Here is a 57,091-nt window from a genome sequence, read left to right on the forward strand (position 1 = left end):
GCCTGGCGGTCAAAGGAGGCAAAGAGTTCTTCCGGCTCACGGCCCAGTTCATCGAGAAAGACCTCCCTGATCAGGGAGTAGTGCATGGGGGGCGCCTCGAACTGGAGGGATTCGAAGATCTCGATCAGCTCCCGGTCCATGACCTGGGGCAGGTTGGCCAGCAACTGGCCCACCTTCATCACCGCCCCGCGCAGGTAGCCCATGGTGCCGAAGAGCTGGATGGCGGCCTTGAGTTTGGCGCGACTGGCAGCCAGCTCCTGCTGGTCCTTGGCCAGAAAGTTCTTCTGGATGGCATAGCTGATATAGGTTGCGGCCAGCCGGGCGTTGGTACTGCCCAGACACCAGCTCCGGATCAGGGACGAGGAGGGAATCCGCCGGCAGGAAATCTTGGTCAGGGAGGTATCGAGGACAGGGTGCATAAGAGGCTACACTTCCGGCAGCGAACCGGAGATGGTTACGGCAAAGACCTTCATGGAGTAGTCGAGCAGGCTGAGGGTGGCCTGCTGATGGCTGGAGGTGTCTTTGGACCAGTGGGCCAGGATCCCCAGGTAGAGCGACCAGTAGAGGGTGACGGCGATGGACTCGGGAACCAGCTCATAGTGATGCGCAGCCAGGATGGCGGCCACGGTCTCCAGGTGGGCCCGACGGGCCTGCTCCCCGGCGGGACAGCAGGCCTCCTTGGCAAAGACCGACATCCCGCTCTCCAGGACCGGACCGATGTAGAGCCGGTAGGGCCGCAGTGCCCTGAGCTCCGAGGCCACCAGCAGAAAGAGCTCCTCCACCAGACTCTCCTCCCCTGCCCTGCGCTCGAGATAGCGTTCCCGCCCCTCTTCCATGGCCTCGGCCACCATGGTCATGGCCAGGGTCTCCTTGGAGGGAAAATAGTTGAACAGGGTCCCCTTGGCCATCTTGCAGGCCGTGGAGATATCACGGGTGGTGGTCTTGCCGTAGCCCTGTTCGCTAAAGAGGCTGGCCGCGACCTGGAGGATCCGTTTCCGGTTCTGTTGTTTGGCTTCTTGGGTGATTCGCATGGCAGTATTTTATGACTGCGCCCAGATTAGCATACGGACAGCTCCTGGCAAGGAGAAAAGCCGGGCCATACCAGCCAGGCCCTGCTCCCTGCTGGTCCGAATCCAGCCGCTTTCGGATTCCTGGCTCCAGAGCAGAGACGACCCTAATTCCGGAAAAAAATCGTTCCCAACCTCTTAAGCTGACACTATTCGGGAAAACAATATCGAAAAAGCCCTGATATGCAGCGTCGGTACAATGGGGTCATAGCCCAAGAGGCAGATCCAGAATGCACCCGATGGGGAGAAAACAGGCCTCTCCTACGATTAAGCCTGCCATGCAGACCCCATTTCGTCGCTCATCCGGAGCAATCAATGGGCGTAACATAGCTGCTTTTAAGGTTGCTCCAATCTCAAGCCAGGGGTATAGCTATATTCCTATTCTAAAAATAGACTATTATTCCAGAAAGATAGAAGGAAAATCGTTACCCCAAAACCAGGCGGAGCCATTGCAGGCAAAGAAGAGTTTCTCTTTGCCGGGCTGCCCCCTGCTCCCCTGTGGGCAGGCATTCCCTGGGGAGTCGCCCCAAAAGGCATGGTACGTCTATTAAACGTTAATTGTCCAAAAATACAGTATGTATTTTCTCAAAAATACACCATGGCAGCTTGCTATCGTTTTGTATATTACTTCGGTAATGCTAGGGATATATATAGGTACACCAATTACTGTAAAATATTATCAGTTATCAATACCAAGTGAAACAAATCAACTTTTTACACTACTGGTAACTTATTTTTTCACTATTTATTATCCTTATGTGTTGCCACTACTACAGGATATACGTTTACAAGATCAAGGAAGAACTATTTAATTAAGTTTGGGTATATGGTTGCCTGTATATTGTTAATACCAACAATTTTCTTTAATATTGAGATTTTTAACTATTAAAACTACAAACAATTACTAATTAATAGAAAAAACTATTAATTAGTTTAGACATAGCTTCACTATTGCTTCATTTCGTTTTGATAAATTTACTAAAGTTCGCTGGACAACTAAATATCATATAAAAAAATCTATTCAAGATAATATAACTCATTGCTAAGGATCACGATGAATTCATTACCTAGTTGGCTAAAGACAGAACAAGATATTAAAAGATTCTTCGAACTACTAAACTTCGAAGTCAAAGAGATAAGTATCGAAGGCGCACAAATTGATTTGATTGCGGAAAAATATGATGATATAGGAATTGATAAAAATATATATATTATTGAAATCACCACAGAGTATGTAGGCAAAGACAAGGGCTCAAAAGATTGTCAAAAACTGTTATTAGGAGCAAAAAAATACCATAATGCAAAAATGCTATTAATTTCAACAAAAGGTTTTACCGATGATCAAACAGCAATTCTAAAAGAACTAGATATTCACCCTTTACTTTACTCTGATCTAGAAGCAAGCAAATTACCATTGAGAAAATATGCCCTAAACATGTTAAGCAATATAGATGAAGAGAGCCAATCACGCAAAGATGTTGGCTATATTTCTAGATTCTATGTTGATCCAGAATTTAGCATTGAAGAAAAAACTATATTTTCTCAGGAATGGCTCGATACTTTTTTAAATTCTTCAAAACCAATACTATGGGCTTTATTGGCGGATTTAGGAAGTGGCAAAACAACTGCACTTGAACACTTATTAGAAATTGGCTGCAAAAAGTTTCTTGATGACTCTTCAAATTCTCCTGTACCTCTTTACATTCCACTAGGAAAATACAAACAACATAGTGGTGATCTAGAACAAATGATAATGAACGAGCTCAAGAATAATGGAATAACTGACTATCCGTCAACATTTACAAAGCATTTGATAAAAAAAAGACGCATATTATTACTTCTAGATGGACTAGATGAAGTTCATCCAATCCAAAACAGTGATGACATCCTTGATACAGTTACTAATCTGCTTGAAAATATTGGTAGAGATGCTGTTTCGATTATTAGTTCACGCAAACAATTTTTTGAAACAAATCAAGCTGAATTAGCCATGTTTGGCCCATATACTGCTGAAAAACTAGGTAGCATTCAAATTGGTTTAGAAAAAATTTTTAGGAACCACCCCACTTCTGCAATTGTAAACATTAAACCGTTTGATCGTAAAATGATTGATACATATCTGTTTAAACGATGCAATATGGACAAAGCAGAAATAGATGACCTTTTTGTAAAATATTATGGTTTTGACAAGCTTGCGACCACCCCTGTCCTTCTATCGATGATAGCTACAACTATTGAAGAAAAATTAACAAATTTCTCCGATAAAATTACATTTCCATTAATTGCGCTATACGCAGCATACACAAACAGATGGATAGAAAGAGATGTACAAAGAACTAAATTGAAAAAATCAATAAGACTCAACTTTAGTGAAAAACTTGCAGAGCACATGATTACAAACTCAAAAGATTCAGAAGACTGGAGATACTTAAAAGAACTGTTAATGCAGGATGATGACTGGAGTGAATCACGCCTGAAAGACGAAGAAATTGATCTAGATATAAGAAAATCAGGATTTTTAATTAGAGACTATGATAATAAATATAAATTTATACATAGAAGTATCATGGAATTTTTGGCTGCCAGGAAAGAAATAAAAAACTTACTAAACGGAGACAAAATCAGCTATTTCCGCACGGATGGTTATAAAATGTTTTTAGAGCAATTAGTGGGTTTACATTGGCTTGAAAACAATCAAACACCTTTTCAAGTTCACTCATGGGATGAAGGCAGAGGGAAAGATGCTATAAATTCTCAGATATTATTGCTTTCAGGTGCAAGTCAGCACTTTGATAAAAATGTAAATTTTCTTGTACCTAAAAAGATTACTATAGATACAGCTACAACGTGGAACAGAGTAAATTTTATCAAGTCAAATCTTAAAGTAATTGATGCATTTATCAAATTCAAGAATTGTTCAGTTGACAATTCTCGAATAGTTCTTGATGGTTCTTCTGCATTATACTTTGACAACTCGGTCATCGAGCACAGTAATATTTTTATTGGTGAATCTGTAAATTTAAATGAAACAAGTTTCGATCTCGCTCCACATCAACTCAACCTATTTAATAAAAAATATTTCTGGGATATGGCGTATCTACATGACCAAGGAAACACCATTAATTATAAAAAATCCACTTTTACCCTTTCGTATAAAAAACTGGAAAAACTAGCTCTTTCACTTCACTATTTACGAGATAATATTGAGATAGATAACTATGCCAAAAGCACCAGATCACAAGAACTATTAGAAATAATTCCAATTTTGAAAAAGCACAAAATTGTAGAGATATTTAAAATTGCAAATAAAGAGCGATATAAAATTACAAAAGATGGCCTTTCGTTAAAAACAAACCCAGATACAAACATCGAGAAAATAGAAAAAATCATGAAGGATATGTAAAAATTCACATAATAAATCTCAGGATCCTATAAAAAAATTGAGGATTGCTTTTTGATTGTTCATTTCAAACGTTATGCACGAAAGGTAATTATGGAAACACGAGAGAACATATGCAAAAGTTGGCACGGCGGACACGGGGTCGGACCACGCTATTCGCTTAATACTATACGACAAAAAGAAACACCTCTTCATGTAGCCATTTGCTTTCACCAGAGCGACAAAGCCATTTTGACAACAAAAGAGTTTGTCAGTTGCCTTCATGATTAGAACTTGCGCGGAAATTCCGGGGACAGGATATCTAGCCCAACCGAATTACGTATCCTCTCCCCCGGAACCCCCAGCCAGAAAAAATCTCTATCACCGATAAAGATTGCAGGTGCGAGTTTCTCAAACAAAAAGTGTGTGTAGGGAGGGGGGGTGCGAGGTGACGTCAGAGGTGGCTCCGTTCGTTTCTCGAGCACCTGGGATATACCGCCCTTGACCAGTGGCTTGTGGTGGGAAAGCACCACCACAACCAGGAAATAAACAAAAACGGACGACTGGGCAACATCGAGGACCGCCCCAATGCAGCAGATCTCCTGGCCATTGAAAACAGGGTAAAGGGAATCGTGGACGCATTGAGCGCCTGGACGGCATGATATACTCTTGAACCAGCAGAGGGAGAAAAGACGATGACACAAACAGCGATGAGCACGGAGCAGGCCCTTGGTTACTGGAACCAGAAGGCCCAATTCTTTGCATCCGCAAAGCGAAAGCAGCAAAACAGGCGCATGGCCGACCTCTATGATAAGGGCTGCTGGCGGTATATCGAACCGCTGCTGCCCCCAAGAGACGGGGGCACAATCCTGGAAGCCGGGTGCGGCACAGGAAGGTGGGTGTATCGCCTGGCCCCGATGGGGTATAATCTGGAACTCACGGATTTTTCCGACGAGATGATCCGCCACGCAAAGGCCATGGTCAACCGGCAGGGGCTCGGGGGAAGCGTTACCGGCTACCATGTTCTGGACATCTGTGATATGGCTGCCCTTGGAGACAACTCCTTTGATCTGGTGTTGGCCCTGGGCATGCCCCTCTCCCTGTGCAGGAATCCAAAACAGGCTGTTTCCGAGATGTTCAGGATAACAAAGCCCGGGGGCCATGTGGTATGCGATACCATGAACCGGTTTCGAAAGGCCCTTGACCTGGCCCAAAAAAACGACCTGGCCCAATTTTTCAATGTTCTCAACAAGGGAAAAGTGGTTGCAGAATCCGGGCTGCCCCAGACCTGTTTCAGCCCCGCAGAACTCGAGGCCCTGTTTCGGACACAGGGGTTCAAGCCGTGTAAAACCGCGGCCATCACTCCATTTCTAGAGCTTCCGCCCTCAAAGAAGCAGGTGGAGATGCTGGATGATGACCAGATGTTCAGCCAGATGGACAAGGCTTTTCACACCTTTGCTGAGGAGCCTTGGGTTCTCGGGTTGACAAGCCGACTCCTGTTGGTCGCACAAAGACCAAGCACAGCAAGCCACCGATCATGACCCCTTACAGACACCTGGCCCCAGGACCGCCATGGCCTGGCTGATGCCCCTTAGCGCAGTCGCCACCGCCTTCATGACCAAATCGCCACTCAATCGATATTCCGCGAAATTTCCCAATCCATTACCATGGAGATGGGCCAGGCCCCTTTCGCCTTCAGCATCGCCTCCCTGTTCTACTCTGCAACCTTTTGCTTTATCGCTCCGGTTGCCGATACGGTAGATCTGCCAAGATTGGCCATCGGGCCATCGGGCCATCGGGCCATCGGGCCATCGGAAAATCATCAGGGCTCAGACCACTTTTTTTGTTTAGGGTATCTTGAACAATTAGATTTTTCGATCAAGGTCAAGGCGCGAGATCCAATTTCAGTGGAGGCATACTGCCGAAATCCCGAGACTAAAATTGTGACCGCAACGCTGAGGTTGGAAGAAAAGGCCATTATTCAAGGTAGCCTTCAGCCTTTACCCGCTCCCGTGCTGTGAACATATTGGGAGGTGACAATATCCGCTCCAACAGGCCTTCTTTGAAATGAGGCCACGGGGAAGAGATAGGCCAAGGGAGCAAAGGCTCCTGCCGCCTCTGTCGGTTGGAAAAGATTTCGATATACTCCGTGATTTCCTGTTTCGCCTCTCGACGGCTCAGCCTGCGATCCAGAAAACGCCCAGGATCGTGACGCAACTCAGGACAGTGGTGGCCAGGAGCAGGGCCGAGGCAAGGGAGGCGTCCCCGCCGTAACGGCGCAGGAAGACCACCCCCAACACCGCAGGCGGCATGGCACCAAGCAGAACCAGCACATCCTTCCAGAGTCTTTCAAATCCCATACAATCGGCCACCATGGAGAGCATCAGGGGTTTGAGCAAAAGTTTGATCGCGACCACAATCACCAGCATCCCGAGACACTGCCTGAGATTGGGAACCTTGAACATCAGCCCCACGGCAATGAGCGCCAGGGGCGTCAGGGCCTGGCTGAGGACGTGGCAGACATCAAGCAGGGGTTTCACAAAGGCGTTTTCCCCTCCTGGCAACCCCAGGGGTTGCCAGGCCAAACCAAGGAGCAGGGCAAAGAAGACGGGCGACTTGAAAAACCCCAGCGAGGCGCTGATGTTTTCCCGGAACGAGACGCCGGAACTGCCGAAATAGGCCGCCAGCATTGGGCCGAGAATGAAGATGGGATAGCCCACCCCCACCTCGGAGATGAGCACGGCCTCGGTCATGGCCTGCGGGCTCTGGGGATAGAGCTGCATGATAATCGCGTATCCCAGAAAGGTGGAGGAGCCGAAAGCCGCACAGAAGATCACGGCGCCCTTTTCCAGTCTGGAGAGGCGGAACATTGTCCCCACGCCCCAGGCCAGGGCGATGCAAGAGAGCTCGGCCCCAAGCATTACCAGGGCGGGCTGCAGAGACTTCAGGGAGATGGTGCTGGTGGCGAGGTTCACAAAGACCACGGCCGGCAGGCACAGTTCCGTGACAATACGCGCAAGCGTGAGCGAATGTGCCTCCTCCAGGATGCCGCGGTGCCTCAGATACAGGGCCAGGAGATAGACAACAACCAGGCTGGTAATGGCCTGACTAAGGCTGACAAACAGGTTCATTGGATATCCCGGGAAAGAGGTTCAGGGCACGGTCTGGTCGCGGGCTGGCAGAGGAATCGATGACAGCAGGCCGCTCACTTCTCGAAAAAACGGTGCTCCCGCTCCCGGATCTCCTCGGCACCGATGAAACGGAAATACTCCTCAAAATCCATCATCGATTCCGGGGTGACAAAGCCGGCTGTGGTACCGTGGGTCTTGAGATGGTCGGCCCAACGCTGCAGGGCTCGGGCGGCTGTGAACACAGAGCCGCAGGGGTAGCAGGCGACCGCGTAGCCCGCCTCCTGGAGCTCGCTGGCTGTAAGGAAGGGCGTCTTGCCGCCCTCGATCATGTTGGCCGCGCTGGGCACGGGGACCTCGGCATTGACCCGACGCATCTCCTCGACCGAGGTCACGGCCTCTACGAAGACCATGTCTGCCCCGGCCTCGGCGTAGATCTTTGCCCGGCGTATGGCCTCGTCCAGGCCATGGACGGCCAAGGCGTCGGTACGGGCCATGATTACGAAATCAGGATCCTTGCGGGCCCAGAGCGCGGCGCGCAGTTTGGGCAGATACTCTTCCACCTCGACCACGGACTTGCCGCCCATGTGACCACAACGTTTGGGGTAGGTCTGATCCTCAATAAAGAGTGCAGCCGCGCCCATCTGCTCGACTTGGCGCACCGTGCGGATGACATTGTTGACGTCGCCGAAGCCTGTGTCGATATCAACCATGACCGGCAGCTCAACCCTGGCAATCAGGTTTGCATAGTGGTTGAGCATCTCCGTGGAACTGATCAGGCCGATGTCCGGTTGCCCCAGGACGCTTCCGGCCGAGCCGTAGCCCGCCACGCTGGTGGCCTTGAAACCGGCTTGGGCAACAGCCAGGATAGAAAGCCCGTCGTGGACCACGGGCAGCATGAGAATTTCGGGGGCGTTGATGAGTTGGCGAAACTTGGTCGTTTTGTTCACGGGTCCCTCCCCTGGATGAGTTGCTGACAGCAGCCGGAATAATCAGCTTGAGCCATGACAGAAAGAAGCAAGGCTCAAAGATAGCAGATCTCGATCAAATAGTGGTATGATATTATGCAATAACATCAGGAAACCCTTTATGCCAGGCCTAATGAAATTTAGAAATTTGGCAAATCCTCTCAAGGTGGGCATCAATTGGGAGAGGCTGATCGGGGGAGGCTGAAGCCTGCCTTTGAGCAAACAGGAACAGCTAGCAGCCTCCCTACAAAGGCAGGACCGCTCATCAGGCATCATCTCCTCCCCCTCTGACCCTGACGAAAACCCCGCTGAAAAGCGGCAGAACCCTATCCACTCCACCAAAAGGATCGCATCATGTCTCTAAGACCTCGCCTGTCCCTGACCATTGCCCTAGCTGCTGTCTTCATGCTCTGCACAGCTCCGCTCAATGCCGGAGGCTTGCTTCCCGTTGCCCCCGAAGCGGTCCACGCTACCCTGGCCAAGGTCCACAAACGCTACCAGGCAGACGCATCCGGCAAGGTCGCAGACTATATCCCGGCCCTGGCCAAGGCGGATCCCAACCATTTCGGGCTGGCCATCGTCACTGCCGACGGTCAGACCTTCACGGCAGGTGATACGGATGTGCCCTTTGCCATCGAGTCCATCTCCAAGGTCTTTGCCCTGGCTCTAGCCTTTGAAGATGCGGGGCGACAGGCCATCCTCGACAAGGTGGGAGTGTATCACACCGGGCTGCCGTTCAACTCCGCGATTGCCTCGGACGTCCGACAGGTAAAACAACAGAACCCCTTCGTCAATGTCGGGGCCATCACCACCACCAGCTTCATCAGGGGCAAGGATTCCGCTGATAAGTGGAAACGGGAGAAGGAGAAGTTCAGCCTATTCGCCGGGCAGGAACTGAGCTTGAATCGCATCATCTTCGACTCGGAAGAGGCAACCAACCAGCACAACCGCGCCCTGGCCTGGTTGTTCAAGAGTTTCGGCTATCTCCAGGGAGAGCCGGCCGATGCCGTCAACCGCTATACCCGCGCCTGTTCCCTGGAGGTGAGCTGCCTGGAGTTGGCCGTCATGGGCGCCTGTCTGGCCAACGGCGGCGTGAATCCCATGACAGGCAGACGCGCCGTTAAAGAGGAATTTGTCCGGGATATCCTTTCACTCATGGCCATCACCGGACTGTATGACGCCTCGGGGCCATGGTTTTTCCGTACCGGCCTGCCAGGCAAGAGCGGCGTGGGCGGCGGTATCCTGGCCGTGGTCCCCGGACGATTCGCCATTGCGGCCTACTCACCGCCTTTGGACAGGTTTGGCAACTCGGTTCGGGGGGTAAGGGCTGTCGAGGCACTTTCGGATGAGTGGGGGCTGCATCTGTTGGGGGTGCGATGATGGCCCTAAGCAGATAGTGCAGGCAGCAACAGCCGGACGGCACCGATCCAATGATCAGATCGAAAAATCTCATTTTTCAAGGTACCCTTAAGAGGCTTTATCTCCGGCATGCTCTCTTATTACCCCTGGTGAATTGTCTCTTTATATCGGCCCAGAGGGTTTCTGGTCCAGATCCTCGGCCTGGCAAGGCGTGAAAAACCCGAGATCCTACCATCGATCCAGCCGGAAGATCTTGCCTTTGAGCCGGGAGAAACGGCCTCTTTCTATATCGTGAGGGCCGCCAAAGAGGAGCGCTACCGGATCGCAGAGGCACCAGCAGACAAACACCTGAAGGCGTATTTTAGCGTAGTAGCCGGAGAAGGGGCAATCGACGGACCAGGTTCCATCTGTTTACCGCGGTGCGCCACCTTCACTGGACAGGCCCTGTCTATTTCAACCTCATTCGTCCGTTTCATCATTTCCTTATCTGCTCCATGATGAGAGCCGGGAGCAGACGATGAGACGGAAGTTCAGCCAGGACCAAACACTTGCCTGACGATCCCTCATTGGCTACAGTGAGCGGCACAACTCATCAGCCACCGGCGGCGCACCCATCCGGGGCCGGGCAAGGCACCATGCTCAAAGGATACTCCATGGCTAAGGATCTGGATACATTAACAAAGGATGAACTGGGACAGCTCTTTCCCATCATCATCTCTGAATCTCAAAAGGAGTGGGCCGAGCTCTTCCTTGGGGAACAAAACAGGATCATTGCATTGCTCGGTAAAAATAGAGCCTTACGGATTGAACATATCGGCAGTACGGCTGTACCAGGTCTTCCTGCCAAGCCGACCATTGACATCCTGGTTGAAATCCCCAAAGGCGAGCAGGTTGAACGAGAAATCGTTGAGATCATGAGCGCAGAGGGATACCACCAGATCCGTGATCAACGGGAGCATCTCATGCTCGTCAAGGGCTATACCCCGGAAGGATTTGCCGGCCAATGCTATCATCTCCACCTGGCCCCCAGAGACCAGACAGCGCTTTGGGACAGAATCTATTTCAGAGACTACCTCAAGGCGCATCCCCGGGCGGCCCGGGAATATGCAGCACTGAAGCAGAGACTGGCCAGGAGACACACCTTTGATCGAGAGGCATATACAGCGGCAAAAAACAGCTTCATTGAACAGGCAACCGCCAGGGCAAAAAACCGCCTGAAATAGCCTCTAACCGGGAGAGGAAGATCCACGCTTTCTCCCCCGGGTACACCGATCAGCTGTAGATTGGCGGGAATCAGTTTCAGGGTTGGGAGGAGTTGGGAAGCCGCTGAGGCAGCGATTACCAATCACCACCAGAAGTGAGGAACCTACTCAAGATGGAATTCAAGTTGATGCAGCCAGGACAGGAAGAAGAGGTCATTGCTCTTGTCAGAGAAGTTTTCACTGAAATCGTTGCCCCGGGATACTCGGAGCAAGGCCTGAGCGAATTCTATCACTATGCAAACAGCGAGAGCCTGATTGGACGATCAAAAAACGATCATTTTACCGTTCTTGCGCTGGAGGACGAGACGATCTACGGCGCAATCGAAATCAGAGCAGCTCATCATGTTTCCATGTTCTTTGTTCGTTCACAGCACCACAATCATGGCATCGGCAGGGCCCTGCTGGCTGACGCCATCACACGCATCGCAACGATGGACAGCGACATCAGGCAGCTCACTGTCAACGCATCTATAAACGCAGTAGCTGCCTATAAGAATTTTGGCTTCACCGTCGGTTCAGAAGAACAGTGCCGTAACGGTATCCGCTATGTACCGATGGAGCTGAGGCTCCATGAAGAGCGTCCCGCTTAAGCACTCAGCAGCCATGGCCGCAACGAACCAGCCGCTGCCCCGCCTGGCACCAGGCTGGTTCCAGCCCAACGGTTTCCGTCTCATTGGGGATAGACACAAAAAGCAATGCAAGATATCATTCAGACGGCAGAGTCCATCCAGCAGAAGGCCTGGCAGGTAATCAGAGATACCCAGGTTATGGAGATATGGTCTTCCATCGGGGCAAGGATTCATCTGGTCGGATCCCTTGGGATGGGCCTCTTGATCAACAAGCGGGATATCGATTTTCATATCTACACAAGCCCGTTTAGGCTCTCAGACAGCTTTGCAGCCATCTCCAGACTTGCAGCCAACAAAGATATTACCACCATCAACTATGCCAACCTGCTGGAAACAGAAGAGCAATGCATCGAATGGCATGCCTTCTACCAGGATCAGGAGGGGCAGCCCTGGCAACTCGACATGATTCACATCCTGGACGAGTCTCCCTATGCCGGCCATTTTGAGAAGGTTGCCCAAGGCGTGTGCAAGGTTCTAACACCGGAGATGCGGGCCGACATTCTCAGGATCAAGAGTTCGATCCCTCCTGGAGAGAGGGTAATGGCTATCCAGATATACAAGGCTGTGATCGAAGCCGGAGTTCGCGACCTGGAGTCTTTCCGGCAATGGCAAGAACACCATCCAGATGAGAATCTTCTAGACTGGATCCCCTAAACACCGGTGCCCCGGCACCCCTCGAGTGAACCATGAACGACCAACAACACAACCAGCAGACCTACGAAGCCTTTGCCCTACAGTATCACCAGAAGCGCAGCCATGAGGAGAGCAACCTCTGGAATCTCTATCTGGACAGGCCCATGATGGAGAAGCTGATCGGCAGCACTACCAGCGGAACAAGGGTGCTGGACCTTGGCTGCGGCAGCGGCCTGCTGAGCCGCTGGCTCAAAGATCGCGGCCTGGAGCCACGCGGTGTCGATTTTTCCCAGGGCATGATCTCCATTGCCGCAGAGGAGAATCCGGATATTGAGTTCACGGTCGCAGATATCGGTGCCACCTCCTACGCGGATGCGAGCTTTGAGCTGGTTGTAAGCGGGCTGGTGATGCACTATGTGCAGGATCTGGGTCCGGTATTTGCTGAAGTGTCGCGCCTTCTCAGCACCGACGGGATCTTTGTCTTCACCATCCATCACCCCGTTGACGAGGTGACAGAGGTCCGCTGGAACGGCAGCGGGTACCAGGCCGAGATGAAGCCCTACTTTCACAACCGGCAGTACCAGTGGACGATGCTGAAAGGGATGGAGCTTCTCTCCTATCACCATACCTTTGAAGAGATCGCTGAAAGCCTCTACCGGCAAGGATTTGTAATCGAACGGATCATGGAGTCCCGGGCCGATGATGCGCTGCGAGAGAGGTATGAACGATTTCATGCACGGATGAACAGCTATCCTTCATTTTGCGGATTCAGGGCGAGAAAGGTCAGCTGAAAGAGTCGCACCTCTCCGCAGGCTCGGCTTTTGGGCTCTTTCCGAATTCCCCAAGAGGGCTTAACAGACCCTCCCCTCTGTTTCATGGGCGCTGCCAAGGCTGGATTCCCGCCTGCGCGGGAATGACGACTACAAAGCACCGAGCATGTTTCCTGTGTCCTTGATTTCTGCCTGCGCGGCAATGACAGCCAAAAAGGAATGGAGGGGGGAGCCCCGCAGTTCATGGCTCGGGAGATCCGGACAGGCTCAGCCTTTCTCCTCCTTCTTCGCCTGGCCCCCCTGCGCTTTTTTGCAGAAGGCCTCAACCCGTTTCCGGGCATCGCTGGTAACAAGGGGACGTAGCTGGAAGAAGAGCTGTTCACACTGGGCCAGGGAGAGGGTGTTGACCAGCTGGTGGACCTCCTGTTCGTCCCGCAGATGGGGAAACCGCGCTGCCGACTCCCGGCTTTCCTCCTTGCTGATAATCTTGGAGTAAATTAGGGAACGTGCTGCCAGCAGCTCCTGCCGGGGACGGGAGAGCGGCTGGCCAAAGAGAAAGGCCAGGGTAAGCTCATCTCCCGGGCCGTAGACACTGCCCTTGATGCCCAGCTGCTGCAGGATCAACTCCTCCACCGAGACGGTCTCCATGGCCCAGGCAGGTGGCAGCCTCTGCTCCAGGAGATGACGGAGATAGAGGTGCATGGGACCGGCCTCGATGTAGATGGAGCGCTGTTCCGGCAGGAGGTCAAGGATACTCTGGGCCCTGAGCTGGTCGCGCAGCCTGAAGCGCGCGGCATCTGCCCTGGCAAAACGGATGACGCTGTCCACGGTCTCGCTGAAGCTCCCTCTCCGAAAGGCCTGGTAAAATGCAAGCAGCCGCCTGGTGGCCTCCTTTTCCGCGCAGTAGACTCTGTAGCGTTGGGATGAGCTGTCCAGCTCCTCTGGGCCATGGTTATCTGCAAAGAAGAGATGGATGGCCAGGAGCTGATCGAGAAAGGGCTCAACCTGGTAGAAGCGTTTCCCCTGATCATGGAGCAGTTGGAGGCGCTGATAGAGTTGCAGGGAAAAATCCGGGTAAGCCGGATCCTGTTCGAGCAGATACTCCTCTATGCCGAGACGCTGCTCCAGCATCGAGGTGAATGCCGGATGCACGGGTTCCTCAAGCAGGATCGCCTCATGACGTGCCATGATCGCGGCGCTGATGGCAATGGCCTCAGTGCGATGGTTGGAGTAGATGAGACTTACAGTATTGACCATAGCTCTATCATAAGCACTCCTGCGACAGAAGGCCAAACGGGAAAAGAGGACCGGGCCGAGAACCTCTTGTAGATGAGAGAATGGTGGCCGCTTACGAATAGAGGTGACAGGGAAAGAGGTCTCAGGGTATGGGATACTGTGTAAAATGGAATTTTTCGATCTAGATCAAGGCATGGGTACAACCTTACCGCAGCCATATAAGGGACATGCCGAGGATAAAATTTTGAGCGCAAGGCCAAGGTTGGAAGAAAAGGCAACTTTTCAGGCTACCCTGTAACCAAGCTCTATCCGGCTCCTTTGAGCCACTACAATCGAGATGAAGGCAATCGAGATGAAGGCAATCGAACAGTACCTCATTGAAGTTTCGTTAAAACGAGAACAGGTCCCTTCTTTCGACGAGTACCCCTTTTGCCTCGATGCCGTGCGGAACCTCTCCAAAATCAAGCTTCATCCTAAAGTCACCTTTCTTGTCGGCGAAAACGGTACAGGAAAATCGACCCTGTTGGAGGCCATAGCAATCTCTTTGGGCTTTAATCCTGAAGGGGGCACCAGAAACTTCTGCTTCAACACCTACAAGGCCCATTCAGCCCTGCATGATTATATCCGCCTGTCACGCGGAGTAAAACGTCCCCAAGATGGCTTTTTCTTAAGGGCTGAAAGTTTCTTTAACCTGGCTTCTGAAATTCAACGACTGGACGCCGAACCTTCATTTGGACCACCAATCATTGACGCATATGGGGGAAAGTCTCTCCATGAACAGTCACATGGGGAATCATTTATGGCCTTGCTCCTCAACCGGTTCGGCGGCAAGGGCCTCTACATCCTGGACGAACCCGAGGCAGCACTCTCCCCCACCCGCCAGATGGCAATGATCTCCAGAGTGCATCAGCTTGTTCAGGCAAAATCTCAGTTTATTATAGCGACCCACTCTCCTCTTATCCTCTCCTACCCCTATGCCCGCATCTACCAACTGGAGGAGGGTGGCATAAACAGCATCGGGTATAAAGAGACAGACCATTATCAGCTGACACGAGACTTTCTCAACCGGCCGGAAAAGATGCTGGAGATCCTGCTCGATATGAGCTCCGGTGAGCTTACAGACTGATAGGTACTTTGAAAAATAGGTTTTTCGATCAAGATCACAGCCTGGGGTACATGTTAGCGCAGGCATATAGGGGATACGCCGAGACTGGAAGAGGCAGCCATCCAGGTCAAGGTGCTTCACGATTCCTCCAAGACTGGATTTGCACCTGCGCGGGAATGACAGCCAAAAAGTGAATGACTGAAAGGGAAAGCCCCCGCTGCTGATGTGCTGGGAGATTCAGATAGACCCATAAATTCTCTTGACAGCTCGCCCACCCTCTCCTAGTATGACCCATACTACAATAGCCCTCAAACGGAATCACCCTATGTCTGCTGTCAACCTGGTCATCCTCGGCCTGCTGAAGAAGAATCCTGCCAGTGCCTATGAACTGGCCCTCCATGTGGAGCAGAGCCGCATCCGCAAGATCATCAAGATCGGTTCCCCCACCATCTATCAGAACATCAAGAAGATGGCCAGTAGGGGCTACCTCTCCACCACCAAGGTCCGGGAGGGAGAGATGCCAGAAAAGACCATCTACCGCCTCACCGAGAGCGGGGAGGCCTACTTTCTTGAGCTGATGCACAAGTTCTCTGCCAACCCGGGACGGATGTTCTTTCCCTTCAACAGCTTCATCAAAAACCTCACCCTGGTGGACCAGGAGACCGGCCTGCAGATGCTCAGGGACCTGAAACTCTTCTTCTATGAGACCCGGGAGGATCTGAACAACGACATCTCTGCTATCGACTCCCCGCCCTTTGCGGTGGAGGTGATCATGCGGCAGTATCAGATCATGCTCAAGGGGATGATTGAGTGGGTCGATGAGGTGATCGAGCTGTACAGGGAGCGCGCCGAGAGACCAGGCAGCCTTGAATAGTTGCCCTTTGGCCCAATCTCGGCTTATGGCCAAAAATATATCCTCGGAGTTGGGCGTAGACTCCGATATCATCTCTATAGCTGTGATACTTTTTATCGCCTGCCTCGGAGGCTGCGCTTACCTGACCTTGAACAAGGTATCTCGTTTTCAAGACAGCCACCAGGCTTGATCTTTTAAGGGTAGAGCCTGCTTGAGCTCGCCTCTGCCGCCGAGCCAGGCGAGTTTGACGGCCTGATAGCCTTGCTCCGCAGCCGGGAGCCAGCCTGACCTTTCTGAGCACGGCCAACGCTCTGCACGCTGTACGCTGCAACTATACATTATGAACCATAGTAATATTGTTAACACTAAAACACCTGATCCCAAAACAAGGAGCCGCTATGACACCCCGCAACAAGATTTCCTTTGCCTGTTTCCTGCTCATTGCCTCAGGAGAGTTCCTCATCGCCGGCCGCTTCCTGAGCGCCAGCCAGATCATGGATTATCACCTTACAGCCATGGGCAGCAGCTGGGAGCAGCTCTCGCCCGGTATCCAGGTGATGTCCCTCAACTTCCTGAGGTCGGCCGGTCTCGGCTTCCTGCTCGCAGGCAGCGCCATCAGCGCCATTCTGCTCTCCCCCTTTCGAAAGGGAGAAGCCTGGGCAAGATGGACCCTGCTCTTTATCTGCACCATCCAGGCACTGGTGATGATCTTCATCGTCTCCCAGGTCCGCGCCGCCACCCCGGCCGTGCCTCCCATGGGACCATTTGCGATGTCGCTAACACTCACGGTCGTGGGTTTCTTCACCTTTCAGGCGCCTGCAGGCAAAACTGCGGAGGATACCCCTTGAAAAAGATATCTCTGGTCACCGGTGCCAACGGGCACCTGGGTAACAACCTGGTAAGAGCGCTGGCTGCACAGGGTGAAACGGTGCGGGCCGGGATGCGGAATCTCGCCAAGCGACACAGCCTGGAGGGGGTGAAGTGCGAGATCGTCCAGGCAGATGTTCTCGATAAGGCGAGCATGGTGCGGGCCCTGCAGGGAGTGGACACCCTCTATCAGGTCGCCGCCGTGTTTAAGCACTGGGCAGCGGACCCACACAGGGAGATCCTCCTGCCCAACATCATGGGTACAGAGTACACCCTGGAGGCCGCAGCCCTGCAGGGGGTCAACAAGGTCATCCATGTCAGTTCCATCACCACCCTGGACCGCAGGCAGCAGCACATGGATGGGACCGCTTGGAATCTTTCGCCAACTGATGGCTATGAAGCATCCAAGGTTGAGGCAGAGAAACGCGCCTTGCGGATCGCCAGAGAGCTGGACCTATTTATGGTCAGGGTGCTGCCGGCGGCCATGATCGGCCCCCAATGCATCGGCCACCTCACTCCGAGCATGGAAATCCTTCAAGCCATCATGGATGGCCGGCGGCCGGTGGATCCATCCTTTCATCTTCCCCTTGTCTCGGTGGAGGATGTGGCCCGGGCCATGGTCGCGGCCGGGACCCATGGCCAGAATGGAGGACGCTACATTCTGGGCTGCGAAAAACCAGTGAGCACCACCGATCTCTTTGCCATAGCCCGGACCATCGACCCTGGCATCAAGAAACCACTCCGGCTTCCCGGGCCCATCATCCATGCGCTCGCCCATATCTTAAGCCTGGTTGGCACCATCAAGGGCCGGGAACCCGATCTCTCCCCGGAGATGGTGCGACTCTACCATCGGGACAAGCACAGCTTGAACCTGACCGATTCCATCCGGGATCTGGGCTTTGCCCCGGAAGCCCCCCTTGCGGTGGCCCGAAGGACCATGGAGGCCATGACAAGACCGACCCCTATCACCACGGAGGCACCATGAACTGCAAACATCTGCTCCTGATCACAACCCTCGCCCTCTCCACCCTCAACCCGACTGGAGGCTCGGTAGCAGCGGAGATCAGCGCCATCAGAGAGCCCTCCACGGCCCATGCCCTGTTCACCCGGGCCATGAATGAAAGAAATCTGGAACAGCTCTGCGCTCTCTACGCCGATCAGGCGGTGATGGTGCTTCGCTCGGGAAAGGAGGTCAGGGGAAGGGAGGCGGTACAGGAGGTCTTTTCCCGTATGGTCCAGGCCATTGAGAGCCTGGAACTAGAGACGGTCTACATGCTGCGATCAGACAAGAGCGCCCTCTTTCGCTCACACTACACCGCCACCTTCCGCAACGGGGAAGGCGAACTTGAAACCCACACCAACAGCGGTATAGAGATGCTAGAGAAGCAACCGGACGGGAGCTGGCTCTTTGTCATCGACCACCAGGTCGGGGCCGACAGGATACCCAGGGGCAAGCCCGATGGGGCAAATCATGGAGAATAAAAGAAGCACCACGGGCTAGCCGGCCACAGGGCTTCAGCCTGACGAGGCGCAACCTCTCCTGAACGCTCCCTCTTCTTCCGGATGGGGCCCTAAAACCCCGGAGCCGCTTGACAAGGGGGAAGGTGAAAAAAACTCCTTACCGGCTCAAAAGAACCGGCAGGGAGCTGGGAAGGCGGTTTGCTACAGGGAGAGCTTCTGCTCTGCCTCTTCCATGTTAAAGCCGTAGGTCTCGGTGACGAACTCCAGATCCTTATCACCACGGCCGCTGAGGTTGACCAGGATGGAACCGTGTTCCATCTCCTTGGCCAGCTTGGTGGCATGGGCCACGGCATGGGCGCTTTCCAGGGCCGGGATGATGCCTTCAATCCGGCTCAGCTGGTAAAAGGCGTCCAGGGTCTCGCGGTCGTCGGCAATCCCGTAGCTGACCCGTTCCTCATCCTTGAGCTGGCTGTGCTCGGGTCCGACCCCGGGGTAGTCCAGGCCCGAGGCAATGGAGTAGACCGGGGCCGGCTCACCCTGCTCGTCCTGGAGGAGGTAACACTTGAAGCCGTGGATCAGGCCGGGCTTGCCAAAGGCGGCGGTAGCCGCGTGGTCGCCGAGATTGAGGGAGCGACCGCCGGGCTCGACCCCGACCAGCCGGACCGGATCGTTGAGAAAGGCGGAGAAGATCCCCATGGCATTACTGCCGCCGCCCACGCAGGCGCAGACCACATCGGGCAGTTCACCGGTCATCTCCAGGAACTGCTCCCTGGACTCGATGCCGACAACGGCCTGGAAGTCACGCACCATCATGGGAAAGGGGTGGGGACCGACCACGGAACCGATACAGTAGATCGAGTTGACCGGATCCTTGAGGTAGGCCTGGAAGGCGGAGTCCACCGCCTCCTTGAGGGTCTTGAGGCCAAAGGAGACCGGCACCACCGTGGCCCCCAGGAGCTTCATCCGGATCACGTTGGGTGCCTCCTTCTCGATATCCACCTCACCCATATGGATCTCGCACTCCAGGCCGAAGTAGGCGGCTGCAGTGGCCAGGGCCACCCCATGCTGACCGGCACCGGTCTCGGCGATCAGCTTTTTCTTGCCCATGAATTTGGCCAGCAAGCCCTCACCCATGCAGTGATTGAGCTTATGGGCACCGGTGTGGTTGAGGTCTTCGCGCTTGAGGTAGATCTGGGCACCGCCGACGAGCTCGGAGAGACGATCGGCGTGGAACACCGGCGTGGGCCGTCCCTGGTAGTGGGTGCGGATGGAGCGCAGCTCTTCGATGAAACGCTGGGTCTTGCTGATGGTCAGGTAGGCCTTGGTGATCTTGTCCATCTCCACCTGCAGTTCCGGTGGGATATAGGAGCCTCCGAACTCGCCGAAATGACCGGTGGCATCGGGATACTGATGGGGGTAACGAGAGTAATCTTTGCTCATGATAAATTCCTTCCTGGTTCGTGATAGAGGGGGCAGGGACGTCGATTCCACATACCATACCTTTGAGGATGCAACAGGAGGGCGGTGGCGGTTCAGGTGATGCCTGTGCTCTGCAAGCCGACACCTCCCCCAAAAGGGGGTTACCACGCCAAAGCTGCCCACCTCGGTGAAGACCGTTTCGTCCCGCCTCCGAAGCCTTCACACAACTCGGTCCTGGACTCCTCGAACCGACGGGGAGCCATCCTGGAGACAAGGGGGGATCAGGCCATGATAATCGGACGCGTAACCCCCATTCAAACCATCGTCGCGCTAAAAATGCAAAATAATATCACCCGAGCCTGCTAATTATTCCGGTACCACAGGGTGGACAGGCCAATCAACCCCGTGCTATCCGTCATAGCTCCGGCCCCTCCAAAACGAGACAGTATCAGGATTTCAAAGAGTTACAGCCAGGATCCGGGCAAAGAGGGTGGGGCGGAAGACTTCCGAGCAGCAAAGGCGGCCCTCCCGGCCCACCTGCTTACCGGCTCTTCCGCAATCAGGCAGACTCTCCCAAAGACTCTGCTGCCACCACAAAGAGATGGAGCTCCCTGGGTCCATGGGCCCCGTGGACCATGATCAGCTCGATATCCCCGGTCTTGCTGGGACCCGAGACCAGAGAGAGACAGTTCGTCAGTCCCTGGGCGCGCTCGTCCGGATCCCACTTGAGCAGGGTATAGAGTTCCTCCAGGCTGGCCAGCAGCTGTTCCTCCCGGATCACCGCCACATGGATGGAGGGCACCAGGGAGGTGGAGCGGGCCTGGCCCGGCCGACTGCGCATGGCCAGGGTGGCCGTGGCTGCCACACAGTAGTCGGCCGAGGTGATGCCGATGAAGGAGGCCTGGGTCCGGGAACGGAGCTGCCGGCGCTGCCCTGCCGCCACCCCGTCCTCCGCTGCAGGGGAATCGACGGCCGTACGGTGGATAGGCACCTGCTTCAACTCGGGCAGGGCTTCCAGCTCCAAGCCATTGATCAGGGGATGGTCCCAGCGGACCACGCTCTTGGCAGGCCCCCATTCGGGCTCCTTTTCCAGGATCAGGCGGGCGATGGTGCGGCCGGCTGAGGCCAGCGAGGGCTCCTGATAGAGATCGATATGCAGGGGCCCGGCCACCTCGGCAAGCCCCTGCAGCAGTTGACGCCGCTCATCCGGCGTTCTGGTCCGGACACGCTCCAGGACCGCCTCCTGGGCCGGATCAGGGCTGGCGGTAAAGAGGTCTGCAGGGGGCGCTGTGCCCTGGTCGCGGCCCAGGGCCCTGCGGATCGTATCCATGAACGGTTGACGCTCGGTCATCATCTCCTCCCCTCCCCTTGCTGTTGCTCTCTCTCCTGCCAGCGCTGCATAAAGGTCTTGGCAGCCAGGGGCTGGACATCCCGGCTGCGGCTCCAGCCGCTGAAGGGATAGGGCAGCCAGCGGATCATCCCCTGCCTGGCAGGCAGGAGTTTCTGGCCAAGCCTGGCCACGCGGAGAAAACCCTCGTAGAGCCTGCGGCTGCGGTTGAGCCTTTGCCACAGCCCGAACAGGCGGGTCTCCATCTTCCGCTGCGGCTCCACCTGCCACTCCGGGTCCCCTGCCGAGAGCTTGCCCCGCAGGGCCAACAGCATCCTGGGCAGGTTGATCTCCAGGGGACAGGCCTGACGGCAGGCGCCGCAGAGGGTCTCGCCGGTGCAGAGGTCGGCATGGTTATTGATACCAAAGAGCAGCGGCGTGACCACTGCCCCCACCGGACCGGTGTAGGCCGAGCCATAGGCATGGCCGCCGATCTTGCCGTAGACCGGACAGACGTTGAGGCAGGCGCCGCAGCGGATGCAGCAGAGCATCTCCCTAAACTCCGGATCTGCCAGGATCTTTGAACGGCCGTTGTCCACCACGATCAGGTGAAAGGCCTGGGGCCCGTCGCCGTGATCTGCTGCGGCCGGGCCGCCGATATAACTCACATAGCCGCCGATCTGCTGGGCAGCCGCGCCCATGGACATCAGCCTGAGGATCGGCTGCTGCTCCTCCAGGTTGGCCACGATCCGCTCCATGCCCATGAAGGCCACATGGACCCTGGGCAGGGTGGTGGCCATCCTGATATTGCCCTCGTTGGAGACCGTGGTGATGTGACCGGTCTCGGCACAGGCCAGGTTACAGCCGGAGATGCCCATATCGGCGCTGAGAAACTTTTCCCGCAGGGCCTTGCGGGCATCCCAGGTCAGGGTGGGCGGATCCTCGCTGTAGGGGGTGCCCAGCTTCTCGCTAAAGAGCGCGCCCACCTGTTGACGGGTCTTGTGGATGGCCGGGGCAACGATATGGGTGGGCCGCTCTCCGGCCAGTTGGATGATATATTCGCCCAGATCGGTCTCCGCCACCTCGATCCCGGCCCCCTCCAGGGCCTGGTTGAGGCCGATCTCCTCGGTGACCATGGACTTGCCCTTGACCACCGAGCGAACCTGATGCTCCCGGGCGATCTCCAGGCAGATGGCCACCGCCTCCTGGTCGGTGCGGGCAAAGTGGACCTGGCCGCCGTTCTCGCTCACCCTGTCGGCCAGGGTCTCCAGCATGATGTCCAGGTTATCCACGGCCTTGCGGCGAAGCCCGTGGGCCAGGCTGCGCAGCTCCTGCCCCTCGGGCAGCTGCTGGTAGAGCCCCTGGGTGGCCGGGCCTAAACGCTGCTGGAGCCCCCCCAGGGCGGACTGGAGGACCGGATCGTTGATGGCGGTATGGGCACCCTCTCTGTAGGCGCTCTGGCTCGCCGCGCCCTGCTGATGGTCGCTTTGATGCTGTTCACTCATGGTCATTTACCGGCAAGAAGTTGGGCAATATGGATCACCTTGACCAGGGCGTTCTTGCGACTGAGCATGCCCTGGATGTTCATCAGGCAGCCCATGTCGCAACCGGTGACCAGGTCGGCACCGGAGTCGATGATATGGTCCACCTTTTCCTCGAGAATGGCCTCGGAGATTTCGCCGTACTTGACGCTGAAGGTACCGCCAAAGCCGCAACAGCGGTCCGCCCCGGCCAGCTCCACCAACTGGAGCCCCTCGATGTTGGCCAGCAGGGCCCTGGGCTGACGATCGATCCCCAGAAAACGGTTGAGGTGACAGGAGGAGTGGTAGGTGACCCTGGCCGGATAGCGGGCCCCCAGCTCTTCCACCTGGAGCACATCCACCAGGTATTCGCTGAACTCATAGGTGCGCTCGCCAATCCGCCGGGCACGGGCCAGCATCTCCGGGTCATCGGCAAAGAGCTCCGGATAGTGGTTGCGGACCATGTTCACGCAGGAGCCCGAGGGCGAGACGATCACCTCGGCCGGCTCAAAGAGCTGGATAAACTTCTCCGCAGCCGAGCGGGCGGCTCCACGGTGACCGGCATTAAAGGCCGGCTGCCCGCAGCAGGTCTGCTCGGTGGGGCATTCCAGGGACAGTCCAAGATCTTCAAGAACCCGGACCATGGCCTCGGCCACCTCAGGATAGACGCTGTCAACGATACATTGAATAAAGAGGGTAACGGCTGGTTGGGTCTTCATGGCAATACTCTCCTAGCCGACAAAATGGTTGGGAAGCCAGGTGATGATTTCCGGAAAAAGGATCAGCAGCAGGATGGCAAAGACCTGCAGCCCCACAAAGGGCATCACTCCCCGGTAGATATCTGCGGTTTCCACCTCCGGGGGGGCGATCCCCTTGAGGTAGAAGATGGAATAGGCAAAGGGCGGGGTCAGAAAGGAAATCTGGAGGTTGACCATCACCAGCACCGCAAACCAGACCGGGTCAAAACCCAGTTCCGCGGCAATGGGGGTGATCAGGGGCACGATGATGAAGAGGATCCCCATCCAGTCGATGAACATCCCGCAGAAGACCAAGAGCAGCATGATGGTAGCGAGGATGCCCCACTTGCCCATGGGCAGGTTGATGAACATGCCGGTGATCACCTCGTCGCCGCCCAGGGCCACAAAGACCGTGGAGAAGAAGGTGGCGCCGACGGCGATCATCATGATCATGGCGGTGATGGTCAGGGTCTGCTCACAGGCCTCTCTGAGCACCGCAAAGTTGAGCCGCCGGTAGGAGGCGGCCAGGGCCATACTGGCCACCGCACCCACGGCAGCCGCCTCGGTGACCGCCGCGATCCCGAAGAAGATACTGCCCAGGACCGAGAGGATAATCAGGGCCGGCGGCAGCACCGAGGTCAGCAGGATGCGGAACTTTTCCCTGACGCTGCCCTGCCGTTCCTCCGGGGGCAGGGGCGGCCCGTCTGCGGAATTGAGGTAACAGCGGATGCCGATATAGGCCATGTAGAGCAGGGTCAGGAGGATACCGGGCAGGAGGCAGCCGAGAAAGAGCTTGCCCACCGAGATCCGGGCAATTGGGCCGTAGACGATGATCATCACGCTGGGCGGGATCAGGATACCCAGGGTTCCGCCGGCACAGATGGCACCGCAGGCCATGGACCTGTTGTATTTCTTGGCCAGCATCACCGGCAGGGCCATCAGGCCGATGGTGATCTCCGAGGCACCGACCACCCCGGTTGCTGCGGCAAAGACGGCGGAAATGGCGATGGTGGAGATCCCCAGGCCGCCGCGGAAACGTCCCCAGAGGATGTGCATGGCATTGAAGAGCCGCTCGGCCATCCCCGACTTCTCCATGAACACCCCCATGAAGAGGAAGAGGGGCACGGCCAGCAGGGTGTAATTCTTCATCAGACCGAAGAGGCGGGCAATGAAGAGGCCATAGATATCGGGCCCCATGATATTGGCCCCAAAGAGAAAGGCCACGCCGCCCAGGACAAAGGCCGTGGGAAAGCCCAGGAAGATCCCGGAAAAGAGAACCACAAACATCAAGACCACAGAGAGTTCCGGACTCATCGGACCTCACCTCCACCGCAGACCAGGATCAGGTTGCGCAGAAACTCGGCCACTCCCTGGAGCAGCAGCATCGCCACCCCGATGGGCATCACCGTTTTAAAGGGATAGATAATCGGCTGCCAGTAGCCCTGCATGGAGCGCTCCCCCATTTCCCAGGAAAAGGCCACATAGGGGATCAGGGTATAGAGGATACCGCCCCAGAGGGGAAAGAAAAAAACCAGGTACAGGCAGATGTCGATCATGGCGCGGGTTCGCTTGGAAAAACGGCTGTAGAGGATGTCTATCCGCACATGCTGCCGCTTTTTCAGGGTCCAGGCCTCACCGAGGAGAAAGAAGGTGCCCCCGATCATGTAACTGAGGTCAAAGGCCCACTTGGTGGGTTGGTTGAGGAGGTAGCGGGAAAAAATTTCATAGCCGATCACCGCGGTGAGCAGCATCACCAGCCAGATGATGACCTTGCCCGTGGCCTCGCTGACGGCATCGATGGTCTTGATCAGACCCCGTAGTATGTTCATGGCATAACAACCTGTAGCTAAAAACCAACAAAGGAGCTGCCTGGTCAAAAAACCAGCAACTCCTCTGCAGTCCGACCTAAGAATAGTTACTTAAAGGAGGGGGTCATCAGGGCCTTGTAGTCGTCATAGTCGGCCCGGAAGCGCTGCTGCGATTCCCACACCTTTTTGAAGAAGGGATCCTTTGCCCCCTTCTCCTCCATCAGGGCCACGGTCTTTGCTGCCAGGGCCTTCTGGATCTTGGGATCGAGGTACTGGATCTTGACCCCACGTTTCTTGAAGAACTCGATGGCCGGCACGTCCCTGCTGATGCAGCGGGTGAGCAGCTCCATGGTGGAGGCCTTGGCCGCAACCCGGACGATCTCCCTGAGATCTTCGGGCAGCTTGTTCCAGGAACGCTTGTTGACCCTCAGGTCCATGATGGTGCTGGTCTGGTGAATACCCGGCACCAGCAGGTAGTCGGCGATCTCGTAGAAGGCCAGGTCCTTATCGATGTTGGGCACACTGAACTCACCGGCATCGATCACCTTACGCTGCAGGGCCTCGTAGACCTCACCGGCAGGCAGCATCATCACCGAGGCACCGGCGGCGCTGAGGATTTCCCCCCAGTAACCGGAGGTCCGAAACTTCATGCCCTTGAAATCTTCCATGGAGGTGATGGCCTTGTTGGACCAGGCCAGGTTCTCGCTGGGCAGGATTCCGCAGGGGGCCACATAACCGTAATCATACCTCTTGTAGAGCTCCTTGAAGAGCTCATAACCCTCGCCATCATACATCCAGGTCAGGTAGGGGATGGCTTCCATCCCAAAGGGGATATAACCGAACAGGGGAGCGGCCGGCAGCTGACCGACCACATAGCCAGGAGAGCTGTGGGACGCATCGATCACCCCCATACGTACCGAATCGGTGACCTCCAGGGCCCCCATCAGCACGCCCGCAGGATAGCTCTTGATGGTCAGGCGACCGTTGCTCATCTTGGTGACCTGGGCGGCAAAGTTGTCGGCAGCCTCCTGCAGGATGGTACCTTCGGGCCAGGAACTGGCCATCTTCCAGGTAATGGTATCAGCACCGAGCACCGTGGCCGTGGTCGCAACGATGGAAAAGAGCCCCGCCGCCGCTGTCATCAGTAATTTTTTGAGTCGCATGACCGTCCCCTTGCAGCTAAATTTTATTGATTAATATTAGTTGATGTAACATTAGAAAAACGGGAATTAACTAACCGCCGCAGAACCAAATTGTCAATATTTTTGTAGGGGAGCACCAGGGAACCAGCCAGCCAATCGGCCACGCAATCTCAGGAAGATCAGCTGATTTCAGCGGAGCCACCTGCCCCTGGAACGGACCTGGAGGCAGAGGAAAGCAAACCAGTCGGCCTCGACTATCCATCGGCACGGGGCGAACTTACCAACATTAAGCTCAACTTAAATAATCAGCCATTCTTCAGGACGAGGGGTCAGGGACAGGGAAACCAGGGGCCCCCATTTTTCATGGTCTGCAGGTTCTTTTTTTTTAAGGAGGGAGGCAGAGGAGAGAGCGGCCGCAGGGCCTTGCAGCCATTGGCTGATTCTGAAACAGGGGGACAAGCCGCTGGGCCGGAGGAGGGCCTTTGGGAAGGACAAACCGTGCTGAGCGGCTCCGGCTGAGCAGCTCAGCCGGAGCATCGGGGGTGGGCTCAGGGGAGCGGGAGGATCCGGCTCAGAGAAGATCCCTGGGGATCACCCTGTCCCAGTTTTCCGAGTAGACCCGTTTATCCCCCTCATAGGCATCGAGTTCCGCCCTGAGATAGAAATGGTCTGCCGAAGAGGTCAGCACCGTCCGGGTTACGGTCCGTACCGACCAGCTTCCCCGGCTGAAGCTCCTCTCCCAGAGGGTTTCGCCTCTGACCGAGTTGAAGTCATCGCCCTGGTAGGTGTACCACTCCTTGGCCGTGCGGCCGATGGCGAGGTCGATCTCCTTGATATAGTGGCGGCCGCTGTCGTTGACCACCTCCAGGGTAGAGACATCGGCGGCAAGGTCCCTGATCACCCGCCAGTTGTGGTGCTCAGGGCTGAGCACCTCCATCCTCAGGGGAGGTGCCGCCTCCGGCGGCTCAAAGGGGCGCAGGCCAAGGTCTGCGCTCCGTGGTTTCCGGGTGGGCAGGAGCAGTCGGCTGTTCTTGGTATAGAGCATGAGACCGACCGGTGTGGGTGCCGGCCAGGCCATGGGCCAGTAGGAGGTCGAAACCGCCACCCGAAGCCGGTGACCTGCAGGAATGACCTGGGCCACATGGTTAAGCACCACCTTGACCAGGTAGCGTCTCCCGGGTTCCAGTGGTTGGGGATGCTCGTGACTGTCACGATGGGTGAGATTCAAGAGGCCGTAGCTGATCCGGGTCGCCTTATCCTCTCCATCGATATCGGAGAGCCGCACCGCGACCATGGCAACAGCCTGATCTGCCTCCAACTCCAGTTCCACCACCGGGGCCCCCAGGATCTCCAGGGCCTCGCTCAGGGGTCCCGAATCATAGACCCGGGCGCCCCCGTCTTCCTGACGTTGATCATGGGGCAGGTCCGGGGCAGCGGCGTACGAACACCACTTTCCGGCAAAGAGGCCCAGGCCCAGGGGCGACTGGAGGTGACAGCACTCCTCTCCCAGCCGCTGCTCATGGGGAGCAAGCAGCATCCGGGCCGGCGCCATGGCATACTCCCGGGTGGTGATACGGGCAGAGGGCCAGCTGGGTTCCGCCACCCATCTCCCGGGCCGGCAGGCGTAGCTGGTGGTCGGCGGCACACTCTCCTGCATCCAGACCCGCAGCATGGGCTCTGCCATCACCCCGGTATCGCGATCCTTGAGCCAGGTATCCCACCAGCGGAGCGCCTCCTGGAGAAAACCGATGGCAGGGCCTGGAACCCCCACATGGGGATACTTATGCCCCCAGGGGCCGATCAGGCCCTTGCGGGGAGAGGAGAGGCCTGCAAGCAGGCGAAATACCGCGTTGGAATAGCCGTCTGCCCAGCCGGAGACCGCCAGCACCGGGCACTGGATGGCCGCATAATCTTCACAGACAGAGCCATGCTGCCAGTAGGCGTCCCGCCTCTGGTGACGCAACCACTGCTCCAGCCAGAGGCCGCTGCCCCGCAAGCGTTCAAACCAGAGCTCGCGCCACTGCTCTCCGACCGTTGCCGGATCCGGCGGACAGGAGTTGTAGCTGAACATGGTCGAGGCCCAGGAGAGGTTGTCCCCCAGAAGGCAGCCTCCCATCTGATGGACATCGTCTGCAAAACGGTCGTCGGTTGAGGAGGCGGTGATGATGGCCTGGAGTTGGGGCGGACGCAGGGCGGCAAGCTGCAGGCCGTTAAAGCCGCCCCAGGAGATCCCCATGATCCCCACCCTGCCGTTGCACCAGGGCTGTTGCTCAAGCCACTGGAGGATGGCCAGGCCATCGTCGAGCTCCTGCTGGAGATACTCATCCCTGAGCACCCCTTCCGAATCACCGCTGCCGCGCAGGTCCACCCGCAGCCCGGCATAGCCGTTGCCTGCAAAATAGGTGTAGATCTGGGTATCGCGGCTGCGGGTGGAATCCCGCTTGCGATAGGGAATGTACTCCAGGATAGCGGGAACCGGGTCCTGCTCAGCCCCGGCCGGCAGCCAGAGCCGTGCGGCAAGCCGGACCCCGTCGGCCATGGGGATCCAGAGATGTTCATGCTCCACGACCTCATGCTTAAATGTTCTGACAATTTTCATGCGGTCCCTCCCCTCTCCTCAATCTCAAAGGGCAAGAGCGAGAGGGCCGCCTGGTAGCGCTGCTCCAGTTGCCGAGGCCCCGCAGCCCCGATGAACAGATCTGCAAGCTCGTAGCTGTAGCTGTCCTGATCCAGCAGCTCGGACAGACGGATGCCCGGACAGACGTTGAGGAGCAGCTCGCTGCCGGGAAAGGTCTGCTTGAGCTCTTCGATCTGGGCCCTGTCAGGCACCCTGACAACCCTGCCGTCCCGGTGGCGACGGAGCATGAATTTTGCTGCCAGCGCGAACTCTCCCTGGCGATGGGGAAAGCTCGGCTCCCGGCCAAGCGCCAGGTCGATCATCACCTGGTGATGATACTCGCCGTCCACCATCTTGAACAGCGAACAGTGGGATTTGGATATCCTGGTGTTGATCTCCAGCAGGTGGATGGAGTCCTGCTCCTCATCCCAGTAAAATTCGATGTTAAAGGGGGCCTGGTCATAGCCTGTACGGAGCAGCACCTTGGCGGTTGCCTCGATCATCCGCTGCTGCACCTCGGGAGGGAGGCTGGAGGGATACTGATAGCGGGAGAAACTGGAGCAGTGGCGGCCCTCACGCAAGGAGTCAATCACGCCGTAGACCTGGACCCTCCCCTTGCAGACATAACCCTCCAGGGTACACTGGCGGCCCCGGGAGATCAGCCCCTCGGCAATACAGTAATAGCCATCCACCCTTTCAATCTCTGCAGGAAGCTCTGCATGGTTCAGGATGAGATTGAAGGGTTCTGCGTAGCGGCCGATATGGCTGCGGATCTTCTCCAGACTTTGCTCAAACTCTTCGCGGTTGCGAACCAGGAAACCCAGGTGGGAGAGCACCGACTTAACCGGTTTTATCCAGAAGGGATAGTCCAGGCTGCACTGGGTAGGGGCCTCTGCTGCAAAGGGGTTGATCTTCTGGAAAGGCGGGATCAGTTCCGGGACCACCTCCTCTTGGATCAGGCGGCTCCAGTACTTGTGTTCACATTTGAGCACCGCAACCAGGCTGGGTCCGCCCAGGCCGACCTGGCGACGGATGATCGGCAGGACCGTGCTCACCGGAAAATCCCAGTAGCCGATGACCGCATCAACGGTGCCATCAAAAGCCGTCAGGGTCTGCGCCGTATGTTCAAGGAGTTCGCGTACAGGAAAATCGGATCCACACTTGATTTCCCGGTAGGAGATCAGGGAGTGAAAACGATAGTTATCTGCACCCTCTACTGCCTCCAGTTGGGCAAGGTGAAAATCATCCAGGCCGACGACAAAGATATTCTTCATCTGTGGACTCCTCACGATACATTGATTCATGACGCCTCTTAAGAAACGAAAAAACGCTCAAGAAGCTGGCTGCACCTTAGAGGATACAACCTGGGAAATACAATGCTACGGGAACGGCTCAAGCTGAAAATGCGCTGAATGTATAGCTGAAGTTTAGCAGGAGTGCTGAAGAGAAACAAGGCAAAGCCGGGAAAGAAAGCTGCTGCTACTCACCCTAGACCCGGCAGCGGTGACAGGAAAACAGAACGATCGGGGGGGGACCCTTACCGGCTGCCCCTTCTGAAATCGAGCCTTGCCGACAACACAGCGATAGTGATACCCCTTTTTTCACTCCTACCTAGGAGTCGATTGCGCCGCCTCAGGTAAAGCCGGCACCCGCGGTACAACCGTAACAGTGATCAGCGCTGATGATCGGAATCCCCTTGCCAATGGTATCCACCTCGCTGAGGTGCAACCGGCGACCGCTGTGGTAGAGGCCGGCGGCAAGGTTGAAATCGCAATCGTAGAGAAAACCGTCCCAGGAGACGCTGATCAGGCTCCTGCACATCAAGCCTGCAACGGTGGCAGGGTTAAAACCGGCCGCCAGCTTGGCCATATAGGGCTGAAGATTACCGCTTCTCTCCAGCCAGGCGCGAAAACGGCCAAGGGGCATGTTGGCAAAGGTGTAGAGATTGGTGAATGCAATCCCCCACTTCGCAGCCAGCTCACTCTTGTAGCGCTGCTCTGCCCGGGATTGCTCCACCGGCAGAAAGGCCCCGGCTGGGTTGGCCACAAGAAAGAGCTCCAGCCCGGTTCCCGCTTTGCCATAGCCAAGCCGGTTAAGTTCTTTCAGTGCCTTTACGCTTGACTCCCAGACCCCGCTGCCGCGCTGGGCATCTGCCTGTTTTTTATTGGTTGAAGGAAAAGACGCCGCTATAGCCACCTTGCCTGCAACAAGTTGCTCCAAGAGAGCAGCGTATTCGCCCCTGGTCAGCAAGGTCAGGTTGGACCTGAAAAGAACCCGCTCCACCTGCAGGGACAATCCGTCGAGCAGATACGCGATATCAGGAACCAGCTCAGGGGCTCCGCCGGTTATGTCGGCAAGCTTGAAGCTATTTCTCCGGACAAAGGAAAGAACCTCCTCCATGGTGGCTCGGGTCATGACCTCCTGGCGTGCCGGGCCGGCATCGAGATGGCAGTGCTTACAGGCCAGGTTGCACCGAAAGCCGGTATTGATCTGCAGGGTAGAGGTTACTTCCCGGACCAAGTGCAGGCCATGGTGATGGAGCGTATCCTGAAAGGAGCGCATAGCAAAGGCAAAGGCAGAGGTTGGCGGGAGGGCGGACTACATGGAGACCTTCTTACACCTATTCATCATCTGTACCCCATGAACCAGGGAGGCCCCTCCGCGGATAGCACAGGCAACATGGACGGCTTCGGTCATCTCCGCCTGGTTGGAACCCTTTTCCAGACAGGCCGTTGTATAGGCATCAATACAGTATGGGCACTGCACGCTATGGGCCACAGCCAAGGCGATGAGGGCCTTCTCTCGTTCGCTGAGTTCGCCCTCGGCAAAGACCGTCCCGTAATAGTCAAAAAACTTTTTGGCCATTTCCGGGGCCTCCTCAGCTATCTCTCCAAATTTAGCAAGGTCAGACGGATTGTAATAGCTCTCCATTCTCATCTCCTCTTTTTTTGCACAAAGGGCTGCGTAACAAGACGGTTATCAAGGGATAATACAATAATTATCATCAAAATACGCTGATAAGTCAACAGCCAGGGCCAGGGGAACCATCACAGTGGAGGAGCACTGGGCAGGTGCAGTCCCGGTGCTTATGGTTTGTTGTAGAAGTAATCTCAGCATGGAGGCAAAGAGATGAACAACCACTCCTCCTTGATACAGCGCATCGGTCTCTGGCTGGTGATCGGCCTGCGGATGATCGTCGGCCTGGTGGTGATGAAGGCGGGTTACGATCTTGCCGCAGGCAGGCTGCGCTACGATATTTCCCTGGAAAACGACCCGATCACGCCCCTGTTCATCATCCTGATGGGTGCCTACTTCTGCTTTTCCAGCCTGTTTCGTTGGCTGTTCTCTGACTCGGATGAACAGGAAACCGAAACCAGGGAGTAGAGCAGCAATCCTCTGCACCACGCCCCTGCCCTGCAACGCGAGTCCATGGACCGGGTATCTGACCCCAGCGCCCTTGACTCCGGGCCCCGAGAGAAAGACACTCCTAATTCCCCAGACTTGGGGTGCTCTCCAAGAACTCAGCCAGCTCCTGGATGTCCTCGGCAGCGAGGTTGAGCAGCCTGGCCTCTGCTGTGGCCGGCAGCTCCAGTTCCCCGTCACGCACCAGGCCGATGCCCAGCTGATGGCAGACCAGATTGGCCATCCGCACCAGCAGCAGCAGATAGTTGTCAGGATTGGGTTCTTGCTGGTGATGGTCACGGGCGATGTTACAGGAGGCCTCGGGCAGCCCCAGCTGCTGCATCAACCTGTACCCCTGTTCCGGATGCATCAGCTCCATTGCCTGGAGCAGCAGGTCGTTATCGATCTTGATCGTCTTATTCTTCTTGCGCTTCTGTTCGATCACCACCAGGATCAGGAGCTTGCCCACATCATGAAACAGGCCGGAGAAGAAGGCCTCGTTCTGCATCACTCCGAAATCCAGACGCTTGGAAAGCCAACCCGCGGCAAAGGCGCAGCCCACCGAGTGCTGCCAGAGCCTGCGCATCATCACCCTGACCTTGGGATCCTTGCTCTGGTAATTCTTGCGGTTCATATCCATGAGCACGATGTTGCCGATCTCGGTCATGCCCAGGCGGACGATTGCCGAGCGAACGGTGGTGGTCTTGACCAGACCGCCGAAGCGTGAGGAGTTGGCCACCTTGAGGATATTGCTGGAAAGGGACTGATCCGCGATGATAATCCTCTCCACTGTGCGGAGATCAGGATCTTTTTTTATCAGTTCGAGCTGCACCCGCATGGCCACCGGATCAAAGATGGGCAGGGTCAGCCGCTCGGACTCGATATACTCGCTGAGGGTATCGACAAAGGCTCTGGACTTGGTCATGATCGCTGCTCGCTTAAAACGATAATTGAGCTAATAGACTTTCTTTACCCTACCACACTCCCGCTGAGCTGGACAGCAGCTTTTCAGCCCCGAAACCAAGCCTGGCGAGGCCCAACCGGCGGGCAGAAAGCAGCAGATGGCCCAGCCCGGCCGAACCTGACAACAACAACGAAACATCAGACAACTAGCCCACATAAAGACAAACAATCACTTTCATCATTAAAAATGATTACTGCAAATTTTCTTGACGAAAAAGGCTGTTACAGGTAAAAACTGAATGAGTACTCAGTCAAAAAAACGTCTCTAAAGCTGCCCATGTCACGATCTTCACCGAAAAAGAGTGCTATTCTTCGCGAGGCAACCAAGCTGTTTTCCGAGCATGGGTTCTGGGATACCTCCATCAATGACATCTCCCGGGCCACCGGGGTTGCCGACGGCACCATCTTCTACCACTTCCACAGCAAGGAAGAACTCTTTATTGCGGTGCTGCACAACTTCAAGCAAGAGCTGATCAGCTCCTTTGCCACCTACCTGGAAAAACGCAAGCACAGTACCGGTCTGGAGATGTTGGAAGATGTGCTTTCGTTCTACATCAGCCAGACCCGTAAGATGGAGGAGCGTTTCCTCCTGCTCCATCGCCATCACTACTACCAGCTGGCCGGGGACAACCCCGACTGCCGGCAACAACTCAAAGAAATCTATTCCAGCCTGATCAGTATCTTTGAACAGGCCATCATCCGCGGCCAGGAGGACCACTCCATCCGGCCGGTGGATGCCCCCAAGAAAGCCCTGCTCATCTTCACCCTGGTGGACGGTCTTGTCAGACTTAACGCATATAAGCTGTACCGGGCAGACGCCTGCCACGACGAGCTGATCGACTCGTGTCGGCGCATGCTGCAACCAACAACTTTTTAACCAAAGACTACGGACAACTCGACTATGCTACTCACGAAAATCTTTCCCTTTCTCGGCTGGTTTAAAGGCTACAATGCCAAAAGCCTGCAGATCGACCTCCTGGCCGGTCTGACAGTGGCCCTGGTACTGATCCCCCAATCCATGGCCTATGCCCAGCTCGCCGGACTCCCTGCCTACTACGGCCTCTACGCGGCCTTCCTTCCACCCATGGTTGCCTCCCTGTTCGGCTCCAGCCGTCAGCTGGCAACCGGTCCGGTGGCCGTGGTCTCCCTGATGTCGGCGGCCTCCCTGGAGCCACTGGCCACGGCCGGCAGCCCTGAGTTCATTGCCTACTCCGTTGTCCTGGCCCTGGTGGTCGGTATCTTCCAGTTTTCCCTTGGTGTGCTCCGCCTGGGCCTGGTGGTCAACTTCCTCTCCCACCCGGTGGTCAACGGCTTTACCAATGCCGCGGCCATCATCATCGCCTCTTCCCAGTTCTCCAAGTTCTTCGGCGTCTATGTGGACAAGGCCCCCCACCACTACGAGACCATGATCAGGGTCGCCCAGGCCGCCTTTGACTACACCCACTTCCCCACCCTCGCCTTTGGCGTTGCAGCGGTGGTGATCATGGTCTTCCTGAAGAAGATCAACCCCAGGATCCCCAACGTCCTGGTGGCGGTGGTCATCACCACCCTGATCTCCTACTTCATCGGCTTTAACAAGGATGCCCATGTAGCGGTAGACACCATCCAGGTAGCCGGTCTTGAGCAGACCATCGAAGACTTCAACCATGCCGTGGCCGAGATCAAGCAGCTGGGTGACGAACGTGCCTCCATCGGTAAAGAGATCGATGCCCTCACCAAGGAGGCCGAAGGCCATGGCCCCTTCCTGGATATCATTGCCCTCCAGAACCAGGTGACCATCCTGACCGCCAAGATCAGCCAGGCCAAGCAGCACGGCCATGAGCTCCGTACCCAGTTACGTGCCCTCAAGTTCGAGGCGGTCAGCAACGGCGACCAGTACACCTTCTACCCCAAAGACGACCTCCCTGCAGGCATTGCCACCGACGGCGCCACCTGGAGGATCAAGGTCTCCAACTCTCCTTTGAAGGCAGAGGACCTGCTGCTCATGGGCGGCGGCGCCATTGTCGGCAAGATCCCCGAAGGTCTGCCCACCCTGACCGTGCCCCAGCTGAATGTGAACTCCTTTCTTAAACTGCTGCCCACCGCGATCATCATCTCCCTGCTTGGCTTCATGGAGGCCATCGCCATTGCCAAGGCCATGGCCGCCAAGACCGGTCAGAAGCTCGATCCCAACCAGGAACTGATAGGTCAGGGTCTGGCCAACATCCTGGGCTCCGTGGGCTCCTCCTACGCGGTCTCCGGTTCCTTTTCCCGCTCTGCGGTCAATCTGCAGGCCGGCGCTGTCTCCGGGGTCTCCAGTGTGGTCACCAGTATCATGGTGATCATCACCCTGCTCTTCCTCACCCCCCTGCTCTACCACCTGCCCCAGGCCGTGCTTGCTGCAGTCATCATGATGGCCGTGATCGGCCTGGTCAACACCAAGGGTTTTGTCCATGCCTGGCACGCCCAGAAGCATGACGGCATCATCTCCATCATCACCTTTATCGTCACCCTGGCCTATGCCCCCCACCTGGACAAGGGCATCATGGTCGGTGTGGCCCTGTCCATGGCGGTCTTCCTCTATCGCTCCATGCGGCCGGTGGTTGCCAAGCTCTCCATGTACAAGGATGCCTCCCTGCAGAGCTCTGAGCACTACCGCCTGCGCGGCTGCCGCCATATCGCGGTGGTTCGCTTTGACGGCGCCCTCTTCTTTGCCAATGCCAGCTACCTGGATGAACAGATCATCAAGTTCCGGACCGAGATGCCAGATCTGCGCTACATCCTGCTGGATGCCAGCGGCATCAACGACATCGATGCCTCCGGTGAAGAGGAACTGGCCCTGATCGTGGACCGGATGCATGCCGCCGGCCTGGGATTTGCCGTCTGTAATGCCAAGGGCCCGATCCTGGCGGTGCTTGATCGCACCCACCTCTTTGACAAGATCGGCGACAAGAACTTCTACCCCACCACCCAGGACGCGGTCAAAGACATCATGACCAAGGTGCATGACAACACCGACCTGCCTTCCGAGGGGTGTAAGAACTGCCCGTTGACCCAGTATATTCCAAACTAGGAAACGGCCAAAAACAGGTTAAGGGCAGTCCTTCTCCTGCCCTCAAACCTGCAACGGGTACACCGGGACGCATGTCCTGGTGTACCCGTTTTTTTTTAGAGGGCCGGTGCCTTGTCCCGCTCGACCAGGCAGCCTGGCCGGCCGCTGGAAAAAATCCAAGCATTTGTCTGCTGATTATCGTATGATACTCAGGTTCTTTATCTGGAACTGCGTATATGGCCCTCACCTTCCCGCAACACTTGCAAGCATACACGACCACCATGAGCCACTCCCAAGGAGAGACGCCGATCGAGGTGTCTGCAGACAACTGGTTTCCTGAAAACCTGGAGCAGATTCACAGCACTGTCCAGGGTCTGCTCCCTGAGCACTGCCAGCAGCCGGTCGCAGTCTTCGACTTTGACAACACCTGTATCTTCAGAGACATTGGCCAGGCGGTCTTCCGCTACCAGCTCTTTACCCTGCGCTACCGCCTGAGCCCCGCCACCTTCAGCTCCCTGCTTCCCCGGGAAAAGCAGACCCTGGCCGGGCGCCCCATGGGCCAGGTCACGGCCACCCTGGTGGAACTCTACAGCCAACTCTACCCGCTGATCAAAGCGGAGCACTACCAACAGGCAAGGGAGTTGCCGAGCTATCCCCTGTTCACCACCCTGCTGCTCTGGTTTGTCGAGCAGGCCAGAAAGGATCCGGAGTTGGGGCCCAGATATGTGCTGCCCCTCCTGGCCAAACTGCTGGCCGGCTTTACCACCGTGGAACTGGACAGACTGACCTCGGAGGTGATCGCAGCACTCGGCAAAGAGGAGTTGACCACCAGGAAGGTCAGCGCCACCCTGGCGCCACCCATCGGCACCATCAGCAGCTCCTACAAACAGGGGATCCAGCCCTTTGCTGAGATGCGCAGCTTGATCCGGTGGTTAAGCGACCTGGGGGTTGACTGTTACGTGATCTCGGCCAGTACCGAGTGGCTGGTGCAGACAGCGGTGCGGCTGTTCGATTTTCCGGTACCGCTGGCGCAGATTTTCGGCATTCGGGTAGAACTTGCCCCGGACGATCGGTTGACCGTTGAGGAACAGGCCGGCTACCCCATCACCTTCAGGGAGGGCAAGGTCGCGGTCATAGAAGAGGAGATCAAGAAGAGGCCACTGATGGTGGCCGGTGATGCGGACACGGATTTTGAGATGCTGACCCTGGCCCAGGTGCCGCTTCGGCTGATCATCAACCACAATCAGGAGGGGCTGATCAGCACCCTCTATCAGGCTCAAGACACCCTGCTCCAGGGAATCGATATCAGTCGGGGCAGGTTTCGCCCCTTCCGGGAAAGCGTCGCCTCCTAGCAGGCAGGAGGCGACGGCAGAGGCCTTACTCCTTCACTTACTTCTTCAAGGTCTTGGCAAAATCCAACATCCGCTGGATGGGCAGCTTGGCCCGTGCAGCCAGCTCGGCTGAGACCTGAACCTCGTTTTCACCGCTCTTCAATACCCAGGCCAACTTCTCCAGGGAATTCATTCCCATCCAGGGACATCTGGCACAGGACTGACAGGTGGCGCCCTCGCCGCTGGTGGGGGCCTCAATCAGGACCTTGTCAGGAGCCAGCTGCTTCATCTTGTTAAAGATTCCCAGATCGGTGGCCACGATAAACTCCCTGTTGTCCATGGACTCGACGGCCTTGATCAGGGCCGTGGTGGAGCCCACCACGTCGGCCTGGGCGACCACGGACTGGGGGGACTCGGGATGGACCAGGACCGCGGCCCCGGGATGGAGTTTGCGTGCCCGTTCCAGGGCCACGGACTTGAACTCCTCGTGGACCACACAGGCACCAGGCCAGAAGACCATCTCCACTCCGGTGAGTTGCTGGACATATCTGCCCAGGTGTTTATCCGGTCCCCAGAGAATCTTCTCGCCCCGAGCGGCCAAATGCTCGACAATGGAGAGGGCAATCCCTGAGGTGACGACCCAGTCCGAGCGGGCCTTGACCTCGGCGCTGGTGTTGGCATAGACCACCACGGTGTGATCGGGATACTGGTCACAGAATGCACTGAACAGGTCTGCCGGGCAGCCCTCATCCAGGGAACAGGTGGCCTCAAGATCAGGCATCAGTACCCGTTTTTCATTGTTAAGGATCTTGGAGGTCTCCCCCATGAACCGCACCCCGGAGACCACCAGGGTCGAGGCCGGGTGTTCGGTACCGAAACGGGCCATCTCCAAAGAGTCGGCCACGCAGCCGCCGGTCTCCTCGGCCAGATCCTGCAGTTCACCGTCGGTGTAATAGTGGGCAACAAGAACGGCGTTCTCCTGCCGCAACTTCGCCTTGATCTCTTCCTTGAGCGCCGCCTTCTCCTGCGCAGACATCTCCTTGACAGCAGGATGATCAGGAACATGGACGGTGGGGATGGCAACATCTGCCTCTGTGTTACGTACTGGGCTTTCCATAATATGCTATTTCGCTGGGATAACTAAACTGGATGGCTTGAACAGTGGGATTTTTTCGATCAGGTCAAGGTGGGTGTACGATGCGCCTCCCCTTAAGGGGGCCATCATCCAGCGCACACGGAGATTGGTAGAAAAAAAACTTCTTCAAGAGGGCCTACAGCCGCTGATCCCCTTCCCTCAGCCCCTACACCGAAGGTGGCAGCAGTGACCACAAACAAGGCCCCAGGGTGGTTGGCGTCCACCCTATCTCCTGGGAAACAGGGAAAACAATAACCACAGAATCGATCTAGTACAGCAATTTCACCAGAAAAACAATGCATTTCCTCTGCCCCGGCTATATACTACTGAAAACATAGCGTTTTACGCAAAGCTCTTCTTGCCCTGCCACAGGACCTTCAGGGGAGAACCGCTCCTCCCTGGACCCAGCCAGGAGCCAGGACCGCTCTCCGCACCGCAAACCATCACCCCCAAGACGCCCATGCGAACCCGAATCAACGTCCTCACCCTTTGGCTGCTGCTCATCCCAGCACTCGTCTGCTCCAGCGAACCTACTTCAACAGTCCCTGCCCCGGCGACAGCTCAGGAACAGGGCCAAACGGTCGACCAGAACCAGGTCCAGCAGACCAGAGAGACCACCGAGATGCTGGCCTCCCTTTTGGAGCTGCAGCACAGCCTCAGGGAACAGATCAGCATCAGCCAGAAAAAGCTGAAAAACAGCAGCTCAGCCGCAGAGAAGGCTGAGCTGGAAGAGGAGATCGCCCACCTGGACAAGCAGCTCTCCGAGTCGGACAACGACTTTGAGCGGATCGCCACCGGAGTGGAGCCGGCCATCTTCGCAGAAAAGAAACCAGAGACCTTCAGCTGGAAGGCGGAGATGGCCAGCCTGGCAGAACCGGCCATCAAGGAGCTGAAGCGCTTCACCATCAAGGCCCGCCAGAAATCCCGACTCAAAGATACCATTGCCGAACTCAAAAATTTGTCCTCTGCAGCCAACGAGGCGGTCAGCCAGCTGCAGCAGGTCAGCAAGGAGAGCAGTGATCCCAAGGTACGTGAAGAGGCGACAGCACTGCTGCCGGAGTGGATAAATATCCAAAAACGACTGGCCAACAAGCTGGAGCTGACCGAGCTGGAGCTCCTCCAGCTCAGGGAGGATGAAGAGTCCCTGGTGGAGAGCTCCCGACAGTCGATGCGAGACTTCTTCAAGAACCGAGGATTCTACCTGATCATCGCCCTGGCCACCTTTGGGGGCATCCTGATCGCCTGCAAGCTCCTCTATCGGCTCATCCGACTGCTCCTGGGCAAGCTTCAAGCCAAGGAGGGCAGGCGCTCATTCCAGGTACGCTTACTGGACATCACCTTCCGCTTTGCCTCGCTGATCCTGGCGGTGATCGGCCTGTTCTATATCCTCTACCTGGCCGAGGACTGGTTCCTCTTAAGCATGGCCATCATCTTCTTCATCGGCATCATCTGGGCCGTTCGCCAGGGGCTGCCCCGGATGTGGCAGCAGGGTCGGCTGATGCTCAATGTCGGTTCGGTACGGGAGGGGGAACGCTTGACCCTCCACGGAGTGCCCTGGCGGGTCGCCTCCCTCAACGTCTTCTGTCGCCTGGAAAACCCCGCCATGGAGCTCTCCCTCCGGGTCCCAATCGAGGACCTGGTGGGGATGAGTTCTCGTCCCTATCACCAGGAAGAGCCCTGGTTCCCCTGTCAGAAGGGCGACTGGGTGGTGGTGGGCAGTTCCTCCCGGGCCCGGGTGGTCAGCCTCTCCCATGAACAGGTGGAGTTGGTCCAGCGGGGCGGCAAACGGATCATCTATCCCACCGCTGATTTCCTCTCCGCCTGCCCGATCAACCTCTCACGCAACTTCCGGCTGCGGGTCCCCTTTGGGGTAAGTTACGACCTCCAGGACCAGGTCACCACCACCATCCCGGCCACCCTCAAGGCTTATCTTGAAGAGCGGCTGGAAGAGGAAGGATACGACAGCCACTGCCTCAATCTCCTGGTGGAGTTCTTCCAGGCCGGCCCCTCTTCCCTGGATCTGCTGATCATAGCCGACTTCAAGGGTCAGGCGGCCGATATCAGCTCACGCCTGCAACGGGCGCTGCAGCGCTGGTCCGTCGACTGCTGCACCCTCAACAACTGGGAGATCCCCTTCCCCCAGCTCACGGTGCATACCCCGGATAGCTGCACCCCGGGACCTGAATCGGGACCGACTGCAACAAACTGATTTTTCCTCCGTAAAGAGACAATCGACACCCAGGGATTCCTCCCCTGGGTGTCGCACCCCTGCCCCGGCCGAGGGGCAAGGCCAGGCCCCATGCCGCTTTCCCTTCTCATTCTCCCTGGATATGCTATACTCTCCCCATCATTTTAGCCGGCCCCTGGCAGGCAGCGGACCAGCCCACCGCTGCTGTACGCCACGGTCCCCTGTCAGCGAGGTACAGCATGCATGTCTATCCATCTGAACTGGTCCCCCTGATCATGGAAAAATGGGAGGGGGCCCAGTCCGGCAAAGAGCCGCCGCTCCCCCAGCCGGCCCATGGGCTGCTGCCTGACCAGAAGGCCATGGAAGACATGTTCTCCACCTGTTACCAGGTCAGCATGATGCGGGAAGAAGACCGCCCGGTCAATATCCGCCTGATCATCCTCCCTCCCGAGGCCTTTCCAGCCGGTAAGGGACCGCCAAGCGGCTTCCAACGGCTGGTGTTCTCCTCTCCCAGGCCCTTTAACGAATACGAACTCAGACGCCTCTCGCCGGCCCTGGATTTTGAGCGTTCCCTGATCGGAGTAGAGTATAACGAGCAGTCTGAATTCCAGATCTGGGGCATTATCAACTCCGGGATCCGCTGGCTCCAGGGGGAACGGGGCGGCGCCAAAAAACCCAACCAGCTTCCCGACTCCCTGGTGGTGCAGGTGAACGGTCCCGGCATGCTGACCGTCTGCCGCGGCATCCGTCCCCTGGCCGTACTCAGCGGCGGCAGGATTGTGGATTCCTCGGCCAATGTCTTCCAGTCACTCTGGATGAAAAAACTCTTTGCCGATACCCGTGAAGAGCTGCTGGCCGCCCATGAAAGCTTCCGCCGGGAGGCGGACTATCCGGTGGCCAGAATCGATGAAGAGTTCATCGGCATCCTCCAGTTCGAGATCCTCAAGCGGCTGATCAGCGTCACCAAGATGGCCCAGCATGGAGGGACCTTTATCATCTTTCCCGAAGATGTACCGGCCAGCTTCTACGATGACAATCCCCACATCCAGCTCAAGTACCGTTTTCTCGAGGACCAGGCCATCACCCGTCAGCTGAGCCTGCTCCAGAAAACCATTGCCACCGCCACAACCCTGCTGGCCGACGCCGACGACCCGGACCTGCTGATCAGCTGGTCCGATTACGTGGGCCTGCGCCACCAGTCCACCGATGACCTGGAGGAGGCCTTTTACGAGCAGGTACAGTTTGTGGCCAGCCTGGCTGCGGTGGACGGGGCAGTGGTGGTCACCAAGAGTGGAGCCGTGGGATTTGGCGGGATGATTGTGGGTTCGCTGGATCAGCTGACCGAGGTGGCCATTGCCAATGACATCGAGGGCAAGATGGTTACCCTGGAAAAGATCGAAGGCTCCGGCTCCAGGCATCGCTCTGCCTACCACCTCTGCAATGCCCTCCATCAGGTGATGGCCATCGTGGTCTCCCAGGACGGCAGCGTCCAACTGGCCAAGTGGAGAAACGGGATCGTCACCTGCTGGGATCTGACCTCATCGAGTTTCACCGAGGAGATCGAACTGGTCCTGTAGCACGACCAGGGCAGAGGGGGAAAATCGACTCTTTTCCCCCTCTGCCTTTCATCCCAGGCGATATGCCGGGCACCATGGGCAGGGTCCCTTATGCTTGGAGATACAACCAGCGGCAGGGCTGGCTTCTCCCCAACAGGCAGCCCTGCCGACCCATGTTCGGGGGGCAAGTGAGCTGCCGCCACTGCTGAACTGTTTCAGCCTCAGTTTAATTGCCCCAGGACCAGGGAGATGCCTATGGCCAAAACAGCCCAGAACACCAGCTTGAACGCGCTGCGGGCCGTGTCTTCCCCGGGGCGCATCTTTTCTTGGCCGCTGGTGTCTTCAGGGAGCAGCAGGAAGGCCAGCTCCTTCAGCCCCCTCTTCACCAGCTCACGGACCGCCCGGGGAATGGAAAAATCGAGACCATACCAATAATATGCGTACTGCTTTGATTCCAGCATAAACACCTCCTCTTGACCTGGGTTGATTCTCTGATCTTGCAATTATAGAGGTAAGGCAATAATAAGTATAATTATATAAAAATAACCTTAGCTGAAGTTATACTTATGCTTGAAAATCTGGATCGCCTCAAAGTTTTTTATCATGTTGTGACCCAGGGGAGTGTGGTTGCTGCGGCAGAGGCCTTACACGTCAGTCAATCTGCCGTGAGTCAGGCCATCCGGAAGCTGGAGAGGGAGGTGGGCAGTCCGCTGTTCATCCGTCTCCATAAGCAACTCATCCCAACCGCAGCAGGCGACGGGCTCTACCAAATCGTCCAGCCCTTTATCCTGAATGTAGGGAGCTACCTGAAAGACCTTGAGCTGGGTAAAGATCATCCTGCCGGCGAGCTTCGCCTCGGTGCCCCCCAGGAATTCGGAAAAGCCTATCTCCCGCCAACGGTGGCAGGGTTCAGGGAACAGCATCAGGCTGTAACCTTCACGCTCCAATTTGGAACTCCGGAGACGCTGTTGCCTCTGCTGCGCAAAGGACAACTTGATTTTGCCTTTGTGGACGTATTTCTCACCAAAAGCACCCATGTCGGCAGCCTCGATATGTACCATCTTGAGCCCATTGTCGAAGAGGAGGTCATCCTGGCCTGCTCAAAACACTATTATGAACAATTCCTCCAGGCAGACCTCTCCTATACCTCTTTGTCGCAACAGAACTTCATCAGCTACAGCAAAGACCTGCAAACCGGCAGACAGTGGTTCAAGCACCACTTTTCCAAAGCCAACATCCGCCTTCGAGAGGTGCTGACCGTAGACAGCCATGAGGCCGTCATTTCTGCCATTAAACATCATGTCGGCATGGGTGTTGTCGCCTCGCATCTTATCACCCCTGAACTTCGTAGCGGTCAGATTGTCCAGATAAAATCCTCGAGGTCAGAGATTATTAACTCGATAGCCCTTGTTCATCTCCAGGATAAGATCCCCACCTTTACAGAAAAAATCTTTGTGAGGTACCTGGTCGACACCATCAAAGAGATGATCGCTCAGGATCATCTGGGGAATGAGGGATTTGCGCCGGTGATTACCCTGACGCCTTAAAGGTACTTTGAACGCTTCGAGTTTTCGATCAAGATCAAGGCACATGGAGGAAACAACGAATGTTGACAGCTCTTGGTATCCTAGGCTGGGTTCTTATTCTTCTTTTCCTTCTTTTCCTTGCAGGACCAAGGGTTGAGATCGATACCACCATCCGACCGATTACCCTGCCGGAAGACCTTGATGCCTACTTGAAGGACTCGGAAAGCGCCTTCGCGGACATCGTTCCCGGGGCCGAAAAGACGATTATCTGGGCAGGAGAAGCCGGGGTCAAGACCGCCTACTCGGTGGTGTACCTGCACGGCTTTTCCGCCTGCCGCCAGGAGTCGGCCCCCCTCTCTGAAATCGTGGCAGCAACCTTGGGGGCCAACCTTTTTTATACCCGTTTGAGCGGGCATGGACGCAGCAGCGAAGCCATGCTGGAAGGTACGGTCAACGCCTGGCTGAACGATATCTATCAGGCAGTAGAGCTTGGCCGACGCCTGGGCGAAAAAGTGATTATTATCGGGCTTTCCACGGGTGGGACCGCGGCGACCTGGCTTGCAAGCCAGGCAATGGCCGAAGAGCTCACCGGCTTTGTCCTGATTTCACCTAATTTTGCACCTGCCGATAGACGCTCCCCAATCCTTACCTGGCCATGGGGGGAACAGTTGGCTGAACTCATCATCGGACCGGAGTATAGTTGGGAACCGTGCAATCCGCGTCATCGCCGATACTGGACCCACCGTTTTCCCACCCGAGCCCTCCTGGCCATGATGGGATTGGTTCGCCTGACCAACTCTTCACCACTGGCTTCTATTGAAAAACCGATGCTGGTTCTTTATTCACCGGCTGACCAGTTGGTCAGTGCAAAGGCGATTGAAAGGACCTTTGCACGGATCGGCTCGAAAAGAAAAAAACTCATCTCCTACACTGATACAGCGGCACCGAATCAACATGTCTTAGCCGGCGATATCCTTGCTCCAGGTGCAACCGGGCCGCTTGCGGAAATGATCGTTGATTTCGTCTCCTCAACTGAAGAGCAGAGCTGATCGCCTAAGGAGCCAGACGCGAGCCCTGCCTCCCTGGCCCACGGAATGCGCTGCACCGCTGGCCAACGATCCACCTTGCCTGGCAAAATCGCCCTGGACAGCAGTCCCTGTAATCCGACCGCCTCAGCACAAATATACGATTGTGCCATTGCGGTTCTGTCCGTTGCTCTTATTTTTTTTAGGTATCAGATCAGAACAGGCGACCAGGTCCTTTGCAGGGAAAATGACCGCAACCATGAAAAGGAGGCCGGCAATATGACCACACAACACTCTTTTACAAAGTTTGAGAAGGAAGTGCTGCCCAAGTTCCGCAGAGACATGAACCTTGCCGAATCCACCGAGGATGTAAAAAAATTCTTCAGCTATGCCATGCAGGAGTTGCTCGCCCAGGTATTTTCAGGCAAGTACACCCCCAGGTATGAAGATATCTGCCTGCAGGCCGGCCAGGACGCACCCTTTCTCTTAAGTGAGGCGGTACGACAGCTTGATGACTATCCATCGATCTGGGACAACTCTGATCTGGAAGAGATCATCCTACGCTTTGCCAACATGGCCAGCCATCGCTATCATCACCTGGCAAAGAAACCGGAGAAGACCGAATCAAAGATCAGGATGTAGTCGCTCTGCAGCCTGCAGGTCCCTCTGTTGAAAAGTGTTGAACGGAAAAGGCAGATTTTCCTGCAGGCTCTCCCCCCCCCTTATCGCAACCAAGCGCAACCAAGCAGTCGATGATCCGGGCCCTGCCTTACCTCTCAGCGCCAGGAGGATCCCTCCTTTCCGGGATGAAGCTATTAATGAGATCAAGCGGCAGCGGGAAAATAATGGTGGTTGCGTTTTCATTGGAGATGTCGTTGAGGGTCTGCAGGTATCGAAGCTGCAAGGCCTGCGGATTTTGCGAGATAACCTTGGCCGCGGCCAGTAATTTCTCCGAGGCCTGCAGTTCCCCCTGGGCATGGATGACCTTGGCCCGTCGTTCCCGCTCTGCCTCTGCCTGTTTGGCAATGGCCCGCACCATGTTCTCATTGAGGTCAACATGTTTGATCTCGACGTTGGTGACCTTGATCCCCCAGGCATCGGACTGTTGATCAATGATCTCCTGCAGGTCGGCATTCATCCGTTCACGTTCCGTCAACATTTCGTCCAATTCATGTTGGCCCAGCACCGAGCGCAGGGTGGTCTGGGCCAGCTGGCTGGTGGCCTTGTAATAATCCTCGACCTGGATAATGGCCTTTTCCGGTTCAACGACCCGAAAGTAGAGCACGGCATTCACCTGCACGGTGACATTATCTCTGGAGATCACATCCTGACTGGGCACATCCATTGTGATCACCCGCAGATCAACCCGTACGGCCTGCTGGATACCGGGCAGGACGATCCGCAGTCCCGGCTTCTTTACCACCTGAAAGCGTCCCAGGAAAAAGACGACCAGCCGTTGGTATTCCGGAACAATTTTAAGAGAAAGAAAGAGAAAACCAAGGATCAGCATAACAGAGAACAGATAGGGTGTTGCATAGGCGGGAATCATATCGTCTCCTCCTCTACCATTTTGACCTCTAACAGCAGCCCGTCCTGGGCGACGACCAGGACCTTCTGCCCCTTCTTCAACGGGGTCGAAGAGGCGGCGCTCCAGGACTCGCCCCTGATCCATATCCGCCCCTCACCGCTAAAATCCATCATCACCTGGCCGATACTGCCAACCATCTCCTCCTTGCCTGTTCGCACCTTTTTCCTGCTGATAGCAAGAACCCGCCCCAGGACCCAGAGGGTACCGCCCAGAGAGGCCAGGGCGATGGTGGAGATCAGGACCAGAGAGATGCGCATCCCCTCTTCATCCATCAGGATAATGGAGCCGACCACAAAGGCGACCGTACCGCCGATCCCCAGCGCACCGAAACTCGGGGCAAAGGCCTCTGCAACCATGAAGGATATGCCGAGCACGATCAGGCCAAGCCCGGCGTAATTGATGGGTAGGATCTGAAAGGTATAGAGTGCCAGCAGCAGGCAGATGCCCCCCACTACCCCGGGCAGAACAAAACCGGGGTTGGCCAGTTCGTATATCAGGCCATAGATACCGAGCAGCAGCAGGATATAGGCAACATTGGGATCTGTGAGCACGGCCAGAACTTTGGTGCGCCAGTCAGGGGGGTAGGCCACAATCTGCAGCTCACTGGTGGAGAGGGTGACCCTCGCCCCCCCTTCCATGGTCACCACTCGGCCATGGGCCTGCTCGAGCAGTTCTTCCCGGCTTGTGGCCACCAGGTCGATGACCCCCATGGCCAGGGCCTCTTGGGCGGTCAGGCTCACCGCCTCACGCACGGCCTGCTCTGCCCACTCGACGTTTCGGCCATGCCTGAGAGCCAAGGCCCGGATATAGGCCACGGCATCGTTGACCATCTTGCGCTGGAGCGTATCTTTGGGGACCGTCTCCTGTTCCTGCTCCTGCTCTTTATCTGACCCGGGCTCCTCTTCCGGCATACCCGGCAGGCCGCCGACGCGAATGGGGGTCGCTGCACCGAGGTTGGTGGTGGGCGCCATCACGGCGAGGTGACTGGCATAGAGGATATAGGTACCTGCACTTGCCGCCCGTGAACCACCGGGAGCTATGTAGGTGATGACCGGAATCGGGGAGTTGAGAATCTGCTTGATGATCAGACGCATGGAATGGTCAAAACCACCGGGGGTATCCAGCTGGAGGATGACCAGCTCAGCCTTGGCCTCTTGGGCCTTGCTGAGGGACTGCTCGAAATAATCGGCAACCGCCGGAGCAATGGCACCCCTGACCTCGACCAGAACAGCCGTCCCTGGGCTGCTGTCAGCAAGAACAGGGTGGCCGAAAATAAGTATAGAGAACAGCACGAACAGGAAGATGGAGCGATTGCAGGGGCCGGGTTGACCCGAATTTTGGAGAGGAAGGTCTTGACCGGTGTGCACGTATCGCCCTCCGTTCAGCTACCGAGACAGCTCTCTGGAGGCCCATACCCTTTTCTGTCTTCTCTGGCATCATCCCTGCCCCTTCCATCCCAGGGGCTTTACCACCAAGAGATACCGGAATACTATCGAGATATCGGCCAATCCCGGAGCTGCTCAACTGAGTCTTCTTGTTCCATCCATCAGAGATGTACTGTAGTAGCAACTATAAGCATCCGGAGCTTAATTTCCACAGATTAGGGAAGCGCCCGGCCGGGTTGCCATCAATTCACCGCCTTTGCCCTGCGCAGAAAACCGGTGCAGCCGAACCAGAGCAAGAGGGCGGTCAGCACCGGGACCACGCTCATCAGGCTCAGGGTCAACAGTTTATCTCCCCAGTCCAGGGAAAAGAGCCACATGGCCAGGGAACCGGTGATGAAAAAGGCAAAGACCATGAAGGAGGAGGCAGCCCCTGCATCCTGATCGATCTGTTCCAGGATAAGGTTACTGCCCCCTGGGCGGCAGAACGAGAAGCAGAAGGTCACAAAAAACATGGGCAGGGTCAGGCGCCAGGGCATGGGAATGGCCGAGCAGAGGAGAAACAGGGCAGAGCAGAACATCCCGCAAAAGGCAAAGGGCAGCAGCCGCTGGGTGGAATAGAGGCGGGCCAGCCGGGAAAAGGTCAGGGGTGCCAGGATAAAGGCCATGGCATTGAAGGCGAAGAAGTAGCCGAATTGCCGTTCATCATAGCCCAGCCGGGTGATATAGAGGTCCGAGGAACCGGCGATAAAGGCAAACACCGGGATATCGATGATGGAGAGGATACAGACCAGGACCATATAACGACCGTTCATCAACAGCCTGAGGTAGCTGACAAAGGATTGCAGCACCCGGGCCTGATTCTTCTCCCGGAGTGGTTCCTCCATCCGCCAGACCCCAGCCAGGGCAATCAGGGCCATGACCACCTGGAGCAGAAATACCCAGCGCCAGGAAAAGAGGGCGATCATCCAGCCGCCGATAACCGGGGCTATCACCGGAGCAGCCGCGACAATCACCCCGATCTGAATAAAGACCCGCTGTCTGGCCACCCCGCCATAGAGATCCTTGCTGATGGCAAAGACGATGGCCGAGGCAGCGGCGGCCCCAGCCCCCTGGAGTGCCCTGGCAAGGATCATCACCTCCACCCCCTGGGAGGCCGCGCAGGCCAGGCAGGCCACGATGTAGACCAGGATCCCGGCCAGCAGCGGCGGTCTGCGTCCATACTTATCCGAGAGCGGCCCATAGACCAGGAGAAAACCGCAGTAGGTGATAAAGAAGGCGACCAGGGTCAGATTGACCATCACCAGGGGCTGGTTCCACTGCTCCATGAGCAGGGGAATGGCAGCCAGGTACATATCCGTTGACAGCGGGGGGAAGGCGGCCAACAGGGAGAGCAACAGAATCTGGGGGGAAATATGTTTCAAAAAAATACCTCAAGGGGCTGTGACGCGAACAGATGGTGCCCCCGCTACAGGCACAGAACAGGAGTAATATCGCAAACAGAATCAAGAGGGCAGAGCGGGGGTCACCGTTGAGCTCACCAGCCAAGCACGCTCTGCCCGGTATAGGTGCCGCCGGAGTATACCCCGCTCCCACCACCAGGTCATGAAAAATCAGACGCCAGGCAGCACCCCCCGGTTGAAGCCACACTTTTTCCGGCCAGGCTGCGTACAGGCCAGTCATCCCACGGCTGGGCTCAGCCTGCCCCAGTTGACCGATGTCACACAATCACAAGGGCTCAGCCACAACCTCCACCGCCGCCGACACAGCTCCCTTCGCTGCAGGGATTGCGCCTTCCCTTAAGACGGCTGGTATCCTTATGGTGATAGATCGACTCCAGCCCCTCTTCAATAAAGCCCGAGGCCTCCACAGCTTTAATCCCGCTGGCGCTCAAGACGGCAGACGGCGTCTCGCCCACCCCGCTGACCAGGACGGCACGGCAGTCGCCGAGAATACGGGCAAGCTGATGCCAGCGCTTGATGCCGCCACTGGCCTCAGCTGCCGGGCGCTCTTCGAGCTGACGATAGCCCTCTGCTGTAGCCTCCCAGACCTGAAAGCTCCGGGCCTCGCCAAGATGCTGATTGACCAGGACACCTTCAAGGCTGGCCACCGCCACATAGGGGCGCTGGACGGCAGACATGGGCTTGAGCGCGGAGCAGGCCGAGAGACAACTTCTGAACTCAGCGGTTCTATCCTCATCCAAGAGGCCCACGGCGTCTGCGCGACAACGGGTGCAGTGGCGCATCTGGGGGAGATACTGCTCTGCCATGGTGCGAATCTCCTCCATGGTCTCGGCAGCAGGCTGGCCCAGATGACCAAAGGGGGTGTTGATGTTGGGAAACATGGCAATACAGTTGAAGAGGTCCACCCCCAAGCCCTGCATGGTACGGGCAATCTCTTCCAGGTGGTGATCGTTGACTCCGGGAATGACGATGCAGTTCACCTTTACTGTGATCTGATGTTCCTTTAACCGCCTGATCGCTGTCAGCTGTCTTGAGAGGAGCAGTTCCGCTGCCTGCAGACCATGATAGACCACCTTGCCGTCCTTGACCCAGGAGTAGATCTCCCTGCCCACCTCCGGATCAACCGCACAGACCGTGATGGTTACATGGGAGACCTCAACCTCGGCCAGTTCCTCGATATATGGGCCGATATTCAACCCGTTGGAGGAGAGGCAGAGCAACTGCTCCGGGTGGATCTTCTTGATAAGCCGCATGGTCGCCAGGGTCTCTTCAGGATTGGCAAAGGGATCTCCGGGACCGGCAATCCCGGTCACCGTTATCCGCGGCTCTTTTTCCAGCACCCGCTGCATATAGACCCCGGCCTGTTCCGGAGAGAGCACCTGACTGGTGACCCCGGGACGCGATTCATTGACACAGTCATACTTACGATCACAGAAGTTACACTTGATATTACACTTGGGTGCAACCGGCAAATGGACCCGGCCAAACATCCCCTTGGCTTCAGCGTTGAAACAGGGATGCCGGAGATAGTCTTTGGATCTTGAATTGTTCATATTCCCTCCTTTACGGATAACCGCCTTGCGGCCTACATATAGCTATAGCCAACCGCTGAATCACCTTGTTTCTTGGCAATAAGAGCATTGGTGATGGTATCAAAAAGCAGCTGTGCACCGTGATATCCCAGGTGGAGAATCCGCTGACCGCCAACCCGGTCATGGATGGGAAAACCAACCCGGATAAGAGGAATATCCATCCTCCGGGCAAAGGCGTAGCCCTTGGAGTGGCCAACCACCAGGTCCACCTCCAACTCCTGGGCAAGCTGCTCAATATCAAAAAAATCAACATCCTCCCTGACCAGAGGCAACCCGCAGTCGATCCCCTCCAGGGCAGCGTTCACCCCCTGCTCAAATTTGCCGCTATGACCGCCTGAGGCGCAGAGCACCGGCCTGATACCAATCTCTGCGAGAAAGGAGGTCAACCCTACCACCAGGTCTTCTTCTCCAAAAACCACCGCTCGCTTGCCAGAGATATATTTATGGCCATCCACCATGGCATCGATCAAACGCCCCCGTGCCGAGCTATACCTCTCAGCAACAGGATTGCCGCTGAGGGTGACCAGCAACTCAACAAAGGCATCGGTGGCTCGAATGCCGATGGGCAGAGCGGTCCTATGCAGTCTGGTCTGGTACCTTTGCTCAAGGAGCGTGCCCGCCGAATGATCGGGCAGGGTAGCCCCAAGCTCAATGGTGGCCCGGGCGCCACCCATGGTACGGATCGCAGCCAGGGGCGTACCGCCCTCGGGAATCAGGGGGTAATCATTTAAGGCCTGACCATCCAAGCTTGCGGAATAGTCGGGCAGGATCGTGGTCTTCAGCTCAAAATCCTGGCAGACTTCCTGCAAATAGCGAATATCAGCCGTAGAGATAAAACCGCTCAAGAGATTGATGGCGTCATGTTTGACCGCCGGTCTGGTCAACTGGTCCACAAGCGCTGTGGTTGCCGCATGGAACCCTTCCATATGGGTCCCGGTATAGCTTGGGGTGGAGACATGGACCACCTGGGGTGCGTCTTCTCCGCCAAACTCCGCCTGATAGGCATCAAGAATCATGGGCACATTATCGCCGATGGTTTCCGTCAGGCAGGTGGTGGCAACACCGATAATCTGGGGCGCATATTTGGCGGTCACATTTTTTAAACCCAGCTTCAGATTGGCAGCCCCGCCATAGATGGCATGCTTCTCACCCAGGGAGGAGGAGGCGATGTCAATGGGTTCGTTGAAATGGCTGATAATGTAGCGCCGCATATAGGTCGCACATCCCTGGGAGCCATGGAGAAAGGGGACGCAGCCTTCAACCCCCCGAAAGGCCAAAGAGGCCCCCAGGGGCTTACAGAGTTTGCAGGCATTGGTCGTTGAAGTAAAGTTGGCCGTCTTGGTCATGAGGCACCCTCCTCTGCTCTGCGGGGAACAAATTGCCACACCGGGCTCATCACCGAGGCGTAGACCTCCCGGGCAAAGTTGAGCATCCCCTGAAATCCGGCAAGCATCTCCTTGCGTTCATGGTTGTGATCACAGAAGGCCACCCCGAGTTTATAGGCTATGGGCCGCTCCTTGACCCCACCGACAAAGAGGTCCACCTCCTTTTCGCGGATAAAGGAGACCAACTCCAGGGGATTGGCATCGTCGACAATGATGGTGCCATCATCGGTGATCTCGGCAAGTTCCTCATAATCCCGGGTGGTCCCGGTCTGGGAACCAACCATGACCACATCCATTCCAATGAGCCTAAAGGCCTTGACCAGGGAAAAGGCCTTAAAGGCACCCCCCACATAGATGGCCGCCTTTTTGCCCCTCAACTCCTCCTGGTAGCGGCCCAATTCCGGCAACAGGCTCTCCAGCTCTGCCTTGACCAAGGCAGCAGCCTTTTCAAGCAGAAGCGGCTCTCCAAAATGACGGGCCACGCTGTAGAGGGCCTCGGCCATGTCCTCAACTCCGAAATAGGAGACCCGCAGGCAAGGAATCTGGTAACGCTCCTCCATCATCGTGGCCAGTTCCATGGTCGCGCCCGAGCACTGGACCACATTCAGCGCCGCCCCGTGGGCGCGCTGGATATCCGCCACCCGCCCGTCACCGGTGATGTTGGCCACCACCTCTATGCCGATTCGCGCAAAATAGTCGCGGATCAGCCAGATCTCACCCGCCAGGTTAAAATCACCGAGAATATTGATCGAATACCTGGAGATGCCGCTGATATCCCCACTGCCCACCAAGCGAGCCATGGCATTACAGGCAGCCTCATATCCTGCTCGCTTATTCCCCTTGAACCCCTCGGACTGCACCGGCAGCACGGGTATCCCTTTATCCCGACTTATTTTGCTGCAGACCGCCTCCAGATCATCGCCGATCAGGCCGACAATACAGGTGGAGTAGACAAAGGCCGCCTTAGGGGCATGACGATCAATCAATTCCTCCAGGGCCGCAGCCAGTTTGGGTTCACCGCCAAAGATCACATCCATCTCCTGGAGGTCCGTGGAGAAGGAGAGGCGGTGAATTTCAGGACCAGAGGAGAGGGCCCCGCGAATATCCCAGGTATAGACGGCGCAGCCAATGGGGCCATGCACCAGGTGCAGGGCATCGGCGATGGGGTAGAGTACCACCCGGGAGCCGCAGAAGACGCAGGCCCGTTGACTCACCGCTCCAGCCAGGCTGGCTGTATTACAATCAATCTCAATGGGCAGCTTTCCCTTGCGGTGAATCTGCCGCTCTCGACTATCCAGTAGGCTTGCACTCTTCATGATATTTCCATCCTTCAATGACAGCCCCTTGGGGCAAGTTCTTGTAACCCCCACAGGCACCCCATCCTCTTCCGGCCCCCCTGAGCGCACAGAGGGGGGGGTGCACGCAGAGATAGGCGGAACATGCTGGGGAGCTGTGAGGAGCTGTTAAGGAAACAGCAAGGGCTGTGCCAATGAGCAATAAACCTGGAAAATATAGAAAATCAGATACTTGCAGAGACAAACCCTCTCGTTGGCTGGCAGATGATGCACACCGAAAAGAGAAGGCGACCTTCTTGAACAGAAGGCTACATTTTTGAAGGCTACATTTTTGCAGCAACCGTTCTGACTGCACAGAGGCAGAGGGTACTGTTTGACAAGGCGCTGCAGAGTTGCTAAAGAGGGGCACCGTTTCTACGGATAGAAACAAAAGCGAGGGAGAAAGAGATGGAATCGTCCAAAGAGCTGATCGAGCTCTTAACAGCTATTGACCATTCAGGGGAGATGGGCCGCTTTCTTGGGGAGATTTTAACCCCAAAGGAGATCAATGATCTGGCCCTGCGCTGGCAGTTGCTCAGGGAACTCCATCAGGGGAAAACCCAGCGCGCCATTGCCGCCTCCCACCACATCAGTCTGTGCAAGATCACCCGAGGTGCAAAGATACTGAAAGATAAAGAGTCGACCACTCTTCATTTACTTGAAAAATACTATGGATCACAAAAGGAGCGTTGATGAAGAAATCATGGAGTTGTTTCCCTGTCCTCTTTGGCTTGGCCATGGTGATGGCGATGAGCCTTGCAGCCAGGGCCTATGAGTTGCCTGCCGTCAACCTGGGCTTTACCTCGTTTGTGGATGGCGGGCCGCCGGCCGGGCCTGGATTCTACTTTAGCCAGTACCTCCAGTACTACAGTGCCGATGCCCTCACCGATGGCGACGGCAATGAGCTGGCCCTGCCCGACCCGGACCTGAACGGCTGGATCAGCTTATCCCAGTTTATCTACCAGTCGGACCAGGAACTCTTTTTAGGCGGCAAGTGGGGCGTGGATCTGATTATCCCCTACGTCTCTCTGGGTCTTGACTACAGCGTGGACAGCAGCATGCTGCCCCAGGCTGGTGGCGCAGGTTTTGGTGATATTCTGGTGGGACCCTTTCTCCAGTGGGAGCCCATCATGGGAGCCAATGGTCCGAAATTCATGCAGCGTATTGAGCTGCAGATGATCTTCCCCACCGGCAGCTATGACCAGGAGAGATCGATCAACCCGGGCAGCAACTTCTTCTCCTTTAATCCCTATTGGACCGGGACCTACTTTGTCACTCCCCAGTGGACGGTGACCAGTCGCATCCACTATCTCTGGAACGGGGAAAATGACCAACCCCACCTCTCCTACGGCCCGGTCAGCGATATCCAGGCAGGCCAGGCCGTTCACCTCAACTTTGCCACCGCCTATGAGCTGATCCCCAAGACCCTGCGGGTCGGGATCAACGGCTATTACCTGAAGCAACTCACCGAGAGTGAGGCGGACGGCCAGGAGCTCGACAACAGCAAGGAGCAGGTGCTGGGCTTTGGGCCCGGAGTGGTCTGGCATATCTCCCAGCAGGATCACCTCTTTTTCAATGCCTACTGGGAGAGTAACGCTGAAAACCGCCCTGAAGGCAGTCGCTGCAACCTCCGCTGGGTGCATCACTTCTAGCTCCGCTGCCCCTGCGGTCAACTCTACAAGGATGGCTGTCCGCTCTTTCATCACAGCAGACAACACCCGCCAAAACGCCATTCCCGCTGATCAGGGCGGGAATGGCGTTGTTCATTCGGCGGCCAGGTGCGGCAGTAAGCCTTGTTCAATCTCCCTGCCAATGGCAAGGATACGGACCATATCCACATCGCCTGGAATGCGAGTGGTGTAGCTCTCCAGGTCACAGATCTCCTGAAATCCATCCAGGTAGCTCATCTGTTGAGCAAATTCCTCCTGAACTCCCAGGTGGCTCTCAACGGCCAAAAGAAGGTCTCCCATGGTATGGTTGTCTGCCAAGTCAGCCCTTTGCATCAGAAAGGCCATGATCAGTTTCTCGATCCCCATACAGGTCAGATTATAGAGGGTATCAAGGGAGAAGGCCTCTTTGCCCTGGTCATAGGCCCGCCTGGCCAGCGCGAGAAACTGTTGACCATCCCGCTGATAGTCACGCCAATGATCAATCTGGACGATATTCATTGGATCCTCTCAAATATAGGTACGAAGGCAGATCAGAGCGGTCCGGCTCCATCGGTTGCGACTGTAGAAGGCAAGCCCTGGTTGATTATCCTTATCGGCAAGCAACTGCAGCCGCCGGGCCCCCTGCTCACGCCCCCAGTCAGCCACCCCGGCCAGCAGCTGCCGGCCAATGCCCTTTTTCTGCCAGTCAGGGGCAACCACCAAATCCTCGACCAGCAGTGCCGGCCCACCCTCGGCCGTCGAGATCACCAGCTGGGCGCTGACCATCCCCACCGGTTCGCTGCGGTCTGTGACCCCAGCCAGCGGCGCGGCGGCAACCATCAGGGCTGCCGCCGGCGTCTCAAGCAAGAGCCGAAGCCCCCTCTCCTGCAGCAGGGGGGCAAAACAGAAGTCTTTCTCCAGGGAAAAGAGCTGCTCCAAGAGGGGCAGCAATCGGGGGAGATCCTCTGCTTGCGCAGGTCGAATGAGGACCCCGGCGGCCAGGGTGCTAGGCGATGAGATATTCCGCTGCAGGTTCGCCATCTTCCAAGCCATCCAAGATAGTATCGACTACCTCCTCGCTACCCACGCCCTTAAACCACCAGTTTTCAGGCTGAATAACCATAATCGGCCCAGCTTCACACTGCTTCAGACAGCCCGTAGCCACAACCTGCATATCCAGACCACGGTCAAGAATTTCCTCTTCAATATATTGGAGGAAACCATCGGTCTGTTTATGACAGATTCCCTTGGGAT

The 57,091-nt window shown here is 56.3% G+C and carries 53 protein-coding genes and 1 pseudogene (2 of these 54 cut by a window edge); 26 read left to right on the top strand and 28 right to left on the bottom strand.

Annotated features, from left to right (window positions below):
* Together G494_RS23890 and G494_RS0115600 are read right to left on the bottom strand one after the other, a co-directional pair.
* Positions 1 to 419, bottom strand: the beginning of a protein-coding gene (locus G494_RS23890) for an ABC1 kinase family protein (RefSeq protein WP_051305758.1). Its footprint begins 952 nt before the window's first position; only the first 419 of its 1,371 coding nucleotides appear in the window; the start codon lies at positions 417 to 419; its stop codon lies beyond the left edge, outside the window.
* Between the two features lie 6 nt (positions 420 to 425).
* A complete protein-coding gene (locus tag G494_RS0115600) occupies positions 426 to 1,031 on the bottom strand; it encodes a TetR/AcrR family transcriptional regulator (protein WP_028585267.1) in 606 nt (201 codons plus the stop codon).
* 1,090 nt (positions 1,032 to 2,121) lie between these two features.
* Between G494_RS0115600 and G494_RS0115605 the strand changes: the two genes are divergently transcribed.
* From G494_RS0115605 to G494_RS0115615, 4 genes are all read left to right on the top strand, one after another.
* Positions 2,122 to 4,470, top strand: a complete 2,349-nt coding sequence (locus G494_RS0115605) for an NACHT domain-containing protein (RefSeq protein ID WP_028585268.1) — start codon at positions 2,122 to 2,124, stop codon at positions 4,468 to 4,470.
* 494 nt (positions 4,471 to 4,964) lie between these two features.
* Positions 4,965 to 5,108 (top strand): hypothetical protein, encoded by a 144-nt coding sequence (locus G494_RS26990; protein ID WP_153305912.1) that lies wholly within the window; start codon positions 4,965 to 4,967, stop codon positions 5,106 to 5,108.
* Positions 5,109 to 5,141: 33 nt separating this feature from the next.
* Entirely contained in the window at positions 5,142 to 5,987 is an 846-nt protein-coding gene (locus tag G494_RS0115610) for a class I SAM-dependent methyltransferase (protein ID WP_084456963.1), read from the top strand.
* A 126-nt stretch (positions 5,988 to 6,113) separates the two neighbouring features.
* Positions 6,114 to 6,467, top strand: a complete 354-nt coding sequence (locus tag G494_RS0115615; protein WP_208597697.1) for a hypothetical protein — start codon at positions 6,114 to 6,116, stop codon at positions 6,465 to 6,467.
* A gap of 156 nt (positions 6,468 to 6,623) precedes the next feature.
* On the opposite strand, the gene G494_RS0115620 is transcribed toward G494_RS0115615, so the two are convergent.
* Together G494_RS0115620 and G494_RS0115625 are read right to left on the bottom strand one after the other, a co-directional pair.
* Positions 6,624 to 7,577: an AEC family transporter gene (locus G494_RS0115620; protein ID WP_028585271.1), complete on the bottom strand. Its 954-nt coding sequence runs from the start codon at positions 7,575 to 7,577 to the stop codon at positions 6,624 to 6,626.
* 74 nt (positions 7,578 to 7,651) lie between these two features.
* Positions 7,652 to 8,524: an isocitrate lyase/PEP mutase family protein gene (locus tag G494_RS0115625; protein WP_028585272.1), complete on the bottom strand. Its 873-nt coding sequence runs from the start codon at positions 8,522 to 8,524 to the stop codon at positions 7,652 to 7,654.
* 372 nt (positions 8,525 to 8,896) lie between these two features.
* Here G494_RS0115625 and glsA point away from each other — a divergent pair, with 372 nt between their 5' ends.
* The 6 genes and pseudogenes from glsA to G494_RS25680 all read left to right on the top strand — a co-directional run bounded on the left by glsA (position 8,897) and on the right by G494_RS25680 (position 13,216).
* Positions 8,897 to 9,922, top strand: a complete 1,026-nt coding sequence (gene glsA / locus G494_RS23895) for a glutaminase A (protein WP_208597698.1) — start codon at positions 8,897 to 8,899, stop codon at positions 9,920 to 9,922.
* Between the two features lie 374 nt (positions 9,923 to 10,296).
* A pseudogene (locus G494_RS28145) lies at positions 10,297 to 10,422 on the top strand (DUF2867 domain-containing protein); the annotation flags it as partial.
* A gap of 132 nt (positions 10,423 to 10,554) precedes the next feature.
* The gene (locus G494_RS0115635) at positions 10,555 to 11,124 is read left to right on the top strand and encodes a GrpB family protein (protein ID WP_028585273.1); all 570 of its coding nucleotides are present in this window, start codon (positions 10,555 to 10,557) and stop codon (positions 11,122 to 11,124) included.
* Positions 11,125 to 11,276: 152 nt separating this feature from the next.
* Positions 11,277 to 11,753: a GNAT family N-acetyltransferase gene (locus tag G494_RS0115640; protein WP_028585274.1), complete on the top strand. Its 477-nt coding sequence runs from the start codon at positions 11,277 to 11,279 to the stop codon at positions 11,751 to 11,753.
* 105 nt (positions 11,754 to 11,858) lie between these two features.
* Complete coding sequence (locus G494_RS0115645; RefSeq protein ID WP_028585275.1) at positions 11,859 to 12,446, top strand: hypothetical protein; 588 nt, start codon at positions 11,859 to 11,861, stop codon at positions 12,444 to 12,446.
* Between the two features lie 32 nt (positions 12,447 to 12,478).
* A complete protein-coding gene (locus tag G494_RS25680; RefSeq protein WP_051305760.1) occupies positions 12,479 to 13,216 on the top strand; it encodes a class I SAM-dependent DNA methyltransferase in 738 nt (245 codons plus the stop codon).
* 246 nt (positions 13,217 to 13,462) lie between these two features.
* Here G494_RS25680 and G494_RS0115655 read toward each other — a convergent pair whose 3' ends face one another.
* On the bottom strand, positions 13,463 to 14,452 hold the full coding sequence (locus G494_RS0115655) for a hypothetical protein (RefSeq protein ID WP_028585276.1): 990 nt from the start codon (positions 14,450 to 14,452) through the stop codon (positions 13,463 to 13,465).
* Positions 14,453 to 14,783: 331 nt separating this feature from the next.
* Here G494_RS0115655 and G494_RS0115665 point away from each other — a divergent pair, with 331 nt between their 5' ends.
* The 5 genes from G494_RS0115665 (at position 14,784) to G494_RS0115685 (ending at position 18,738) form a co-directional block, all read left to right on the top strand.
* The gene (locus G494_RS0115665) at positions 14,784 to 15,557 is read left to right on the top strand and encodes an AAA family ATPase (RefSeq protein WP_084457010.1); all 774 of its coding nucleotides are present in this window, start codon (positions 14,784 to 14,786) and stop codon (positions 15,555 to 15,557) included.
* Positions 15,558 to 15,861: 304 nt separating this feature from the next.
* A complete protein-coding gene (locus tag G494_RS23905) occupies positions 15,862 to 16,410 on the top strand; it encodes a PadR family transcriptional regulator (protein WP_051305761.1) in 549 nt (182 codons plus the stop codon).
* A 377-nt stretch (positions 16,411 to 16,787) separates the two neighbouring features.
* A complete protein-coding gene (locus G494_RS27185; RefSeq protein WP_028585278.1) occupies positions 16,788 to 17,237 on the top strand; it encodes a hypothetical protein in 450 nt (149 codons plus the stop codon).
* Positions 17,234 to 18,241 carry an NAD-dependent epimerase/dehydratase family protein gene (locus G494_RS23910; protein ID WP_051305762.1) on the top strand — a complete coding sequence of 336 codons (1,008 nt, stop codon included), beginning with the start codon at positions 17,234 to 17,236 and terminating at the stop codon, positions 18,239 to 18,241. Before G494_RS27185 ends, G494_RS23910 begins: the two co-directional genes overlap by 4 nt.
* Positions 18,238 to 18,738, top strand: a complete 501-nt coding sequence (locus G494_RS0115685) for a YybH family protein (RefSeq protein ID WP_028585279.1) — start codon at positions 18,238 to 18,240, stop codon at positions 18,736 to 18,738. The genes G494_RS23910 and G494_RS0115685 overlap by 4 nt, the downstream gene beginning before the upstream one ends.
* A gap of 180 nt (positions 18,739 to 18,918) precedes the next feature.
* Here the strand turns inward: G494_RS0115685 and trpB are convergent, their stop codons facing one another.
* The 11 genes from trpB to G494_RS0115750 all read right to left on the bottom strand — a co-directional run bounded on the left by trpB (position 18,919) and on the right by G494_RS0115750 (position 32,218).
* Positions 18,919 to 20,157 carry a tryptophan synthase subunit beta gene (gene trpB / locus G494_RS0115690; RefSeq protein ID WP_028585280.1) on the bottom strand — a complete coding sequence of 413 codons (1,239 nt, stop codon included), beginning with the start codon at positions 20,155 to 20,157 and terminating at the stop codon, positions 18,919 to 18,921.
* A gap of 538 nt (positions 20,158 to 20,695) precedes the next feature.
* A complete protein-coding gene (locus G494_RS23915; protein ID WP_035246966.1) occupies positions 20,696 to 21,490 on the bottom strand; it encodes a LutC/YkgG family protein in 795 nt (264 codons plus the stop codon).
* Entirely contained in the window at positions 21,487 to 22,968 is a 1,482-nt protein-coding gene (locus G494_RS23920) for a LutB/LldF family L-lactate oxidation iron-sulfur protein (RefSeq protein WP_051305795.1), read from the bottom strand. The genes G494_RS23915 and G494_RS23920 overlap by 4 nt, the downstream gene beginning before the upstream one ends.
* A 2-nt stretch (positions 22,969 to 22,970) precedes the next feature.
* A complete protein-coding gene (locus tag G494_RS0115710) occupies positions 22,971 to 23,702 on the bottom strand; it encodes a (Fe-S)-binding protein (protein ID WP_028585282.1) in 732 nt (243 codons plus the stop codon).
* Positions 23,703 to 23,714: 12 nt separating this feature from the next.
* Positions 23,715 to 25,034 (bottom strand): TRAP transporter large permease, encoded by a 1,320-nt coding sequence (locus G494_RS0115715; protein WP_028585283.1) that lies wholly within the window; start codon positions 25,032 to 25,034, stop codon positions 23,715 to 23,717.
* Positions 25,031 to 25,549 carry a TRAP transporter small permease subunit gene (locus G494_RS23925; RefSeq protein ID WP_035246970.1) on the bottom strand — a complete coding sequence of 173 codons (519 nt, stop codon included), beginning with the start codon at positions 25,547 to 25,549 and terminating at the stop codon, positions 25,031 to 25,033. Before G494_RS23925 ends, G494_RS0115715 begins: the two co-directional genes overlap by 4 nt.
* 86 nt (positions 25,550 to 25,635) lie before the next feature.
* A complete protein-coding gene (dctP, locus tag G494_RS0115725; RefSeq protein ID WP_028585284.1) occupies positions 25,636 to 26,691 on the bottom strand; it encodes a TRAP transporter substrate-binding protein DctP in 1,056 nt (351 codons plus the stop codon).
* A 550-nt stretch (positions 26,692 to 27,241) separates the two neighbouring features.
* Complete coding sequence (locus G494_RS0115735; protein ID WP_028585286.1) at positions 27,242 to 29,269, bottom strand: CocE/NonD family hydrolase; 2,028 nt, start codon at positions 29,267 to 29,269, stop codon at positions 27,242 to 27,244.
* Entirely contained in the window at positions 29,266 to 30,576 is a 1,311-nt protein-coding gene (locus tag G494_RS0115740) for an ATP-grasp domain-containing protein (protein ID WP_028585287.1), read from the bottom strand. Before G494_RS0115740 ends, G494_RS0115735 begins: the two co-directional genes overlap by 4 nt.
* Positions 30,577 to 30,919: 343 nt before the next feature.
* Positions 30,920 to 31,849: an arsenosugar biosynthesis radical SAM (seleno)protein ArsS gene (gene arsS, locus G494_RS0115745; protein WP_028585288.1), complete on the bottom strand. Its 930-nt coding sequence runs from the start codon at positions 31,847 to 31,849 to the stop codon at positions 30,920 to 30,922.
* A gap of 36 nt (positions 31,850 to 31,885) precedes the next feature.
* A complete protein-coding gene (locus G494_RS0115750) occupies positions 31,886 to 32,218 on the bottom strand; it encodes an arsenosugar biosynthesis-associated peroxidase-like protein (RefSeq protein ID WP_028585289.1) in 333 nt (110 codons plus the stop codon).
* 198 nt (positions 32,219 to 32,416) lie between these two features.
* On the opposite strand from G494_RS0115750, the gene G494_RS0115755 reads away from it, so the two are divergent.
* A complete protein-coding gene (locus G494_RS0115755; protein ID WP_028585290.1) occupies positions 32,417 to 32,671 on the top strand; it encodes a hypothetical protein in 255 nt (84 codons plus the stop codon).
* A 103-nt stretch (positions 32,672 to 32,774) separates the two neighbouring features.
* Here the strand turns inward: G494_RS0115755 and G494_RS0115760 are convergent, their stop codons facing one another.
* The gene (locus tag G494_RS0115760) at positions 32,775 to 33,614 is read right to left on the bottom strand and encodes an HDOD domain-containing protein (protein ID WP_028585291.1); all 840 of its coding nucleotides are present in this window, start codon (positions 33,612 to 33,614) and stop codon (positions 32,775 to 32,777) included.
* Between the two features lie 315 nt (positions 33,615 to 33,929).
* On the opposite strand from G494_RS0115760, the gene G494_RS0115765 reads away from it, so the two are divergent.
* The 3 genes from G494_RS0115765 to G494_RS0115775 all read left to right on the top strand — a co-directional run bounded on the left by G494_RS0115765 (position 33,930) and on the right by G494_RS0115775 (position 38,035).
* Positions 33,930 to 34,529: a TetR/AcrR family transcriptional regulator gene (locus G494_RS0115765; protein ID WP_028585292.1), complete on the top strand. Its 600-nt coding sequence runs from the start codon at positions 33,930 to 33,932 to the stop codon at positions 34,527 to 34,529.
* A 24-nt stretch (positions 34,530 to 34,553) separates the two neighbouring features.
* Positions 34,554 to 36,704, top strand: coding sequence for a SulP family inorganic anion transporter (locus tag G494_RS0115770; protein WP_028585293.1), 2,151 nt, complete (start codon positions 34,554 to 34,556; stop codon positions 36,702 to 36,704).
* A 260-nt stretch (positions 36,705 to 36,964) separates the two neighbouring features.
* Positions 36,965 to 38,035 carry an HAD family hydrolase gene (locus tag G494_RS0115775; protein WP_161630006.1) on the top strand — a complete coding sequence of 357 codons (1,071 nt, stop codon included), beginning with the start codon at positions 36,965 to 36,967 and terminating at the stop codon, positions 38,033 to 38,035.
* A gap of 37 nt (positions 38,036 to 38,072) precedes the next feature.
* Here the strand turns inward: G494_RS0115775 and nadA are convergent, their stop codons facing one another.
* Positions 38,073 to 39,131, bottom strand: a complete 1,059-nt coding sequence (gene nadA, locus G494_RS0115780) for a quinolinate synthase NadA (RefSeq protein WP_028585295.1) — start codon at positions 39,129 to 39,131, stop codon at positions 38,073 to 38,075.
* A 478-nt stretch (positions 39,132 to 39,609) separates the two neighbouring features.
* Between nadA and G494_RS23930 the strand changes: the two genes are divergently transcribed.
* Both G494_RS23930 and G494_RS23935 read left to right on the top strand, forming a co-directional pair.
* Positions 39,610 to 41,358, top strand: coding sequence for a mechanosensitive ion channel family protein (locus G494_RS23930; RefSeq protein WP_051305764.1), 1,749 nt, complete (start codon positions 39,610 to 39,612; stop codon positions 41,356 to 41,358).
* Between the two features lie 218 nt (positions 41,359 to 41,576).
* A complete protein-coding gene (locus tag G494_RS23935) occupies positions 41,577 to 42,914 on the top strand; it encodes a putative sensor domain DACNV-containing protein (RefSeq protein WP_051305765.1) in 1,338 nt (445 codons plus the stop codon).
* A gap of 200 nt (positions 42,915 to 43,114) precedes the next feature.
* On the opposite strand, the gene G494_RS0115800 is transcribed toward G494_RS23935, so the two are convergent.
* Positions 43,115 to 43,354, bottom strand: coding sequence for a hypothetical protein (locus G494_RS0115800; protein ID WP_028585296.1), 240 nt, complete (start codon positions 43,352 to 43,354; stop codon positions 43,115 to 43,117).
* A gap of 105 nt (positions 43,355 to 43,459) precedes the next feature.
* On the opposite strand from G494_RS0115800, the gene G494_RS25685 reads away from it, so the two are divergent.
* The 3 genes from G494_RS25685 to G494_RS27000 all read left to right on the top strand — a co-directional run bounded on the left by G494_RS25685 (position 43,460) and on the right by G494_RS27000 (position 46,086).
* The gene (locus G494_RS25685) at positions 43,460 to 44,440 is read left to right on the top strand and encodes a LysR family transcriptional regulator (protein WP_051305766.1); all 981 of its coding nucleotides are present in this window, start codon (positions 43,460 to 43,462) and stop codon (positions 44,438 to 44,440) included.
* Positions 44,441 to 44,499: 59 nt separating this feature from the next.
* Entirely contained in the window at positions 44,500 to 45,468 is a 969-nt protein-coding gene (locus tag G494_RS0115810; RefSeq protein ID WP_028585297.1) for an alpha/beta hydrolase, read from the top strand.
* A 255-nt stretch (positions 45,469 to 45,723) separates the two neighbouring features.
* Positions 45,724 to 46,086 (top strand): hypothetical protein, encoded by a 363-nt coding sequence (locus G494_RS27000; RefSeq protein WP_028585298.1) that lies wholly within the window; start codon positions 45,724 to 45,726, stop codon positions 46,084 to 46,086.
* Positions 46,087 to 46,213: 127 nt separating this feature from the next.
* Here the strand turns inward: G494_RS27000 and G494_RS0115820 are convergent, their stop codons facing one another.
* From G494_RS0115820 to nifE, 6 genes are all read right to left on the bottom strand, one after another.
* Entirely contained in the window at positions 46,214 to 46,954 is a 741-nt protein-coding gene (locus G494_RS0115820) for a slipin family protein (RefSeq protein WP_408608395.1), read from the bottom strand.
* A 35-nt stretch (positions 46,955 to 46,989) separates the two neighbouring features.
* A complete protein-coding gene (locus tag G494_RS0115825) occupies positions 46,990 to 48,399 on the bottom strand; it encodes an NfeD family protein (RefSeq protein ID WP_208597699.1) in 1,410 nt (469 codons plus the stop codon).
* 260 nt (positions 48,400 to 48,659) lie between these two features.
* Positions 48,660 to 49,838 (bottom strand): multidrug effflux MFS transporter, encoded by a 1,179-nt coding sequence (locus G494_RS23945; RefSeq protein WP_232362580.1) that lies wholly within the window; start codon positions 49,836 to 49,838, stop codon positions 48,660 to 48,662.
* 314 nt (positions 49,839 to 50,152) lie between these two features.
* Positions 50,153 to 51,430 (bottom strand): radical SAM protein, encoded by a 1,278-nt coding sequence (locus tag G494_RS0115835; protein WP_028585301.1) that lies wholly within the window; start codon positions 51,428 to 51,430, stop codon positions 50,153 to 50,155.
* A gap of 32 nt (positions 51,431 to 51,462) precedes the next feature.
* Positions 51,463 to 52,815, bottom strand: coding sequence for a nitrogenase component 1 (locus tag G494_RS0115840; RefSeq protein WP_028585302.1), 1,353 nt, complete (start codon positions 52,813 to 52,815; stop codon positions 51,463 to 51,465).
* Positions 52,812 to 54,170, bottom strand: a complete 1,359-nt coding sequence (gene nifE, locus G494_RS0115845; RefSeq protein WP_028585303.1) for a nitrogenase iron-molybdenum cofactor biosynthesis protein NifE — start codon at positions 54,168 to 54,170, stop codon at positions 52,812 to 52,814. The genes G494_RS0115840 and nifE overlap by 4 nt, the downstream gene beginning before the upstream one ends.
* 426 nt (positions 54,171 to 54,596) lie before the next feature.
* Here nifE and G494_RS0115850 point away from each other — a divergent pair, with 426 nt between their 5' ends.
* Positions 54,597 to 54,881: a Trp family transcriptional regulator gene (locus G494_RS0115850; protein WP_028585304.1), complete on the top strand. Its 285-nt coding sequence runs from the start codon at positions 54,597 to 54,599 to the stop codon at positions 54,879 to 54,881.
* On the top strand, positions 54,881 to 55,840 hold the full coding sequence (locus tag G494_RS0115855) for a SphA family protein (RefSeq protein ID WP_028585305.1): 960 nt from the start codon (positions 54,881 to 54,883) through the stop codon (positions 55,838 to 55,840). Before G494_RS0115850 ends, G494_RS0115855 begins: the two co-directional genes overlap by 1 nt.
* 111 nt (positions 55,841 to 55,951) lie before the next feature.
* On the opposite strand, the gene G494_RS0115860 is transcribed toward G494_RS0115855, so the two are convergent.
* The 3 genes in view from G494_RS0115860 to G494_RS0115870 are tightly spaced (at most 9 nt apart) and all read right to left on the bottom strand, a layout consistent with a single transcriptional unit that may run on beyond the window.
* Positions 55,952 to 56,356: a hypothetical protein gene (locus G494_RS0115860; protein WP_028585306.1), complete on the bottom strand. Its 405-nt coding sequence runs from the start codon at positions 56,354 to 56,356 to the stop codon at positions 55,952 to 55,954.
* A 9-nt stretch (positions 56,357 to 56,365) separates the two neighbouring features.
* On the bottom strand, positions 56,366 to 56,878 hold the full coding sequence (locus G494_RS0115865; protein WP_051305769.1) for a GNAT family N-acetyltransferase: 513 nt from the start codon (positions 56,876 to 56,878) through the stop codon (positions 56,366 to 56,368).
* Positions 56,844 to 57,091: the 3' portion of a (2Fe-2S) ferredoxin domain-containing protein gene (locus G494_RS0115870; RefSeq protein ID WP_028585308.1), read on the bottom strand. Its footprint extends 55 nt past the window's final position; the window shows 248 of its 303 coding nt (coding positions 56-303); its start codon lies off the right edge, out of view; it ends in the stop codon at positions 56,844 to 56,846. Before G494_RS0115870 ends, G494_RS0115865 begins: the two co-directional genes overlap by 35 nt.

Source organism: Desulfogranum mediterraneum DSM 13871 (assembly GCF_000429965.1).
Classification (GTDB): domain Bacteria; phylum Desulfobacterota; class Desulfobulbia; order Desulfobulbales; family Desulfobulbaceae; genus Desulfogranum; species Desulfogranum mediterraneum.

What these genes read in the sequence shown, in the direction of transcription:
- G494_RS0115600 (WP_028585267.1), bottom strand. Translation starts at nt 1,031, where the DNA reads ATGCGAATCACCCAAGAAGCCAAACAACAGAACCGGAAACGGATCCTC.
- G494_RS0115605 (WP_028585268.1), top strand. Translation starts at nt 2,122, where the DNA reads ATGAATTCATTACCTAGTTGGCTAAAGACAGAACAAGATATTAAAAGA.
- G494_RS0115610 (WP_084456963.1), top strand. Translation starts at nt 5,142, where the DNA reads ATGACACAAACAGCGATGAGCACGGAGCAGGCCCTTGGTTACTGGAAC.
- G494_RS0115615 (WP_208597697.1), top strand. Translation starts at nt 6,114, where the DNA reads ATGGAGATGGGCCAGGCCCCTTTCGCCTTCAGCATCGCCTCCCTGTTC.
- G494_RS0115620 (WP_028585271.1), bottom strand. Translation starts at nt 7,577, where the DNA reads ATGAACCTGTTTGTCAGCCTTAGTCAGGCCATTACCAGCCTGGTTGTT.
- glsA (WP_208597698.1), top strand. Translation starts at nt 8,897, where the DNA reads ATGTCTCTAAGACCTCGCCTGTCCCTGACCATTGCCCTAGCTGCTGTC.
- G494_RS0115635 (WP_028585273.1), top strand. Translation starts at nt 10,555, where the DNA reads ATGGCTAAGGATCTGGATACATTAACAAAGGATGAACTGGGACAGCTC.
- G494_RS0115640 (WP_028585274.1), top strand. Translation starts at nt 11,277, where the DNA reads ATGGAATTCAAGTTGATGCAGCCAGGACAGGAAGAAGAGGTCATTGCT.
- G494_RS0115645 (WP_028585275.1), top strand. Translation starts at nt 11,859, where the DNA reads ATGCAAGATATCATTCAGACGGCAGAGTCCATCCAGCAGAAGGCCTGG.
- G494_RS25680 (WP_051305760.1), top strand. Translation starts at nt 12,479, where the DNA reads ATGAACGACCAACAACACAACCAGCAGACCTACGAAGCCTTTGCCCTA.
- G494_RS0115655 (WP_028585276.1), bottom strand. Translation starts at nt 14,452, where the DNA reads ATGGTCAATACTGTAAGTCTCATCTACTCCAACCATCGCACTGAGGCC.
- G494_RS0115665 (WP_084457010.1), top strand. Translation starts at nt 14,784, where the DNA reads ATGAAGGCAATCGAACAGTACCTCATTGAAGTTTCGTTAAAACGAGAA.
- G494_RS23905 (WP_051305761.1), top strand. Translation starts at nt 15,862, where the DNA reads ATGTCTGCTGTCAACCTGGTCATCCTCGGCCTGCTGAAGAAGAATCCT.
- G494_RS27185 (WP_028585278.1), top strand. Translation starts at nt 16,788, where the DNA reads ATGACACCCCGCAACAAGATTTCCTTTGCCTGTTTCCTGCTCATTGCC.
- G494_RS0115685 (WP_028585279.1), top strand. Translation starts at nt 18,238, where the DNA reads ATGAACTGCAAACATCTGCTCCTGATCACAACCCTCGCCCTCTCCACC.
- trpB (WP_028585280.1), bottom strand. Translation starts at nt 20,157, where the DNA reads ATGAGCAAAGATTACTCTCGTTACCCCCATCAGTATCCCGATGCCACC.
- G494_RS23915 (WP_035246966.1), bottom strand. Translation starts at nt 21,490, where the DNA reads ATGATGACCGAGCGTCAACCGTTCATGGATACGATCCGCAGGGCCCTG.
- G494_RS23920 (WP_051305795.1), bottom strand. Translation starts at nt 22,968, where the DNA reads ATGAGTGAACAGCATCAAAGCGACCATCAGCAGGGCGCGGCGAGCCAG.
- G494_RS0115710 (WP_028585282.1), bottom strand. Translation starts at nt 23,702, where the DNA reads ATGAAGACCCAACCAGCCGTTACCCTCTTTATTCAATGTATCGTTGAC.
- G494_RS0115715 (WP_028585283.1), bottom strand. Translation starts at nt 25,034, where the DNA reads ATGAGTCCGGAACTCTCTGTGGTCTTGATGTTTGTGGTTCTCTTTTCC.
- G494_RS23925 (WP_035246970.1), bottom strand. Translation starts at nt 25,549, where the DNA reads ATGAACATACTACGGGGTCTGATCAAGACCATCGATGCCGTCAGCGAG.
- dctP (WP_028585284.1), bottom strand. Translation starts at nt 26,691, where the DNA reads ATGCGACTCAAAAAATTACTGATGACAGCGGCGGCGGGGCTCTTTTCC.
- G494_RS0115735 (WP_028585286.1), bottom strand. Translation starts at nt 29,269, where the DNA reads ATGAAAATTGTCAGAACATTTAAGCATGAGGTCGTGGAGCATGAACAT.
- arsS (WP_028585288.1), bottom strand. Translation starts at nt 31,849, where the DNA reads ATGCGCTCCTTTCAGGATACGCTCCATCACCATGGCCTGCACTTGGTC.
- G494_RS0115750 (WP_028585289.1), bottom strand. Translation starts at nt 32,218, where the DNA reads ATGGAGAGCTATTACAATCCGTCTGACCTTGCTAAATTTGGAGAGATA.
- G494_RS0115755 (WP_028585290.1), top strand. Translation starts at nt 32,417, where the DNA reads ATGAACAACCACTCCTCCTTGATACAGCGCATCGGTCTCTGGCTGGTG.
- G494_RS0115760 (WP_028585291.1), bottom strand. Translation starts at nt 33,614, where the DNA reads ATGACCAAGTCCAGAGCCTTTGTCGATACCCTCAGCGAGTATATCGAG.
- G494_RS0115765 (WP_028585292.1), top strand. Translation starts at nt 33,930, where the DNA reads ATGTCACGATCTTCACCGAAAAAGAGTGCTATTCTTCGCGAGGCAACC.
- G494_RS0115770 (WP_028585293.1), top strand. Translation starts at nt 34,554, where the DNA reads ATGCTACTCACGAAAATCTTTCCCTTTCTCGGCTGGTTTAAAGGCTAC.
- G494_RS0115775 (WP_161630006.1), top strand. Translation starts at nt 36,965, where the DNA reads ATGAGCCACTCCCAAGGAGAGACGCCGATCGAGGTGTCTGCAGACAAC.
- nadA (WP_028585295.1), bottom strand. Translation starts at nt 39,131, where the DNA reads ATGGAAAGCCCAGTACGTAACACAGAGGCAGATGTTGCCATCCCCACC.
- G494_RS23930 (WP_051305764.1), top strand. Translation starts at nt 39,610, where the DNA reads ATGCGAACCCGAATCAACGTCCTCACCCTTTGGCTGCTGCTCATCCCA.
- G494_RS23935 (WP_051305765.1), top strand. Translation starts at nt 41,577, where the DNA reads ATGCATGTCTATCCATCTGAACTGGTCCCCCTGATCATGGAAAAATGG.
- G494_RS0115800 (WP_028585296.1), bottom strand. Translation starts at nt 43,354, where the DNA reads ATGCTGGAATCAAAGCAGTACGCATATTATTGGTATGGTCTCGATTTT.
- G494_RS25685 (WP_051305766.1), top strand. Translation starts at nt 43,460, where the DNA reads ATGCTTGAAAATCTGGATCGCCTCAAAGTTTTTTATCATGTTGTGACC.
- G494_RS0115810 (WP_028585297.1), top strand. Translation starts at nt 44,500, where the DNA reads ATGTTGACAGCTCTTGGTATCCTAGGCTGGGTTCTTATTCTTCTTTTC.
- G494_RS27000 (WP_028585298.1), top strand. Translation starts at nt 45,724, where the DNA reads ATGACCACACAACACTCTTTTACAAAGTTTGAGAAGGAAGTGCTGCCC.
- G494_RS0115820 (WP_408608395.1), bottom strand. Translation starts at nt 46,954, where the DNA reads ATGCTGATCCTTGGTTTTCTCTTTCTTTCTCTTAAAATTGTTCCGGAA.
- G494_RS0115835 (WP_028585301.1), bottom strand. Translation starts at nt 51,430, where the DNA reads ATGAACAATTCAAGATCCAAAGACTATCTCCGGCATCCCTGTTTCAAC.
- G494_RS0115840 (WP_028585302.1), bottom strand. Translation starts at nt 52,815, where the DNA reads ATGACCAAGACGGCCAACTTTACTTCAACGACCAATGCCTGCAAACTC.
- nifE (WP_028585303.1), bottom strand. Translation starts at nt 54,170, where the DNA reads ATGAAGAGTGCAAGCCTACTGGATAGTCGAGAGCGGCAGATTCACCGC.
- G494_RS0115850 (WP_028585304.1), top strand. Translation starts at nt 54,597, where the DNA reads ATGGAATCGTCCAAAGAGCTGATCGAGCTCTTAACAGCTATTGACCAT.
- G494_RS0115855 (WP_028585305.1), top strand. Translation starts at nt 54,881, where the DNA reads ATGAAGAAATCATGGAGTTGTTTCCCTGTCCTCTTTGGCTTGGCCATG.
- G494_RS0115860 (WP_028585306.1), bottom strand. Translation starts at nt 56,356, where the DNA reads ATGAATATCGTCCAGATTGATCATTGGCGTGACTATCAGCGGGATGGT.
- G494_RS0115865 (WP_051305769.1), bottom strand. Translation starts at nt 56,878, where the DNA reads ATGGCGAACCTGCAGCGGAATATCTCATCGCCTAGCACCCTGGCCGCC.